This window comes from Kitasatospora xanthocidica (assembly GCF_014656195.1).
Lineage (GTDB): Bacteria > Actinomycetota > Actinomycetes > Streptomycetales > Streptomycetaceae > Kitasatospora > Kitasatospora xanthocidica.
Window position 1 is genome coordinate 56303 of sequence record NZ_BNBY01000003.1, and the last position, 57671, is coordinate 113973.

The 57671-nt window shown below is 74.3% G+C and carries 41 protein-coding genes (2 of these 41 running past the window's edge); 22 read left to right on the forward strand and 19 right to left on the reverse strand.

All coding sequences use genetic code 11. The features are described 5' to 3' along the window. Together IE332_RS06535 and IE332_RS06540 are read right to left on the reverse strand one after the other, a co-directional pair. On the reverse strand, nucleotides 1-1251 hold the 5' portion of the coding sequence (locus tag IE332_RS06535) for a preATP grasp domain-containing protein (RefSeq protein WP_189914185.1). It extends 75 nt beyond the left edge of the window; the window shows 1251 of its 1326 coding nt (coding positions 1-1251); its start codon is at nucleotides 1249-1251; its stop codon lies off the left edge, out of view. A 245-nt stretch (nucleotides 1252-1496) separates the two neighbouring features. After that, nucleotides 1497-3215: a carbohydrate binding domain-containing protein gene (locus IE332_RS06540; protein WP_189914186.1), complete on the reverse strand. Its 1719-nt coding sequence runs from the start codon at nucleotides 3213-3215 to the stop codon at nucleotides 1497-1499. Between the two features lie 434 nt (nucleotides 3216-3649). On the opposite strand from IE332_RS06540, the gene IE332_RS06545 reads away from it, so the two are divergent. Beyond that, nucleotides 3650-6064 (forward strand): DUF8508 domain-containing protein, encoded by a 2415-nt coding sequence (locus IE332_RS06545; RefSeq protein ID WP_189914187.1) that lies wholly within the window; start codon nucleotides 3650-3652, stop codon nucleotides 6062-6064. A gap of 106 nt (nucleotides 6065-6170) precedes the next feature. On the opposite strand, the gene IE332_RS06550 is transcribed toward IE332_RS06545, so the two are convergent. Then, nucleotides 6171-7031 carry an SDR family NAD(P)-dependent oxidoreductase gene (locus tag IE332_RS06550; RefSeq protein ID WP_189914188.1) on the reverse strand — a complete coding sequence of 287 codons (861 nt, stop codon included), beginning with the start codon at nucleotides 7029-7031 and terminating at the stop codon, nucleotides 6171-6173. A 133-nt stretch (nucleotides 7032-7164) separates the two neighbouring features. Here IE332_RS06550 and IE332_RS06555 point away from each other — a divergent pair, with 133 nt between their 5' ends. The 3 genes from IE332_RS06555 (at nucleotide 7165) to IE332_RS06565 (ending at nucleotide 9418) form a co-directional block, all read left to right on the forward strand. Further along, entirely contained in the window at nucleotides 7165-7521 is a 357-nt protein-coding gene (locus IE332_RS06555; protein ID WP_189914189.1) for a hypothetical protein, read from the forward strand. A gap of 183 nt (nucleotides 7522-7704) precedes the next feature. After that, on the forward strand, nucleotides 7705-8706 hold the full coding sequence (locus IE332_RS06560; protein WP_189914190.1) for a hypothetical protein: 1002 nt from the start codon (nucleotides 7705-7707) through the stop codon (nucleotides 8704-8706). A 220-nt stretch (nucleotides 8707-8926) separates the two neighbouring features. Then, a complete protein-coding gene (locus IE332_RS06565; RefSeq protein ID WP_189914191.1) occupies nucleotides 8927-9418 on the forward strand; it encodes an RICIN domain-containing protein in 492 nt (163 codons plus the stop codon). A 78-nt stretch (nucleotides 9419-9496) separates the two neighbouring features. On the opposite strand, the gene IE332_RS06570 is transcribed toward IE332_RS06565, so the two are convergent. Beyond that, entirely contained in the window at nucleotides 9497-11023 is a 1527-nt protein-coding gene (locus tag IE332_RS06570) for an FMN-binding glutamate synthase family protein (protein ID WP_189914192.1), read from the reverse strand. Between the two features lie 354 nt (nucleotides 11024-11377). Between IE332_RS06570 and IE332_RS06575 the strand changes: the two genes are divergently transcribed. The 3 genes from IE332_RS06575 to IE332_RS06585 all read left to right on the forward strand — a co-directional run bounded on the left by IE332_RS06575 (nucleotide 11378) and on the right by IE332_RS06585 (nucleotide 14908). Beyond that, the gene (locus IE332_RS06575) at nucleotides 11378-13279 is read left to right on the forward strand and encodes a lamin tail domain-containing protein (protein ID WP_229928376.1); all 1902 of its coding nucleotides are present in this window, start codon (nucleotides 11378-11380) and stop codon (nucleotides 13277-13279) included. Nucleotides 13280-13388: 109 nt separating this feature from the next. Then, on the forward strand, nucleotides 13389-14282 hold the full coding sequence (locus IE332_RS06580; RefSeq protein WP_189914193.1) for an endonuclease/exonuclease/phosphatase family protein: 894 nt from the start codon (nucleotides 13389-13391) through the stop codon (nucleotides 14280-14282). Between the two features lie 233 nt (nucleotides 14283-14515). Beyond that, nucleotides 14516-14908 (forward strand): peptidoglycan-binding domain-containing protein, encoded by a 393-nt coding sequence (locus IE332_RS06585; RefSeq protein WP_189914194.1) that lies wholly within the window; start codon nucleotides 14516-14518, stop codon nucleotides 14906-14908. Between the two features lie 92 nt (nucleotides 14909-15000). Here IE332_RS06585 and IE332_RS06590 read toward each other — a convergent pair whose 3' ends face one another. After that, nucleotides 15001-15681 carry a GOLPH3/VPS74 family protein gene (locus IE332_RS06590; protein ID WP_189914195.1) on the reverse strand — a complete coding sequence of 227 codons (681 nt, stop codon included), beginning with the start codon at nucleotides 15679-15681 and terminating at the stop codon, nucleotides 15001-15003. A 345-nt stretch (nucleotides 15682-16026) separates the two neighbouring features. Here IE332_RS06590 and IE332_RS06595 point away from each other — a divergent pair, with 345 nt between their 5' ends. Continuing rightward, entirely contained in the window at nucleotides 16027-16650 is a 624-nt protein-coding gene (locus tag IE332_RS06595; RefSeq protein WP_189914196.1) for a hypothetical protein, read from the forward strand. 31 nt (nucleotides 16651-16681) lie between these two features. On the opposite strand, the gene IE332_RS06600 is transcribed toward IE332_RS06595, so the two are convergent. Beyond that, the gene (locus tag IE332_RS06600; protein ID WP_229928377.1) at nucleotides 16682-18028 is read right to left on the reverse strand and encodes a DUF2254 domain-containing protein; all 1347 of its coding nucleotides are present in this window, start codon (nucleotides 18026-18028) and stop codon (nucleotides 16682-16684) included. A 320-nt stretch (nucleotides 18029-18348) separates the two neighbouring features. On the opposite strand from IE332_RS06600, the gene IE332_RS06605 reads away from it, so the two are divergent. The 3 genes from IE332_RS06605 (at nucleotide 18349) to IE332_RS06615 (ending at nucleotide 22587) form a co-directional block, all read left to right on the forward strand. After that, nucleotides 18349-20442, forward strand: a complete 2094-nt coding sequence (locus IE332_RS06605) for a galactose-binding domain-containing protein (protein WP_189914197.1) — start codon at nucleotides 18349-18351, stop codon at nucleotides 20440-20442. Nucleotides 20443-20534: 92 nt separating this feature from the next. Further along, nucleotides 20535-21602 (forward strand): tRNA (adenosine(37)-N6)-threonylcarbamoyltransferase complex transferase subunit TsaD, encoded by a 1068-nt coding sequence (gene tsaD / locus IE332_RS06610; RefSeq protein ID WP_189914198.1) that lies wholly within the window; start codon nucleotides 20535-20537, stop codon nucleotides 21600-21602. A 118-nt stretch (nucleotides 21603-21720) separates the two neighbouring features. Then, nucleotides 21721-22587 (forward strand): GNAT family N-acetyltransferase, encoded by an 867-nt coding sequence (locus IE332_RS06615; protein ID WP_189914199.1) that lies wholly within the window; start codon nucleotides 21721-21723, stop codon nucleotides 22585-22587. Between the two features lie 132 nt (nucleotides 22588-22719). Here IE332_RS06615 and IE332_RS06620 read toward each other — a convergent pair whose 3' ends face one another. Beyond that, nucleotides 22720-23250 carry a hypothetical protein gene (locus IE332_RS06620; protein ID WP_189914200.1) on the reverse strand — a complete coding sequence of 177 codons (531 nt, stop codon included), beginning with the start codon at nucleotides 23248-23250 and terminating at the stop codon, nucleotides 22720-22722. 152 nt (nucleotides 23251-23402) lie between these two features. Between IE332_RS06620 and IE332_RS06625 the strand changes: the two genes are divergently transcribed. Further along, a complete protein-coding gene (locus IE332_RS06625; RefSeq protein WP_189914201.1) occupies nucleotides 23403-24410 on the forward strand; it encodes an ArsR/SmtB family transcription factor in 1008 nt (335 codons plus the stop codon). A 297-nt stretch (nucleotides 24411-24707) separates the two neighbouring features. Continuing rightward, nucleotides 24708-25628, forward strand: a complete 921-nt coding sequence (locus tag IE332_RS06630; protein ID WP_229928378.1) for a DUF8832 domain-containing protein — start codon at nucleotides 24708-24710, stop codon at nucleotides 25626-25628. 67 nt (nucleotides 25629-25695) lie between these two features. On the opposite strand, the gene IE332_RS06635 is transcribed toward IE332_RS06630, so the two are convergent. Continuing rightward, nucleotides 25696-26172, reverse strand: a complete 477-nt coding sequence (locus IE332_RS06635) for a hypothetical protein (protein WP_189914202.1) — start codon at nucleotides 26170-26172, stop codon at nucleotides 25696-25698. 87 nt (nucleotides 26173-26259) lie between these two features. Next, entirely contained in the window at nucleotides 26260-27159 is a 900-nt protein-coding gene (locus tag IE332_RS06640) for a helix-turn-helix transcriptional regulator (protein WP_229928379.1), read from the reverse strand. Nucleotides 27160-27425: 266 nt separating this feature from the next. Here IE332_RS06640 and IE332_RS06645 point away from each other — a divergent pair, with 266 nt between their 5' ends. The 4 genes from IE332_RS06645 (at nucleotide 27426) to IE332_RS06660 (ending at nucleotide 29416) form a co-directional block, all read left to right on the forward strand. Further along, complete coding sequence (locus IE332_RS06645; protein WP_189914204.1) at nucleotides 27426-27620, forward strand: hypothetical protein; 195 nt, start codon at nucleotides 27426-27428, stop codon at nucleotides 27618-27620. Between the two features lie 5 nt (nucleotides 27621-27625). Beyond that, nucleotides 27626-27838 carry a response regulator transcription factor gene (locus IE332_RS06650; RefSeq protein ID WP_189914205.1) on the forward strand — a complete coding sequence of 71 codons (213 nt, stop codon included), beginning with the start codon at nucleotides 27626-27628 and terminating at the stop codon, nucleotides 27836-27838. Nucleotides 27839-27980: 142 nt separating this feature from the next. Continuing rightward, on the forward strand, nucleotides 27981-28625 hold the full coding sequence (locus IE332_RS06655) for a LuxR C-terminal-related transcriptional regulator (protein ID WP_189914206.1): 645 nt from the start codon (nucleotides 27981-27983) through the stop codon (nucleotides 28623-28625). Next, entirely contained in the window at nucleotides 28625-29416 is a 792-nt protein-coding gene (locus IE332_RS06660) for a thioesterase II family protein (protein ID WP_189914207.1), read from the forward strand. Before IE332_RS06655 ends, IE332_RS06660 begins: the two co-directional genes overlap by 1 nt. A 7-nt stretch (nucleotides 29417-29423) precedes the next feature. Here IE332_RS06660 and IE332_RS41800 read toward each other — a convergent pair whose 3' ends face one another. From IE332_RS41800 to asnB, 10 genes are all read right to left on the reverse strand, one after another. Beyond that, nucleotides 29424-31691 carry a pyridoxal-phosphate dependent enzyme gene (locus tag IE332_RS41800; protein WP_189914208.1) on the reverse strand — a complete coding sequence of 756 codons (2268 nt, stop codon included), beginning with the start codon at nucleotides 31689-31691 and terminating at the stop codon, nucleotides 29424-29426. A gap of 79 nt (nucleotides 31692-31770) precedes the next feature. Then, the gene (locus IE332_RS06670) at nucleotides 31771-32679 is read right to left on the reverse strand and encodes a GHMP family kinase ATP-binding protein (protein WP_229928380.1); all 909 of its coding nucleotides are present in this window, start codon (nucleotides 32677-32679) and stop codon (nucleotides 31771-31773) included. Next, nucleotides 32676-34211: an argininosuccinate lyase gene (locus IE332_RS06675; RefSeq protein WP_189914209.1), complete on the reverse strand. Its 1536-nt coding sequence runs from the start codon at nucleotides 34209-34211 to the stop codon at nucleotides 32676-32678. Before IE332_RS06675 ends, IE332_RS06670 begins: the two co-directional genes overlap by 4 nt. Continuing rightward, on the reverse strand, nucleotides 34202-35791 hold the full coding sequence (locus tag IE332_RS06680; protein ID WP_189914210.1) for a condensation domain-containing protein: 1590 nt from the start codon (nucleotides 35789-35791) through the stop codon (nucleotides 34202-34204). The genes IE332_RS06675 and IE332_RS06680 overlap by 10 nt, the downstream gene beginning before the upstream one ends. Further along, nucleotides 35788-36780, reverse strand: coding sequence for a TauD/TfdA family dioxygenase (locus IE332_RS06685; protein ID WP_189914211.1), 993 nt, complete (start codon nucleotides 36778-36780; stop codon nucleotides 35788-35790). Before IE332_RS06685 ends, IE332_RS06680 begins: the two co-directional genes overlap by 4 nt. After that, nucleotides 36777-38951 carry a non-ribosomal peptide synthetase gene (locus tag IE332_RS06690; RefSeq protein WP_189914212.1) on the reverse strand — a complete coding sequence of 725 codons (2175 nt, stop codon included), beginning with the start codon at nucleotides 38949-38951 and terminating at the stop codon, nucleotides 36777-36779. The genes IE332_RS06685 and IE332_RS06690 overlap by 4 nt, the downstream gene beginning before the upstream one ends. Further along, complete coding sequence (locus tag IE332_RS06695) at nucleotides 38948-41608, reverse strand: amino acid adenylation domain-containing protein (RefSeq protein ID WP_189914213.1); 2661 nt, start codon at nucleotides 41606-41608, stop codon at nucleotides 38948-38950. The genes IE332_RS06690 and IE332_RS06695 overlap by 4 nt, the downstream gene beginning before the upstream one ends. A 230-nt stretch (nucleotides 41609-41838) precedes the next feature. Continuing rightward, nucleotides 41839-43575 (reverse strand): non-ribosomal peptide synthetase, encoded by a 1737-nt coding sequence (locus IE332_RS06700; protein ID WP_189914214.1) that lies wholly within the window; start codon nucleotides 43573-43575, stop codon nucleotides 41839-41841. After that, on the reverse strand, nucleotides 43572-44357 hold the full coding sequence (locus tag IE332_RS06705; protein WP_189914215.1) for an aspartate/glutamate racemase family protein: 786 nt from the start codon (nucleotides 44355-44357) through the stop codon (nucleotides 43572-43574). Before IE332_RS06705 ends, IE332_RS06700 begins: the two co-directional genes overlap by 4 nt. Next, entirely contained in the window at nucleotides 44354-46246 is a 1893-nt protein-coding gene (gene asnB, locus IE332_RS06710) for an asparagine synthase (glutamine-hydrolyzing) (protein ID WP_189914216.1), read from the reverse strand. The genes IE332_RS06705 and asnB overlap by 4 nt, the downstream gene beginning before the upstream one ends. A gap of 255 nt (nucleotides 46247-46501) precedes the next feature. On the opposite strand from asnB, the gene IE332_RS06715 reads away from it, so the two are divergent. The 5 genes in view from IE332_RS06715 to IE332_RS06735 are tightly spaced (at most 50 nt apart) and all read left to right on the forward strand, a layout consistent with a single transcriptional unit that may run on beyond the window. Beyond that, nucleotides 46502-48364 (forward strand): carbamoyltransferase family protein, encoded by a 1863-nt coding sequence (locus IE332_RS06715; RefSeq protein ID WP_189914217.1) that lies wholly within the window; start codon nucleotides 46502-46504, stop codon nucleotides 48362-48364. Continuing rightward, the gene (locus IE332_RS06720) at nucleotides 48354-51077 is read left to right on the forward strand and encodes a condensation domain-containing protein (protein WP_189914218.1); all 2724 of its coding nucleotides are present in this window, start codon (nucleotides 48354-48356) and stop codon (nucleotides 51075-51077) included. Before IE332_RS06715 ends, IE332_RS06720 begins: the two co-directional genes overlap by 11 nt. Further along, a complete protein-coding gene (locus IE332_RS06725) occupies nucleotides 51074-57370 on the forward strand; it encodes a non-ribosomal peptide synthetase (protein WP_189914219.1) in 6297 nt (2098 codons plus the stop codon). Before IE332_RS06720 ends, IE332_RS06725 begins: the two co-directional genes overlap by 4 nt. A gap of 50 nt (nucleotides 57371-57420) precedes the next feature. After that, complete coding sequence (locus IE332_RS06730) at nucleotides 57421-57615, forward strand: MbtH family protein (protein WP_189914220.1); 195 nt, start codon at nucleotides 57421-57423, stop codon at nucleotides 57613-57615. A gap of 36 nt (nucleotides 57616-57651) precedes the next feature. Then, nucleotides 57652-57671, forward strand: partial view of a non-ribosomal peptide synthetase gene (locus IE332_RS06735; protein ID WP_189914221.1) — the 5' end (the start) only. It continues 7216 nt past the right edge of the window; the window shows 20 of its 7236 coding nt (coding positions 1-20); it begins with the start codon at nucleotides 57652-57654; the stop codon falls past the right edge of the window.

Below are 57671 nucleotides of genomic sequence, written 5' to 3' on the forward strand. Positions count from 1 at the left end.
CATCACCGAGCCGTCGGCGGGCCCGAAGTCGCAGCTGTAGAGCACGCCGGTGCCGGTCTCCGGGTCGAAGGCCAGCCCGGCCTCGCCGATCGCGGCCACGGCCTCGGCGAAGGAGGGCACCTTGAGGCCGGCCAGCTCCAGGATGTAGCGCGAGCCGCGGTGCTCCTCGCGCAGCAGGCGGCCGAAGTAGGCGTCGTGCAGGTGGCTGGAGCCGGTGAGCCGGCCGTTGGTCTCGTGGAAGTAGATCTCGCCCTTGGGGGTCAGCACGGCGTCCGCACTGACCGTGCCGCGGTAGCCGATCACCCGCAACGCCTCGCACAACCGGGCGCCCTGGGCGACGAGTTCGGCCCGCACCTCGGCGTCCGGGGTGACCGGCGGGGTGATCTCCCCGATCACCACCGGCCGCATCACCATCTCGCCGCAGCCGGAGAGCACCACGGCCGCGTCGTCGATCAGGAACTGCGCGTAGAGCGGCGCGGAGTCGGCGAAGTACCGCTCCACCACCACCCGTTGGCCGCGCCCGCCGGTCAGCCAGGTCCACCGCTCGGCGACGTACCCGGCCACCGCCTCCCGGTCCGTCAGCGGCACCACGCGTTCGGCGCCCGCCGCGTCCACCCGCTCGTCCCGGGCGAGCACCTCGTTGCCGAAGCCGCCGGCCTGGAACTCGACCTTCACCATCACGCTGTGGCCCTGCGCCAGCAGCTGCTCGATCGCGTCCTCGACCTCGGCGGGCGAACCGGCCACCCGCCCGGGCGGGATCGGCACCCCGACCCCGGCGGCCACCGCCCGGAACCCGGCCTTGCTGTTCACCAGGGCATTGCCGCCCTGCGCGGCGAAGGCCTGGCCGGGCATGGCGTGCGCCAGCCCGAGCGCGGCCGCCAGCTCGGCCACCGCGCCGTTCGGCGAGATCGCCAGCACCTCCTCGACGGTGCGGCCCGCCAGGACCCGGCCCAGCTCGGCCCGGAAGACCGGGTCGGCCAGCCGGTCGGTGGTGAGCACCTGGTCGCCCTGGGCGCCGGGCGGCGGCACCACGAAGGTCAGGCTGTCGGCCCGCACCCCGGTCAGCCCGGTGACGTACGCCAGGTACTCCGGGTCGGGCCCCCAGGGCAGCACCAGGACGTCCCCGTCCTCCGCCCACCAGAGCATCCGCTGCGCCCCGCACCCGGCGTACAGCTGCTCCAGCGGCGCCATCCCGGTGAGGTCCCCGACCATCTCCTCGGTGCGGTTGTTCGCGATGCAGAGCGTCGTCATCTGGTGCACTCTCCCGGGGTTCGGCGCTGTCGCGGCCCTGGTCCCACGCACGGCACGGGTGTGGCGTGCGCTACTGGTGTAGCGCACCGGGGTTGTTCTGGTTCGGCCCTCGGTCATTGAACAAAACGCCGAACAACCGACGTCCCGCGCACCGGGGCACGCGGGACGTCGGCGGGGCGGGCGCGGGGCGTCGGCGGGACGTCGGCGGGGGCGTCAGCCCTGTTCGGCGGGGTCCCGGCGGTCGGTCAACGGCCCTGAAGGCGCTTGACGTTGTCGCCGAAGGTCCAGCCGCGGGAGCCGTCCCAGTTGATCGACCAGGTCATCAGGCCCTTCAGCGATCCGCCGAAGGCGTTCCAGGACTGGCCGACCAGGCCCGGGTCCAGGTAGCCGCCGCCCGCGCCGGGCTGGGCCGGCAGGCCGGGCACCTGCTTGTCGTACGGCACCTTGACGGTGGTGCCCTGGATCGTCAGGCCGTTGTTCAGGCAGGTGGTCTGCGCGGTGAAGCCCTGGACGGTGCCGGCCTGGTAGGAGTCGCCGGAGCAGCCGTACATGCTGCCGTTGTAGTACTGCATGTTGAGCCACCAGAGCCGGCCGTTGTCGGCGTACTTCTTGACGATCGGCAGGTAGGCGCCCCAGATCGAGCCGTAGGTGACGCTGCCGCCGGTGACGTACGCGGTCTCGGGGGCCATCGTCAGGCCGAAGCCCGCGGGCATCTGGGCCAGCACGCCGTCGATGATGCGGATCAGGTTGGCCTGGGAGGCGGACAGCGTGTTGATGTCGCCGCTGCCGGACAGGCCGGTCTCGATGTCGATGTCGATGCCGTCGAAGTTGTACTTCTTCAGGATCGGGACGACGGTCGCCACGAAGCGGTCGGCGACGGTGCTGGAGCTCAGGTCGATGCCCGCGGCGGCTCCGCCGATCGACATCAGGATCGTCGAACCGGCCGCCTTGGCCTGGCACATCTCGGCGGGGGTCGACACCTTGACGCCGGCGTCCATGCCGTCCTGCCACTGCACGGTGCCGTCCGAGAGGATCACCGGGAAGGCGGCGTTGATGACGTTGTAGCCGTGCGCGGCCATCCGGCTGTCCGTGATGGGGACCCAGCCCATGCCGGGGTGGACGCCGTTCGCGGCGCCGTCCCAGTTCTCCCAGTAGCCCTGCAGGACCTTGCCCGAGGGCTTGGGCTTCGTCGGGCAGGTGTCACCCGGCGGGGTGGTGGGCGGCGTCGTGGGCGGGGTGGTGGGCGGCGTCGTCGGCGGCGTGGTCGGCGGGGTCGTCGGAGGGGTGGTGGGCGGGGTGGTCGGCGGTGTGGTGGTGGGGGTCGCGGTCGGTGTGGGGCTGCTGCCGCCGGGGCCGGCGAGCGCGACGTCGTCCGCGTAGAACGCGGGCTGCCCGTACCAGCCGTGCAGGTAGACGGTGACCGAGGTGGTGTTCGCCCCGGTGCTGAAGCCGACGCTGAGCTGGCTGTACGTCGCGGCGCTCGGGGTCCAGGTGGACTGGGCGCCGGAGAGGCCGGTGCCGGTGGCGCCCAGGTAGACGTAGCTGCCCTGGACGTAGGCGCTCAGCGTGTACTGGGAGTTGGGCTGCACGCTGACGGTCTGGGAGCACTGGGCGTCGTCCTGGCCGGTCGGCGTGGCCCGGAGCGCGCCGGAGCCGGCGTGGACCGGGCTGCCGACCGCCGTGCCGGAGCCGCCGGTGCAGGTCCAGCCGGAGAGTCCGTTCTCGAAGCCGGGGTTGGCGACGAGGTTGGCGACGAGGTCGGTGGTGGCGGCCCCGGCCGTGACGGTGCCGGCCGCCGCGAGCCCGGCCCCGATGACGGCGGCGGCGCTCACCCCGGCCAGGGCGCGCTTGAGGACGGTCGGTGCGGGCTCGGTGGAGCCGGTCCCGTGGGCCCGGGTGGCGCGTTCCACGGCGGGGCGGGCATCGCTCGACGGGCGTGGAGTGCCCGGCCTTCGACGGAACATGCTGTGCTCCCTTCCCGCCGAGCGCCGTGGGGCATGAGGCATGCGGTGTGGGCATGCCCATGACCAACGCGTGGGGGCGTGACGCCCGGCTCTGGGTGAGGTGGGGGGACATGTGGGGCTGTGCCGGTCCGGATCGTAGGAGGGGCGGCACAGCCCGTCAATAGGTCTGGACCAATTCTGGCGAGTACCGGCGATCCCGGCCCACTGGGACAGCGGCGGTCCGGTGGCGGCCGCAGCGGCGGACCAGGCGTCAATTCCGGAGCGGAATCTCCCACTTGTCGCGCGTAGAAACGTTCTTCCGCCGTACGTCTGGCCGTTGCCCGACACGGACGGTAGGCATCTGGTGGCGCTGCTACAACCTCAGCGCCCGACCTTTCCCATCCGCGCTCACACCGCCGGGCCACGAACCCGGACGGTGGTCAGGAGTAGGCCTCATGCGGAGCACCCCGAACCCCCGGAGCACCCCGAGAACGCCGAGTACCCCGAGAACGCCGGGATTCCGACGCCGGACCCTCGCCGCGGCCTCGGCCGCCGGCGTGGTGGCGGCGCTGGTCGCACTGCCCGCCGGCGCGGCCCAGGCGGCGTCCCCCGACATCGTGATCAGCCAGGTGTACGGCGGCGGCGGCAACTCCGGTGCCCCGTACACCAACGACTTCGTCGAGCTGTACAACCGCGGCACCGCGCCGGTGACCGTCACCGGCTGGACGGTGCAGTACGCCTCGGCCGGCGGCTCGTCCTGGTCGCGGACCACCCTGTCCGGCACGATCGCGCCCGGCCACTACTTCCTGGTCCAGGAGGCCGCCGGAGCCGGCGCCGGCAGCGCCCTGCCGACGCCGGACGCGACCGGCACGATCGCCCTGTCGGCGACCTCCGGCAAGGTCGCGCTGGTCACCAACGGCACCGCGCTGACCTGCGGTTCCGGCTGCGCCACCCAGCCCGGGGTGAAGGACTTCATCGGCTACGGCTCCAGCGCCACCTCCGCCGAGGGCTCCCCGACCGGCAACCTGTCCAACACCACCGCCGCCCTGCGCGCGGGCGGCGGCACCACCGACACCGACAACAACGCGGCGGACTTCGCGCTCGCCACGCCCACGCCGCGCAACTCCTCCTCCACCGGCGGCGGTGGCACCGGCGGCACCCGCATCCACGACATCCAGGGCGCCGCCCGCACCTCCCCGCTGGCCGGCTCCGCGGTCAGCGCGGTGCCCGGCGTGGTGACCGCCGTCGGCCCCAACGGCTTCTGGTACCAGGACCCGCAGCCCGACAGCGACCCCGGCACCAGCGAGGGCGTCTACGTCTACACCGCCGGCGCGCCCACCGTCGCGGTCGGCGACTCGGTGACGGTGAGCGCCACCGTCAGCCAGTACCGCCCGGGCGGCACCGGCGGCACCACCAACCTGTCGATCACCGAACTCACCGCGCCCACCGTCACGGTGGTCGCCCACAACGCGCCGCTGCCGGCCGCCACCCTGGTCGGCCCGGGCGGCCGGATACCCCCGTCCGCGGTCATCTCCAGCGTCACCTCCGGCGACGTCGAGACCGCCGGGAACTATCAGCCCGCCACCGACGGCCTGGACTTCTGGGAGTCCCTGGAGGGCATGCGGGTCGAGATCGACGACGCGGCCGTGGTCGGGCCGACCAACAAGTACGGCGAGCTCCCCGTCGTCCCGCAGGGCAGCACCACCCGCACCAACCGGGGCGGCATCCTGCTCCAGGCCGGTGACGGCAACCCGGAGCGGGTCGTCCTCGGCAAGGCGCTCGCGCCCACCCCGACCGCGAACACCGGCGACACCCTGACCGGCGCCACCGTCGGCGTGCTCGACTACGCCTTCGGCAACTTCACCCTCCAGGTCACCGCGACCCCCGCGGTCACCTCCGGCGGCACCGCCCCCGAGGTCACCACCGCGCCGACGGCCGGTCAGCTCGCCGCCGCCACCTTCAACGTGGAGAACCTCGCCCCCTCCGACCCGCAGAGCAAGTTCGACGGCCTCGCGGCGGGCATCGTCACCAACCTGCGCTCGCCCGACCTGGTCGCCCTCGAGGAGATCCAGGACAACAGCGGCGCCACCGACGACGGCACGGTCAGCGCCACCCAGACCCTCGCCAAGCTCACCGCGGCCGTCACCGCGGCCGGCGGCCCCGCCTACTCGTACCGCGAGATCGACCCGGTGGACGGCCAGGACGGCGGGCAGCCCGGCGGCAACATCCGCCAGGTGTTCCTGTTCCGCACCGACCGCGGCCTCTCCTTCACCGACCGCCCCGGCGCCGGCTCCACCACCGCCGACTCCGTGGTGAACGCGGGCGGCACGCCGCGGCTCGCCTACTCCCCCGGACGGATCGACCCGGGCAACGCGGCCTTCTCCTCCAGCCGCAAGCCGCTGGCCGGCGAGTTCCGCTGGAACGGCAAGCCGGTCTTCGTGATCGCCAACCACTTCAACTCCAAGGGCGGCGACCAGCCCCTCTTCGGCCGCTACCAGCAGCCGTCCCACCCCTCGGAGAGCCAGCGCCACGACCAGGCGACCGCGGTGAAGGGCTTCACCGACCAGATCATGGCCGTCGACCCGAACGCCTCGGTCATCGTGCTCGGCGACCTCAACGACTTCGAGTTCTCCCAGACCGCCGACATCCTCACCGCCGGCGGCTCGCTCACCGACCTGCCGCGCACCCTGCCGCTGCCCGAGCGCTACACCTACGTGTACGAGGGCAACTCGCAGGTGCTCGACCACATCCTGATCTCCCGCGCGCTGGCGGCCACCTCGTACGGCTACGACATCGTGCACATCAACAGCGAGTTCAGCAACCAGCTCAGCGACCACGACCCGCAGGTGGTGCGCATCCCGCTGCCGTAACGGGCCCGGCCCGGGCGGTGCCGGCCTCCCCCTCCCGCGCACTGGGGGGGGGGGGGGGAGGCCGGCACCGGTCCGTTCCAGGGCCCGGCGGTGGGCATGCCGGGGCTCAGGAGGCGGGTTCCCGGGGGACGATCCGGTGGTTGAAGGGGACTGTGCCCGGGTCCAGGGCGGTGGCGCCGCCGTCGACGGTGAGGGTCGCGCCGTTGACGAAGGAGGCCGCCGGGGACAGCAGCCAGGCGATGGCCTCGGCGACCTCCCGCGGGTCGGCCGGACGGCCCGCCGGGAGCAGCCGGGTGGCCTCGGCGTAGGCCGCGTCCAGACCGCCGTCGCCGGAACCGTCGCCGACGCCTCCGCCGGCACCCTCGCCGTCGCCCAGCCGCGCCTCCTCCGCGAAGCGGGCCATCCGGCGGTCGGCCATCTCGGTGCGCACCCAGCTGGGGCACACCGTGTTGGCCCGCAGCCCGCGCGAGCCGTAGTCGACGGCCAGTGAGCTGCACAGCTGCAGCAGCGCCGCCTTGGACGCGGCGTAGGCGGCGTTGCCCGTGCCGTTGCGCAGCGCCGAGACGGAGGCCACCGCGACGACGGCGCCGCGGGCGCGCAGCAGATGCGGCAGGGCCGCCCGCATCGTCAGGAACGGACCGGTGAGGTTGGTGCGCAGCACCAGGTCCCAGTCCTCGTCGGAGGTCTCGCCGACGCCGCCGCCGCGGCCGACCCCCGCGTTGACGACCAGTCCGTCGAGCCGCCCGAAGCGGGCGACGGTGCTCTCGACGAGGTCGCGTACGGCCTCGGGGTCGGTCGTGTCAGCCGGGTGGGCCAGCGCGCCGGTCCGCTCGGCGACGCCGTCCAGCGGCTCGCTCCGCCGCCCGGAGACGACGACCCGGTGACCCCCCTCGCACAGCAGCCGCGCGGTGGCCGCGCCGATGCCCGTACCGCCGCCTGTCACGATGACAACTCGTTGTTCCGCCATGGACCTTCCCCTCCGATCGACCGCAAACCACCAGCTGTATCACAGGGCCCCGGCCGGACCGTGGCCGGACGGTGGTTCGTCCGGATGGCCACCGGCGGGTGCGGCGCGCCCGACCCCCGGCGACGTTGGGGGGATGGACACCGTCATCGTGCTGGAACCCGACACCCCGACCAACGTCCGGATCCTCGGACCCGACCGCAGACCGGCGGACCCCGAGAACCCGGTGCGCCGTGCCCACGCCGCCCCGGCCGAGGCGTCCGGCCTCTGCGGCCCGCACACCCTGTGCGGCCTGGACACCTCCGACATGACCATGGCGCCACGACATTCCACCGAAACCACCGCCGACCGGCCCCGGCACCGCCCCCACTGGAGCACCTGCGGCACCTGCCGCACCGCCGAGGAGCGCACCGGGCCCCGCACACCCCACCCGGCCACCCCCCACACCCCTCCCGATGACCACACCCCCACCGGCGAGGCCCCGGCCCCCTGACCCACCCCCGGCGGCACGGCCCGAGGCGGGGAGCCCCGGGCCGGCGGCCGTGGTCCTCCGAATGCCCGAACCCCGGTAGCGCTCGGCAGAGCGGCGAGGAGGCTGGAAGGAGTACGGCAGTTCCGGGCTCCCTCCAGCGGTGAGACCGACGGTCGTTCCAGTTGTCCGTCTCCAGGAGGTCCCGTGGCTTACCCGCTCTCCCCCGGTCCCGACACCGCGATCACGCCCGATCCGGTACCCGACTCCCCCGGCGCCCCGTCCGGTGCTTTACCGCCGTCCCCCGGCCCCGCGTCCGAGGCGTCACCCGGCGACGAGTTCGCCGTGACGATGCTGGAGGCGGCCGCGGCCCGGCCGGTCGAGGAGGTGGCCGAGCTCCTGCGCCACCTCGGGTCCGAACGGACCTCGCGGCTCACGCCCGCCCTGCAGCGGGCGGCGGCCACCCGTCCGGTGGAGGACCTGGCCCGGCTGCTCGCGCTGCTGCGGCCCGAGGCCCCCGCCGGCGCCGACGCGATCCTGCGCACGGCCGTCCTCACCCGCTCGGCCGACGACGTCGCGCTGCTCGCCGCCCTCCTGAGCACCGACCCCGCCAGCGGCATCCAGGACGCCCTGCGCGAGGCCGCGGCGGTCCGGCCCGTACCCGACGTCGCCCACCTCACCCAGCTGCTGCACTCCACCCCCACCGCCTCCGGCCCCGCCACCGAGGCCGCGACGGAGGAACCGGAGACCGAGGAGCCCCCGGAGGATCCGGATGCCGGCGTCCGGCCACCGGTCGACAACGGGCGCCGTCCTTTGGCCCGCCTGCGCGGGGCACGCTCGCCGCTGCGGTGGTCGGCGGCCGCCGCCCTGGTGGCCAGCGCCGGACTGCACCTGTCGATCGTGTTCCCCTACTGGGGCCAGAGCCCGGCCGCCGATGCCGGGTTCAGCACGGCCGCCGTCCTGTGCCTGGTCCTGGCCGGGCTCGTGGTGCTCCGCGACTCGCTGTGGCTCTGGATCGCCGCCGCCGTGACGGGCGTGTCCACCGTCGTCGGCTACCTGATGTCCGACAGCATCTTCGTCCTGGACCTCGGCACGACGATGACGCCGTGGCAGACCGGCCTCGGCTTCGCGACCATCGCCTGCGCCCTCACCCTCCTCGCCCTGACCGCCCTCCTCGCCACCACCCACCGACGCCGCCGCCCCGCGTGACCCATCTCACCCACGACGAGGTTTGGAGCACATCCGCGCCAGCTCAGGGCGGTGGCGCGAAGGCCTCGGAAACCGGAACTCCACCGATCGGATCGGGCCTTTGCCTTCGATTGGTTGACCGGGGTGGCATGCACACCTAACTTTCCGGAGCAATGCAACGGCTCAGGGCGCCCAACCGGGCACCCTGAGCCGTAGCCCGCTTCGGGAAGAAAGGGACAGCATGTTCCGGAACCTTCGGGGAGTCAGGACGACGGCGCTGCGAGCCGTCGCCGTCACGGCCGCGTCATCGGCCCTCCTCCTCGTGGCGCAGAGCGGCACGGCCAATGCCGCGTGGAAGAACGGCCCGATGTTCAACGAGGCGAAGCAGCAGTGCCTTGACGCCGGTGGCTACATCAGCACGTACCCCTGTAACGGCTCCGGCGCCCAGTGGTGGCACGACAAATCCCCCGTGGGCGCGAACTACTACCAGCTCCAGACCAACTCCGGCTACTGCCTCGACCCGGGCGTGGGCAGCAACAACGGCGAAGGCCCGTGCAACCCCGGCGACTACCAGCAATGGACGAGGGGGGCCTCGAAGACCATCAACGGCCAGACGTACTGGGTCTTCGTGTGGTCGCACGACTCCAGGAAGTGCCTGGACGGCGGCCAGACCGGCAACGCGGTCGCCAACTGGTGCAACGGCAGCGCCTACCAGTTCTGGCTCTGGAACTGACGGTCCGGCGGAAAGACCGGCGCCCTCCGCGCGACCGCTGTGGTCGTGCGGAGGGCGCCGTCCGTGCCCGCGGGCGGGTCAGGCGGCCGGGCCGGGGGTGAGCAGGGTGGTGATCTCCTCGGCGAGGCGGGGGCCGAGCTCGCCCCAGCCGTCCTTGTAGCCGTAGACGCCGGCCAGGGTGCGGGCCTCGTAGTCGCCGTTCATGATCTCGATGTCGTCGGCCGTGATGAGGGCCGGGTGGGCGACGCCGACGGCCGAGGAGACCTTCATCAGTTCCCGGCGCAGGGTGCGCAGGTAGTTGGCGGCCCGGTCGGCCTTGGAGGCCGGGTCGAGGCCGCGGGCTAGCCACGCGTTCTGGGTCGCGATGCCGGTGGGGCACTTGTCGGTGTGGCACTTCTGCGCCTGGATGCAGCCGATCGACAGCATGGCTTCGCGGGCCACGTTGATCATGTCGACGCCCAGGGCGAAGGCGACCGCGGCGTTCTCGGGCAGGCCGAGCTTGCCGGAGCCGATGAAGGTCAGGTCGTCGGTGAGCCCCAGCTCGGCGAAGGTGCCGTAGACCCGGGAGAAGCCCATCCGGAACGGCAGCGACACCGAGTCGGCGAACATCCGCGGCGCCGCCCCGGTGCCGCCCTCGCCGCCGTCGATCGTGACGAAGTCGACCCCGCGGTCGCCCCGCGCCATCAGCGTGGCCAGCTCCCGCCAGAAGCCCATGTCCCCGACCGCGCTCTTGACCCCGACCGGCACGCCGGTCTCGGTGGCGAGCAGCTCGACGAAGTCGAGCATCGAGTCGACGTCCCCGAAGGCGGTGTGCCGCGACGGGGAGGCGCAGTCCTGACCGACCGGGATGCCACGGATGGCGGCGATCTCCGAGGTCACCTTGGAGCCCGGCAGCATCCCGCCCAGGCCCGGCTTGGCGCCCTGGGAGAGCTTGATCTCTATCGCCTTGACCGGGGCACCGGCGACGACCTCCTTGAGCTTGTCCAGGTTGAAGCCGCCGTCCTCGTCGCGGCAGCCGAAGTACGCCGTGCCGAGCTGGAGGACGAGGTCGCCGCCGTTGCGGTGGTACGGCGAGAGGCCGCCCTCGCCGGTGTTGTGCATGGTGCCCGCCTGGGCCGCGCCCTTGTTGAGCGCGGTGATCGCCGCGCCGGAGAGCGAGCCGAAGCTCATCGCGGAGATGTTCACCACGCTGGCCGGCCGGAACGCCTTGGCGCGGCCGCGCGGACCGCCCAGCACCTTGGCCGAGGGCAGCGCGGCCTGCGGGTCGTGCGCGTCGGGCAGCGGCCCGGCGAAGGTGCGCTGCTTCAGGTAGGCGTGGCCCTGGACGTGCTCGACGTCGACCTCGGTGCCGAAGCCGAAGTAGTTGTTCTCCTCCTTCGCCGACGCGTAGATCCAGGTCCGCTGGTCGCGGCTGAAGGGGCGCTCCTCCTCGTTGGAGGTCACGATGTACTGCCGCAGTTCCGGCCCGATCCGCTCCAGCAGGTAGCGGGCGTGCCCGGCCACCGGGAAGTTCCGGAGCAGCGCGTGCTTCTTCTGGACGAGGTCGCGGGCGGCCAGAAGCGCCACCGCTGTCGCGGCGGCCGCGCCGATCTTCCGGGCTTGCATGGACGTTCCTCCTCGGTGCGCGACTCCGTTCCCCGTGCGGTGGAGTCGTCGTGCGGTAGGGCGGGTCTGCGCACTGATCGTAGGAGGCCGTCCGAACGGGCGTGCGGGCAGGGGGCGGTCGGGCCGGCGGTCGGGCCGGCCGTGGACGGGGGCCCACCGGTGCCGGTGGCGGCGGGTGGTGCCCGGGTGTCGCGTGGTGCGCGGCCTGCCTGGCGTTCCGGCAGCGAGCAGGCCGCATTCAGCCGCCGTACACCCGGTTTCCACGTTGTGTCGCCAGAGTTCCGCCTCGTGCCTACCTCACACTCGCGCGTCGGCGTCGCCTCCCTGTGCGCCGCGGCTTTGACGTTTTCAGGAATGGTCGTCACCGGCATCGTCGCGGCCCAGCCGGCGGCCGCGGCGGACCCGGCCGGCTATCAGAACGTTCGGATCAACGAGGTCACCTCGTCGAACAGCGACACGGTGGAGCTGTACAACGCGGGCCCGGCCGCGGTGAGCATCAGCGGCTGGAAGATGTCGGACGACGGCTTCGTGCCGCAGTCCTTCAGCCCGTCCTCCACCACGATCCCGGCCGGCGGCTTCGTCACCTTCAACTCCCCCAAGGGACTGGGTGATTCGGACAAGCTGGTGATCTACACGGCCGACGGTACGGTGGTCGACCGGGTCGACTGGGCCACCGGTGCGGCGAAGCCGGCGATGGCCCGCTGCGGCGGCGACGGCACCGGGGCGTGGGTGACCACGACCGCCGCGACCACCTTCGGCGCCCCGAACGCCCCGGGCTGCCCGTCCTCGGTCCCCGCGGCGAGCCGGGTGCGGATCAACGAGGTCACCTCGAACGGCTCGGACACCGTCGAGCTGTACAACGGCGGCACGAGCGCCGTCAGCATCGGCTCCTGGAAGTACGTCGACGGCGACACCACCCACGCGCCGGTCTCGATCGCCTCCTCCTCCCCGAGCGCGACCACCATCCCCGCGGGCGGCTACGTCACCTTCGACTCCGCGCTGGGGCTCGGGGACAACGACTCGGTCTTCCTCCTCGACGGCAGCGGCACCACCGTCGACTCGGTGAGCTGGGCCCTCGACGGCGCCAAGCCCTCCGCCGAGCGCTGCGCCAACGGCACCGGCTGGTTCCAGACCTCCGTGACCGCCACCCTCGGCGGCGCCAACTCCTGTACGGGCGGCGGCGGTGGCGGCCAGACCGGCCACCTGCTGGGCGGCGGCGGCGCGCTCACCAGCGGCTGCACCCCCGAGGCGCCCTCCGGTACGGGTGCCACCCCGACCGGCACCCTGGCCTGGCCGGGCGGCCCGGACGTGACGATCGCCGACAACGTCTGCGCCTTCACCACGTCCACCGGCCCCGAGGGCCGCGACCTCAGCGGCCTGGCCTTCGACCCGGCGAACCCGTCGGTGCTGTGGGCCGCCAAGAACAAGAACTGGCTGTACAAGCTGGTCAAGAGCAACGGCAAGTGGATCCCGGACCCGTCGTGGAGCGCGACCGGCAAGCAGATCCGCTTCGCGGGCGGCACCGGCCTGCCGGACTCCGAGGGCCTGACGGTCGGCGGCAACGGCCACGTCTACGTGACCTCCGAGCGCGACAACGGCAACAACACCGCCCCCAAGGACACCGTCATGGAGTTCGACCCGGCCGCGACCGGATCGACCCTCACCCCGATCCACCAGTGGGACATGACCTCGCAGTTCCCGCAGCTGAACACCGGCAGCAAGGACGACGCCAACCTCGGCTTCGAGGGCGTCGGCTACGTGCCGGACAGCTGGCTGACCGCCAACGGCTGGGTCGACCCGCTCACCGGAGCCGCCTACAACCCGGCGAACTACCCGCTGCACGGCGCGGGCCTGTTCTTCGCCGGCCTGGAGTGGGACGGCACCCTGCACGTGTACGGCCTGAACTCCGACGGCACGTTCACCACCTTCGGCACCGTCGCCACCGGCAAGGCCTCCGTGATGGACGTGACCTTCGATGCCGGCACCCAGCGCATCATCGCCACCTGCGACAACACCTGCGGCGAGACCCACACCCTGATGAAGGTCGACGCCGCCGGCGCGATCGTCCCCGACGTGACCTACACCAACCCGGCCGTCATGCCGGTCGACAACCTGGAGGGCTTCGCGCTCGCGCCGACCTCCACCTGCGTCAACGGCTTCCGCGAGGCGGTCTGGAGCGACGACGGCATCTACGGCTTCGGCGCCGGCACCTCCTCGTACGGACACGCCCTGTACAGCGGCACCTTCCCCTGCTGATCCCCGCCGCGAGGGTGACACGGTGACGGAGCTCCCGGCCGACGGCCGGGAGCTCCGTCGCGTTCGCCGCCGCGGGCCCTGGCCCCGCGAGCTGTTGTACCGTCCGACCGTGACCGACTCCGCCGCCGTACGCCTCGCGACCTTCAACGTCCTGCACGGGCGGCCGCTCCTGGACGACGGCCGGCCGGTGCCGGGCTCCGACCCCGTCGGTGTGCGGCCCCTCGTCGACGCCGTCGCCGCCCTTGACGCCGACGTGGTGGCCCTGCAGGAGCTGGACCGCTTCCAGGAGCGGTCGGGCCGGGCGGACCAGGCGCGAGCGGCCGCCGAGGCCACCGGGGCCGCGGACTGGCGCTACGCCTCGGCGTTCCACGCCCGGTCCCGGCCCGGCCGGAGCTGGGTCCGCGACCGCTCCGAACCCGGGCTGCGGGTGTACGGTCCGGCGGGCACGGGGCACGACGGCGAGGTGCCCTCGCACGGCATCGCGCTGCTGTCCCGGCTGCCCGTCCTGGAGTGGCGGGCCCGGCGCTTCGGCGCGCCGCCGCTCGCCGTGCCGCTGCCGGTGTCCGGGCGGTCGGGCCTCACGGTGATCCGCGACCATCCGCGGGTGGCGCTGGCCGCCGTCCTGCGGGGGCGGCGCGGGCCGTTCACGGCGGTGGCGCTGCACCTGTCCTTCGTCCCGGGGTGGAACGTCCGCCAACTCCTGGCCGTACCCGGCTGGATCGCCGACCTGCCCCGGCCGCACGTCCTGCTGGGCGACTTCAACCTGATGGGCGCGATCCCCACGGCCACGCTCCGCGCGGCCGGCCTGCTCGCCCGGTCGTCGGCCCCGGGGCCCACGTGGCGCCGGTCGGCCCGGGTCCGGACCTTCCCCTCCCACCGCCCGCTGGCGCAGCTCGACCACGTCCTCACGGCCGGTCTCGGGCCCCAGCCACCGACGGCGGTGCGGGCACCCAGGATGCCGGTCTCGGACCACCGGCCCGTGCTGGTCGAGCTGGCCCTGTAGTCCCACCGGAAGCTGGGCCGTCTCCACCTTCCGGACGGGTTCCTTCCCAAAGCCCGGGTCAGCGCCCTGAGACGGCCGTGGGACGGCTCCGGCCGGTCCCACCGGGCGTGTGACGGGCTCTCGTGCTCCTACGGTTGACGAGGCGTCGGGGACACGAGCCGGCGCCTGCCCCATCGCACGTGAAGCACGTGAAACACCTGAAGCATCAGAAGTACGAGAGGTCAGGAAGCACCATGAAGCTGAACACCAAGGCGGCCCTGCGCAAGGGGGCGGCCACCCTCTCCGTCGCCCTCCTGCTGGTCGGCGTCGGCGCCTCGGCCGCGAGCGCCCAGCCCGGCGCGCGCTACGTCCGCTACGGCGACCGCGGCTCGGCCGTGACGTGCGTCCAGCTCGCGCTCAACCACTGGAACTCCAACCGCGGCCCCGGCCTGCCCCACCCCGAGCTGGGCCTGGACGTGGACGGGCAGTTCGGCGGCGAGACCCTGCGGGTGCTGAAGGCCTACCAGAGCGCCCAGCACCTCGACGCCGACGGGGTCGTCGGCCCCGACACCGGCGACCTGCTGTACTGGGCGCACCTCCACCAGAGCGACCCGTACTGCTACTCGGTCCTCCCGACCAAGCCCTGACCCGGCGTCGGGACCGGCGGTCCTGAGACTCCCCGAACACGACGGAAGCCCGGCACCACCATGGTGCCGGGCTTCCGTCGCGTTCGGGCTTGTCAGCTGATGGCCGCCGTGGCGGCGGTGGCGACGGTCACCGCGGTGATCGCCGCGATGGCCACCCGCATGTTCCGGAGCGCCTCGCTGACGGGCTCGCCCGCCCAGTCGCCCGCGGCGATCTCCGCGAAGCGCAGCTCGACCCGCGCGCGGGGGAGGTCGGGGAAGGCCAGGGCGTGCAGCCGGGCGGAGTGCAGCAGTGCTATCAGGGTCGCGGTGCGCATGTCGGGCGCCTCGTGATGCCGGATCACGGCGGTCAGCCTCCCGCGCAGTTCCCGTTCGACCGACCCGTCCGCCTCCGGGTAGCGCCGGACCGGGAAGAGGCCGAGGACCCGGTGGCGCTCCTCGACGACCAGACCGCGCTCACACAGCCGGTCCACGGCGGCGCGGACGGCCGTGGCACGGTCCCTGGTCAGCCACTCCGCCGCCTTCGCCTTGCCGGGAGCCTTGCCCCCGATCCACTCGACGAGCCGTTCCAGGCGCTCGTCGAGCAGCGGATCGCCGGTCGGGGTCGGGTCGATGACGCTGAGCCGGCCTTCGTCGAGCGCGACCCGGCCGGCCAGCGCGAGGTCGGCGAGCAGACCTCCCGCCACCGCCCATGCCGCGGCCGCCCCGTCCTTCGCCACACCGGAATCGTCGTCCAGTGAGAGCAGCATCAGCTCCTCGGCGAGGGTGACGTGCATGTGCATTCCTTTCCCTGTACGGACGGCCACCCCGCGGCGCTGCCTGCCGGCCGCCGCACCTGACTGTCCTCAGCCAGGAACGCCCGCCCGTACGCTCCGGTTCCCGGGTCGCGGACGGCGTACGAACCGCCCGGGCGCCGCGCCGCCGCCCCACCCGCCGCACGAGCGGACACCGTCACCGGTCGTCACACAAACCACACCTGACCCGCGCAGAAGCCTCGCTCCGACCGGGTGTCGCGAACCGGCCGGATCTGCGTAGGCTCGCATCCCATCCGGCCCGGTCCGCGGGCGGCGTGGCGGTCACCGCCGGGATCCCGGACGTGCCTCACCTATCGAAGAGATCCCATGAGTTACTGCACCCCCTGCCGACGCCACCTCAACGGCGCGCTCTCCTGCCCCGGCTGCGGCCGGGCCGCCGAGGTCGTGGCCGGGGAGGCCGCGGGCCTGCTCCCCGAGCACCCGGGCGAACCCGCGCCCACCGGCTCCGCACCGTCCCGCCGCGCGGCGCGGCGACGGGGCGGCCGGGCGCGGGGCAAGGTCCTGGCCGTGTCGGCGGCCGGGGTGGTGGCCTGCGGGCTCGCCACCGTGCTGCTGACCGGCGGCAACTCCGACGGCGCGGTGACCCCGGCCTCGGCGGGCACCGAGTCGCCCGCCCCGCGCTCCGCGACCACCTCCGGTTCCCCGGCCGCACCGGCACCGGCACCGGTCACCACGACGGCCACCGTCGGCCCGCAGCCGTCGGCCACCGCCACCCGGCCCAAGCCGTCCACCGGCACCACCTCGGCCACGGCGCCCTCCTCGGCCCCGACCGCCGCCCCGCCCCCGCCGGCCCCGCCCGTGAAGCCCGCCCCGGGCACCGGCACGACCGCGCCGAGCACCGGCCCCGTCCCGCCGTCCTCCCCCGCCCCGCACCCGTCCACCCCGACGGCCACCCCGAGCTGCACCCGCGTCCTGTTCTGGTGCACCTGACCCGGCCGCATCCCGTACGCCCCGGGAGCCCTCAGCCCCGCCCGGCGAGGCCCGCGTGGACGGCGAGGAGGGCCAGGTAGCGGCGGTGGACGTCCTCGCGGTCGGCCGGTTCGGCGACCGTCTCGCGGCTGAGGCGCTCGATCATCCCGGCCTGGGCCAGGAGCACCTGGCGCTGCTGCTCGGTCCTGGTCTCCGCCATGATCTCCGTGAGGGCGTCGAGCTGGCGGATCAGCACGGCCGGCATGCCGGGGGCGGCCTGGCGGATCTTCTCGAAGGCGCGCTGGACCAGGCGTTCGTAGCTCACCGGGGCGGTCATCACCCGGATGTGTCCGCTCTCGTCCCGGTGGACGGGGTTCGGGTGCCAGTGGGCGGCGATCCGGCACAGGCCCTCGCCGAGCCAGTCGACGCAGGTCAGACAGGTGAAGGTGTCGTTCACGGCGGTGGACAGCGCCCGGATGGCGATCTCCACCAGCTGGTCGACGGCGAAGGCGATGTCCTGGGCGAGCGTCCGGGTCGAGCCGGTGATGTGGGCGCGGGCGAAGCGCCGGGCCACCTCGGGCGCCGCCCCGGCGGGCCAGACCGTGGCGAGCTGGTGGCCCCGCACAAGGAAGTGCCCGGGCCGGTGGTCCAGGCGGATGACGGCGTCGAGCTCCGCGGCCATCCGGACCAGCGTGCGGTGCCGGACGAACTGCAGGTAGCCGCTGGCCGGCGCCGGGACGGGCGCGCCCGCGGTGTCGAGCCGGGCGTGCAGTTCGACCGCGGACGGCCCGGTGACGGCCTCTCCGGCCCGAGCCGGTTCGCCCGCGCCCGCCTCGATCGCCTCGGAGAGCTCGGCCGCGATGCTGGCGATCACCCTGGGCAGCTGGATGGAGGTGGCGATGTGGTGGATGAAGTAGATCAGCACCGCCAGGTCGGCCATCACCAGCACCATGCAGACGGTGATGGACAGGTGCGGTACGAGGTCGCCGTGCGAGCCCGGCCCGATGACGACCAGTGACAGGATCGCGAAGACGAACGTGCCGACGAAGGTGCCCAGGGTCAGCTGGGTGGTGCGGTCGCGGATGAAGGTCCGCAGCATCCGCGGGCCGAACTGGGTGGAGGCCAGGGTCAAGGTCACGATCATGATCGAGAACACCACGCCGACGACGGTGATCAGGGAGGCCGCGATGGCGGCGAGCGTCTGCCGGGCCGCGTCCGCCGTCCCGCTGATGACCCAGGACGGCAGGGTGAGGTCCCCGCGGTAGGCGGCCCGGTCCAGGGACCAGGTGGCGACGAACAGCACCGCCGCGAGCACGACCTCCAGGATCGGCACGACCCACAGGTTCGTCCGCAGCTGCTCGCGCCGCCACTGCGCCTCCAGGTGGACCCCACGGATCATGCCGCCGCCTCCCGTCCCTCCGACCCGACTCCGACCCGACTCCGGCCGGGCCCGGCCCGACCCCGGCGCCAGCCGGACGTGCCCACCCTAATCAATCGGACATACCAGGCCGGGTCGGACAGGCGGGGCCCGGTCGACGGGCACGCGGCGGGCAGCCGGGTCCCGTACGGCTATTGACTACTTGTCCAACAGTGGCGATTCTCGTCACACCGAGTGCGCGGTCCATGACGGCCGGCCCGGACGGGCCGGTCCGCGCGTCCCCGACGGCGCCCGGCAACCCCCGGGCCGCGCCACCCTCACTTCGGACCCGGGTGGTGACCATGCCCCAGTTACCCCACCGCAGGCGCGGATTCGTCACGCTTCTGGCCGCACTTCTGACCCTGACCACCATGCTCTTCGCCGCTCCGGCGCCGGCCGCTCCGGCACCCCCGGCACCCGCGCCCGCGGCCCCGGGCGAGACCGGCTGGTGGAACCCGACCGCCCGACCGGCGCCCGACTCGCAGATCAACGTCACCGGCGAACCGTTCCGCGGCACCGACGCCCAGGGGAAGGTCCGGGGCTTCGTCGACGCGCACGACCACATCATGGCCAACGAGGCCTTCGGCGGACGGCTGATCTGCGGCAAGTCCTTCTCCGAGGCAGGGGTCGCGGACGCCCTGAAGGACTGCCCCGAGCACTACCCCGACGGCTCGCTCGCGATCTTCGACTTCATCACCAAGGGCGGCGACGGCAAGCACGACCCGGTCGGCTGGCCCACCTTCAAGGACTGGCCGGCCCACGACTCGCTCACCCACCAGCAGAACTACTACGCCTGGATCGAACGGGCCTGGCGCGGCGGCCAGCGGGTGCTGGTCAACGACCTGGTCACCAACGGGGTGATCTGCTCGGTCTACTTCTTCAAGGACCGCAGCTGCGACGAGATGACCTCGATCCGCCTCCAGGCGCAGAAGACGTACGAGCTGCAGGCCTACATCGACACCATGTACGGCGGGCCCGGCAAGGGCTGGTTCCGGATCGTCACCGACAGCGCGCAGGCCCGCGCGGTGGTCGAGCAGGGCAAGCTGGCCGTCGTCCTCGGCGTGGAGACCTCCGAGCCCTTCGGCTGCAAGCAGGTCCTCGACGTCGCCCAGTGCTCCAAGGCCGACATCGACCGCGGCCTGGACGAGCTGTACGGGCTGGGCGTGCGCAGCATGTTCCTCTGCCACAAGTTCGACAACGCGCTCTGCGGGGTGCGCTTCGACGAGGGCGCGCTCGGGACGGCCATCAACGTCGGCCAGTTCCTCTCCACCGGCACCTTCTGGAAGACCGAGAAGTGCGCCGGCCCGCAGCACGACAACCCGATCGGCCTCGCCCCGGCACCCGGGGCGCAGCAGCAGCTCCCGGCGGGGGTGACGGTGCCGGCCTACGCCGGCGACGCGCAGTGCAACAGCCGCGGACTGACCGACCTCGGCGAGTACGCGGTGCGCGGGCTGATGAAACGCAAGATGATGCTGGAGGTCGACCACATGAGCGTCAAGGCCGCCGGGCGCTCCTTCGACATCCTGGAGTCCGAGTCCTACCCGGGCGTGATCTCCTCGCACAGCTGGATGGACCTCGACTGGATCGAGCGGGTCTACAAGCTCGGCGGCTTCGTCGCCCAGTACATGAACAGCGCCGAGGCGTTCAGCGCGGAGGCCGAGCGCACCGACGCGCTGCGCGACAAGTACGGGGTGGGGTACGGCTACGGCACCGACATGAACGGCGTCGGCGGCTGGCCCGGCCCGCGCGGGGCGAACACCCCCGATCCGGTGCGCTACCCGTTCCGCAGCCAGGACGGCGGCTCCCTGATCGACCGCCAGACCACCGGTTCGCGCACCTGGGACATCGACACGGACGGCGCCGCGCACTACGGCCTGGTCCCGGACTGGCTGGAGTCGATCCGGCAGGTCGGCGGCCAGGGCGTGCTGGACGACCTCTTCCGCGGCGCCGAGTCCTACCTCACCACCTGGGGCGCCTCGGAGCGGCACGACGCCTCGGTGAACCTCGCCGCGGGCCGTCCGGCCACCGCCTCCAGCACCGAGTGGTGGAACCCCTTCGTCAGCTTCGCGCCCGGCCGGGCGGTGGACGGCGACACCGGCACCCGCTGGGCCAGCGAGTGGAGCGACGACCAGTGGCTCCAGGTCGACCTCGGCGCCACCGCCCTGGTCGGACGCGTCACGCTGGACTGGGAGCGCGCCTACGGGCGGGCGTACCGGATCGAGGTCTCCACCGACGGGAGCAGCTGGCAGTCCGTCTGGTCCACCACCACCGGACACGGCGGCCTGGACACCGCCCGCTTCACCGGCGTCCCGGCCCGCTACGTCCGCGTCCACGGGGTGCAGCGCGGCACCCAGTGGGGCTACTCCCTGCACGAGCTCGGCGTCTTCAGCGGCTAGGCACCACTGAGGCCGGGGCGCTCCGGCCCGGCCAGCTCCCTTATTGCTAGGATGTTGCAATTGCAGAATGCTAGCAATAAGGGAGACGTGTGATGGCGGGACCACCGGTGGTGCTGGGGATCGAGTCGTCCTGCGACGAGACCGGTGCCGGTCTGGTGCGCGACGGCGTGCTGTTGGGGCACGCGGTGGCGTCGTCCATGGACGAGCACGCGCGCTACGGCGGAGTCGTCCCCGAGATCGCCGCCCGCGCCCACGTCCACGCCATGGCCCCCGTCGTCCAGGAGGCGCTGGACCGGGCCGGGCTCGCCCTGACCGACATCGGCGCCGTCGCCGTCACCACCGGCCCGGGCCTGTCCGGCGCCCTCCAGGTCGGCCTGGCCGCCGCCAAGAGCTACGCCTTCTCCCTCGGCGTCCCGCTCTACGGGGTCCACCACCTCGCCGGGCACGTCGCCGCCGCCACCCTCGACGGCGGGCCGCTGCCGAACCCGTGCATCGTCCTCATCGTCTCCGGCGGGCACACCTCGCTGCTGCTCGTCCGGGACCTCGCCCGCGACCCGATCGTCCACCTCGGCGACACCCTGGACGACGCCGCCGGCGAGTGCTTCGACAAGGTCGCCCGGATCCTCCGGCTCCCCTACCCCGGCGGCCCCGCGATCGACCGCGCCGCCCGCGACGGCGACCCGAAGGCCGTCCGGCTGCCCCGGCCCCTGAGCGGGCCGAACGACCCCCGGTACGCCTTCTCCTTCTCCGGCCTCAAGACCGCCGCCGCCCGCTGGGTCGAGGCCCAGCGCGCCGCCGGCACCGAACCGCACGTCCCGGACGCGGCCGCCGCCCTCCAGGAGGCCATCGCCGACACCCTCACCCGCAAGGCCGTCCGGGCCTGCACCGACCACGGCATCGACACCCTCGTCGTGGTCGGCGGGGTCGCCGCCAACTCCCGGATCCGCGCCCTCACCGAGCGGCGCTGCGCGGCCGCCGGCATCACCCTGCGCGTCCCTGCGCTACGGCTGTGCACCGACAACGGCGCCATGGTCGCCGCCATCGGCGACCTCCTGGTGCGCTCCGGCGCCCGACCCGCCCCGATGGACATCTCCATCGACCCCTCGGCCCCGCTGGAGTACGCCGCCCTCACCCCGCTCGCCGCGATCCGCGCGGCGTGACGGGGGTTCACGGGACCGGTCACCTCGGCGGGGCGACCTCGCCGGCCGCCGCTGGAGAGCCGCCCGTGAGCCGGTAAATGGCTTGCGGACCTCCGTGACGGGGTGTCGGATCCCGGGCATGACGATTGTGCTGGGGACGCCCACCGCGGGCGGGGTGCGCGAGGCGATGGGCGCGCTGCGGGAGTGGCAGGACGACGGGGCGCCGATGCAGCTGCATCCGGGGGACATCGGCTGGAACCACCGGCTCGGAGCGGCCGAGACGGCCGCGGTGGTGCGGACCTGGAGCCGGGCCGGCCGGATCCTCGCCGTCGGGATGCTGGACTCGCCGACGGTGTTCCGGATGACGGTCGCTCCCGACGCCTTCCGGGACGAGGACGTGGCGCGGCGACTCGTCGAGGACCTCTCGCTGCCCGAGCGCGGCGTGCTGCCGGAGGGAGCGGTGTCCGTCGAGGCGCCGCTGGGCCTGCTGCTGCACGACCTGCTGACCGAGGAGGGCTGGGGCGTCGACGAACCGTGGACGCCGCTCTTCCGCGACCTCGCGGAAGCGGTGGAGGACCCCGGCGTACGGATCACCGCGATCGGCCCGGAGCAGGCGCAGGACTTCGCCGACGTCCTGCGGTCGGCGTTCGGCACCTCGCGGCCCACCCGGGCGTACTGGCACGCGATGGCGGCGGGGCCGTTCTACAGCGACGCGCGATGTCTGGGCGCCTACGACGACCAGGGCGCCCCGGCGGCGGCGGTGACGGTCTGGTCGGCCGGCCCGGGGAAGCCGGGACTGGTCGAACCGATGGGCGTCCACGAGGACCACCGCGGTCGCGGGTACGGCCGGGCGATCACCCTCGCCGGGGCGGCCGCGCTGCGGGAGCTGGGCGCGTCGAGCGTGCGGGTGTGCACACCGAGCTCCAACGCCGGTGGCGTCGCCACGTACAAGGCGGCCGGCTTCGAGGCGAGGCCGGAGATCGGCGACCGGATCCGCACGGCCTGACGACCGTACAGCCCGGTCCGGCCCTCGGGCCCGCCCGGGCTGCAGCCGCCAGGACGCCGGGGACCGCGCCGTCGGGGGTGCACACCACCGCGTCCAGGCCGGAGCGCTGCCGAGCAGGTCCCCGGTGGTCGGTCAGGCGAGGGTCCGGCAGAGGTTCTCCACCTGATGCTGGACCAGCACCTCGACCTGCCGGTCCGGGTGCACCAGCAGCACCGCGCCGCCACTGAACACGTAGTCGCCGACCGCGTAGTACGGGTTGCCGGGGTGGACCTTGGCGGAGATGTGCGAGGACGGCGGGACGTCCCACAGCGTGCTGCCGTCCGACAGCCGGTACTCGGTGGCCCGGCCGCTCTGGTCGCGGTCGACCTGGGCGCCGGTGTCCACGTTGGTGTAGCGCAGGATCAGCGGCCCGCGCCAGAGGACCTTCGCGGGCGAGCCGTCGGGGTGTCGGGCGACGGTCTTGGTCTCCTCCTGGTCGAACAGGTCGGTGATGTGCAGGTGGAACGGGCAGAGCGTCCCGGCGGGCGCGTCGTAGTCCTGGCCGTGGTACGGCTGCCAGCCGTCGTCGTCGGCCTGCGCTGCCGGGGCCGCCGGTACGAGGACGGCCACCGCCAGGACCGCGGCGAGGACGGCCGGTCGGGTGAAGTGCGACGGCATGCGCATGGAAGCCTCCTGGGCGTCGGGGCGGGACCGGACGGCCGTCCGGAGGCCCACTGCCACCGCGGCCGCGCACTGGGTATCGTCGGACCGCGGCGGCACCGGCGCCACGTTTTCGGTCTGGGCCGAAAGCCCGGGAACGCCGGGAGGTGCCGAGCGTGGTGCTGCGGATCCACTTCACGGCCGAGGACCTGCTCGGCACCCGGTTCGCGGACGGGCCGGCGCCGCTTATGGAGGTCGGGCTGGCCGTCGCCATGCTGCAACGGCCCGGTGCGGACCCGGCGTTCGCCCGGCGGCACCGACTGCTCGGTTCCACGGGCGCGCGGTCCGTCGCGCCGCTGACCGAGCTGGTCCCGGTGACCGGCGCGGGTCCGTTCTTCCTCGATCCGCTCAGCGTCGACCTGGAGCACGGGCTGGAGTTGGTGCGTTCGTCCACCAACACGCTGGTCCGCAGCGAACTCGCACGGATCTGCCGCAACGGACTGCCCGTCACCCCGCTGATGCGGGGCCTCGCGAACGAGGACCGGCAGGCCTGGCAGTACCTGGAGACCAGCCTGCGCGCCTCCCACGCGGCGCTGGTCGACGCGGTCTGGCCGAGGCTGCGCACCGGTTTCGACACGGACCTCGCCTGGCGCGGGCAGGTGCATCGCGAGCAGGGGCTGCGCGGGATGCTGGCAGGCCTCTACCCGGGCAGCCGGTGGCGCGGCAGCACACTGGAGATCGCCGTGGCCAGGGAGCTGGACTTTCGCCTGGAGGGCGGCGGCGCCCTGCTGCTGCCGTCCGCGCAGTGGACCGGGGAGCCGCTGTGCGGCCGGCTGCCGGACGGAGCGCTGCTGTTGGTCTACCCGGCGCTCACACCGCTGCCCCATCTCTTCGAGGAGGCGCCGGCACCGGGGGCGGCCCCGGACGAGCCGGTGGCGGCCCTGCTCGGGCGGACCCGCTCGGCGGTCCTGCGGATGACGCTGCGCGAGCCGACCACCAGTCAACTGGCCGGTGAGCTGGGCATCTCGGCGGCCAGCGCCTCCGAGCACGCCCGGGCGCTGCGGCGGGCCGGGCTGGTGAGTACGGTGCGGGCCGGTCGGGCGGTGCGGCACAGCTGCACCCCGCTCGGTCATCGGCTGCTCGCCGCGGCGGTGACGGCACACCGTGCCGCGGCCGGCCCGTGAGGCCGTGTCCCAGCTGACGGTGGGGTGTCGGTTCGGCCGTGGGCGGGCTGGGGAGCGGACCGGGAGTTGTCCGGCCAGGGCGTCGCCAACCTGATCGCTCCGCTGTTCGGCGGCGTCGCCGCCACGGCGCGGCTGATCGTCACCGCCTTCCTGGGGCCGGAAAGCGGGAGGTTCCGAACGGCCGCGTGCTTTCGGTTATCGCGCCGGCCGTCGCGGGTCTCCTGTTGCAGTGGGACCGAACGCCCTCGGCCCGCACGGCGCCCCCGCCTCCGCGCCCGCTCCGGGAAGGACCTGCCGATGACCGCTGCTCCCCTCCGCCCGCTCTCCCGGGGCTGGCTGCTCGCGTCCTGTGTGCCGGTGCTGTTGGTGCTCGGGATGGCGGTGTCCGTCCCAGCCGCCCCCTCCGGCTCTCCACAGGACGGGACGGCGAGCGGGTCGAGCGGGTCGGAGATGGCCGGGATGCCTGGGATGGCCCACCCGGCCGGGGACCCCGGCGCCGCCGGGAGCACCGCCCGCGGCCTCGCCGCCGAGCAGGACGGCCACCGGCTGAACCTGGTGACCTGCGGTGTGCCGGCCGGGCGGCCGACGGCCTTCCGGTTCACCGTGACCGGCCCGGGCGGCGCCCCGGTCACCGGCTTCGCCGTCCATCAGACCAAGAAGCTGCACTTCTACGCGATCCGCGCCGATCTCACCGGCTTCCAGCACCTGCACCCGGAGATGGCCGACGACGGCACCTGGACCGCCGACCTCGCTGCCCTGACCCCCGGCGCCTGGCGGCTGTACGCCGACTTCGTCCCGGACACCGGCCCGCACGCGCCCGAGCTCGTCCTCAGCCGCACCGTGACCGTGCCCGGCCAGGACGCCCCGGTGCCGCTGCCCGCCCCGGCCGGCAGCACCACCGTGGACGGCTACACCGTCGAGCTGACCGCCCGGCCGATGGCCGGCGCGCACCAGCTGGTCGCGAGTGTCAGCCGGGACGGCCGTCCGGTCACCGACCTCCAGCCCTACCTGGACGCCTACGCCCACCTCAGCGCCTTCCACGAGGGCGACCAGGCGCTCGCCCATCTCCACCCGTCGGGCACCGTCGACGGCGACCACGGCGGCCCGACCCTGACCTTCCAGGCCCTGTTCGCCGAACCGGGCGACTGGCGGGTCTTCCTCCAGTTCCGGACCGCCGGGCAGCTGCACACCGCCGAGCTCACCCTGCACGTCGACTGACGCCCCGGCACCCGTGCCGCGCGAGCGCCCGGTGCCCGTACGGCACGAGCTCGCGGCGCCTACGGGCTCAGTCCCGCCGGGCCTCCGCCGCCGGGACGGCAGGTGCGGCCGGCGGTGTCTGCTCGGGGTCGGTGACGACGAGCCGGACGTGCCGCGCGTCCTCGCTGTGGATGCCGTCGGCCCGGTAGCCCGGCGGGAGGTAGAGGGCCTCGCCGGTCAGGGTGGACACCTCGGCGGCGGGGTCGCCCGGTGTGCGGAGCGTCCACCGGCTCGATCCGGCGGACTGGATCACCAGGAGGTGGCCGGCGGAGGGCGGGGCGCCGGTGGTGTGCTCGACCCGCCAGCCCAGCAGGGCCGTGAGGCCGGCGGCGACGTGCCCGGCCAGTGCCGTGTCCGGCGGCCCGTCCGCGCCCGGGGGGACGACGGGGTCGTTCTCGGGCCAGAGCAGCGCGAAGGTGCGGCCGAAGTGGGCGTCCAGGAAGAGCGCCAGCTCCTGGAGGTAGGGATCCAGCCCGGGGCGCTCGCTCAGGCGTGCCCAGTCCACGTGTTGTCTCCTTCGGTGGTGCCATCCGTCACAGTGGTGCCGGAGTGTCAGCATGGTGCATGCGCCTGTCGGACGGCATCACGGTTTTCAGGTATCCAGCAGGCCCGCCCGGCTGGCCGCGACGCCCGCCTGGAACCGGCTGTCGGCGCCGAGGTGCTCCAGGATCTCGGCGACGTGGCGGCGGGCGGTGCGCAGCGACATGCCCAGCCGGCGGGCGATCGCCTCGTCCTTCAGCCCGTCGGCGAGCAGCCGGAGGATGGTGCGGTGCAGTTCCCGGGCGACGGCCTCCATGTCGCGTCCGGTCGACTCCTGGAACGGGGTGGCCTGGCCCCAGGTGAGTTCGAACATCTCGTACAGGTAGGCGACGGTCGAGGGTTCGCGGATGACCACGGCTCCCAGCTCGGGGCCGGCGGCGGGGAGGAAAGCGGTCTCGCGGTCCATGATGATGATCCGCCCGGCCAGTTCGTGGGTGGTGCGGTACTCGGCGCCCAGGGCGGAGGCGGCGGCGACGTAGGCCTGGCTGGGGCCGTTGAAGCGGGCGGTGTGGTGGTAGAGGGTGCGGATGCGTACGCCGCGTTCCAGCATCGCCCGGTCGCGGACCAGGGCCTCGGACATCGCCTCGGGCAGCCGGGCGCCGCCGCCGGGCTGGCAGCTGACCACCTCGGTGGTGCACTGCTCGCCCAGCTGGTTGAGCAGGAAGCGGACCTCCGCGAGGGTGGGGATGACCTCCATGCCCGCGCCGGACTCCCGGCTGTCCGGGAAGAACGGGGCGAACTCGTCGAACCGGCCGCGCATCCTGGCGATGTCGTCCTGGCGCTGCCGGATCTCCGCCTCGACGGGGGCCGCGCGCCGGAAGTAGGCCGAGTCGGGGGACACCACCCGCAGTGCTTCCTGCCGGGCGCCGGCCGGCGCCAGCAGTCCCGCGTCGAGCAGCCGCTCGACCGCGGCCGTCACCTCGGACGGGGACAGTCCCGTCGCCTGCGCCACGACCGCCGGATCGTGGGCTCCGACGTGCCGGCTCTCCGCAAACCATGCGTAGACGGACAGATCCGATTCCTGCCCCTGACCTGCTTCGACCCGACGTTCTGTCATATCGCGAGCGCTTTTGTCCATATTTACCCCCACACCCCTTTACTGCCAGGCAAGTTGATGAACGGCTCCAAGCATGTCCGCGATCTTCGATGCCCACCAGAGTGGAGTCATGGCCCCACCGGGAAATCGGGGCGAATACCAATGAATCCACGGGAGATCTCATGAAGCGCATCATTTTCACCAGCGTGGCGCTGCTCGGCGCCGCAGCCGCCTTGCTGACGCCGACCGTCTTCGACTCCTCCTCGACCGCCCGCGACGACGTCCCCGCCGCGATCGTCCAGCCGGGCCCCGCGATGGCCACCATCCTCACCTGCCCGCCCAACACCGTCTGCGACGACACCTCCTGGGGAGGCTGAACCCTTTGTTCACGACGCGGGAGAGGGAGATCCTCGACCACCTCGCACAGGGCCGCACCTCCCGGGCGATCGCCCGCCTGCTGTACCTGAGCCACCACACCGTGGAGACCCACATCCGCAACATGCGGGCCAAGAGCGGAGCCAGCAGCCGCACCCAGTTGCTGGCGATCGCGCTCGGGCTCGACACCGCCGGGCCCGTCGGGCGCGGCAGGGGCTGATCCAGTACGAACCGAGCAGCACTCTCCGACGGGGGTCGGATATACGTCCGGCCGGTCGACGGCCCGCCACCGCGGGGCCGGGACCGGCGGGAACCGGGGGTGCTGGGCGGACCACTCCGGTAGAGGGGGATGTCACAGACCGATGGAAATACCGATTCTGATATGTGTGGGCCAGCCGCTGATGCGCAGCGGGCTCTCCTCGGCCCTCGTGGCCGAGCCGGACATCCGGGTGGTCGGCGAGACCTCGGCCGGGAGCACCGCCAGCGAGCTGGCCCGGGAGCTCAACCCCGCCGTCGTCGTCACCGACTTCGAACTCGCGGACATGACGGGCATCGACCTCGTCCGCGACCTCCTGGGGCCCGACCAGGAGTCCCCCCGCACGCTGCTGATGGCACCCCCCGAGGACGACGCCGTCCTGGAGTCCATCCTGGCCGGCGCCACCGGGATCGTCACCCGGAACACCATGGTGGAGGACTTCCCCCAGGCGATAAGAGCCACGGCCACCGGCCACTCCTTCCTCTCCCCCGACATCGCGGCGCTGCTCCTGGGCTGGGTCCGCGACAAGCAGCCCGCCCTGTTCCCCGCGCTCAGCCTCAACCTCCTCACCTACCGCGAGCGCGAGATCCTGGCGCTGCTGGCGAACGGGATGTCCAACGCCGAGATCTCCAAGCGGCTCTGCATCGTGCAGTCGACGGTCAAGTTCCATATCTCCCAGCTGCTCAGGAAACTCGGGCTCAGGGACCGCCTGCAGGCCGCCGTGTTCGCCCACCAGAACGGTGTCATCTGATGTCACGACCGAACCAGGACGGCGCCGCCCGCTGGCTGCCGTGGACCAAGGGGACGACGGGGCTGCCCCGCGTCTACTGCCTGCCCTTCGCCGGCGGGTCGTCGCACTTCTTCCGTACCTGGACCGAGCCGGCCCGGCGGCTCGACGTCGAGGTCGTCCCGGTCGAACTGCCCGGCCACGGGACCCGGTTGCGCGACCCCCTGGTGACCGGCATGGCCGCCATGGTGGACGCGCTCTGCGAGGAGGTCCTCCGGGAGGAGCGCGGACCCTACGCGATCCTCGGCCACAGCATGGGCGCCAAGATCGCGTACGCGGTGGCCGAGGAGCTGGAGCGGCGGCCCGGGGCCACCCCGCCGGCCCGGCTCTTCGTCTCCGGATCCCTGCCGGCCTCGGCCGCCGAGCCGAAGCCGCTGCACGGCCTGCCGGACGCCGCGCTGACGGCGGAGCTCTCCGCGATGGGCGGCACGCCGCCCGAGATCCTCGCCAACGCCGAACTGATGGAGTTCATGCTGCCGGTGATCCGGGCGGACCTGACCCTGCTCGAACAGTGGCACGCGCCGGCCGGGAGCCGGATCTCCTGTCCCATCACGGCGTTCGCCGGCCAGGACGACCAGGTCGTCCGGGCCGAGCTCTCCGCCGGCTGGGCCGACCACACCTCGGCGTCCTTCGCCCTCCGGGTCCACCCCGGGGACCACTTCTTCCTCCGGGAGGAGATGGACGTGATGCTCGGCCGGATCGCGGCCGAGCTCCAGGCACACGCCGTCGACCTCCCTACCCCGGGCGGGGCGTGACGGTCCCTCACCCCTCCTGGACGCCGACCTCGATCAGTCCGGCCGCCTCGGCCAGCGCCCGTCCGACCTCCTGCGGCGTCGATCCGACGGCGATGACGTGGCCCAGCCGGTCGTAGGCGCTCCGCGGCGGCCGGACCTCGCGCCCCGGCGTCCCGCTCACCAGGACCCGCTCCACGCCCGGCACCCGCTCGGCCGCCTCGACCCCGGTCACGGCGGTCAGCCGGCCCGGCCGCGGCGCGGTCAGGAACCGCAGGCCGGCCCGGCGGTCCTGCTCGGCCGACAGGTTCAGCGGCAGGCCGGCGGCGGCGCGGATCTGCTGCTCCAGCAGGTCGATCCCGGTGGCCGGGCGGATCAGCTCGGGGATCATGCCGCCGGCCAGCCGTCCGTTGATCTCGATGACGGCCGGGCCGTCGGCGGTCAGCCTCAGCTCGACGTGGGCCGGGCCGCGCTCGAAGCCGACGGCCTTGAGCGCCTGCCGGGCGGTGTCGGCGATCCGTTCGGCCAGCGCGTCCTCGATGTCGGCCGGGAAGAGGTGGCCGGTCTCGACGAAGTGCGGCAGCGGGCTGACGGTGCGCTGGGTGACGCCGACGCACCGGGCCTCGCCGTCCACGCCGAACAGCTCCGCGCTGAACTCGGGCCCCTCCAGGTACTGTTCGACCAGCACCGCGCCCGGGGTCCGCTGGCCGCGCACGTTGTGGGTGACGGCGAGCAGGTCGGTGGCGTGCCCGACGGCCGTCCCGGCGTCCTCGCACCACAGCACGGACTGCGAGCCGGACTCCCCGACCGGCTTGACCACACAGGGCAGCCCCACCTCGGCGACGGCGGCCGCGACCGCGTCCGGGTCCGGGTCCGTGACGACCGCGAACCGGGGCTGGGTCACCCCGGCCTCGTGCAGGGCGGTGCGGGTCAGCGCCTTGTTCCGGCAGCGGGTCATCGCCTCCGGCGGGTTGCCGGGCGTGCCCAGGGCGGCGGCCGCCCGCGCGGTGTGCTCCAGGTAGAACTCGCTGGTCGTCGTGACGCCCGCCACCCGGCGCCCGGCGCTCACCCCGGCGATGGCCGCGGTCAGCGCGGCCTCGTCGTCGGTGTCGCAGACCACGACCCGGCAGCCGGTGTCGGCCAGGTCCGGGTAGCGCGCCGCGTCCTTGGTGAACAGCACCGGCTCCAGGGCCAGCCGGACGGCGGTGCGCAGCGCGATCATCCCGGTGCCGGTGGTGTTGGACTCGATGAAGAGCAGCAGCCGCCGGTCCCGGCGGGGTATCCGGGCGAAGGACCAGCTGGAGACGGTGGCGCCGTACTCCACCTTCTCCGGGGCCGTGGCGACGGCACCGGCTTCGGAGGCGCCGGCTTCGGAGGCGTCGGCGTCGGCCTCGGCGTAGACGGTGTCCACGTAGCGGTCGCCGCGGTCCGGCATGATTCCGACCAGCCGGGTGCCGGGCTCGGCGCGGGCGGCGAGGTGGGTGAGGATCCGGTAGACCGAACCGGAGGTGTTGCCGCCGAAGATCTTCTGTTCCCGGGCCAGCCGGCGGGTGGCGTCGAAGGCCTCGTCGTCGGACAGCCAGTGCACCTCGTCGAAGAGGCGGTAGTCGATGTTCTCCGGGATGAGGCTGTTGCCGAGTCCGCTCTGCTTGCGGGTCGGGCGGTCCGGCTGGCCGAAGAGCACGCTGCCCACGCAGTCCACGCCCACCACCGAGACGTCCGGCAGGCGTTCCAGCAGCGCCCTCGATGTCCCGCAGAGCGAGCCGCCGCTGCCCACCGCCCCGACCACGACGTCCACCGAGCCCAGGTCCGCGACCAGTTCGCCGGCCAGGCTGCGGTACGCGGCGGGGTTCTGCGGGTTGCTGTACTGCTGCGGCCAGAACGCGCCGGGCAGGCCGGCCATCAGCTCGGCCAGCCGCTCCAGCCGGGCGCTCTGCCACCCCTGCCCGGTCATCGCCGCCACGACGTGGACCTCGCAGCCCAGGGTGCGCAGCTTGGCCAGGGTGATGGGGTCGATGCGCGGGTCGGTGACGATGTGCACCGGGTGGCCGAGGTAGGTGCCGACCAGGGCGACCCCGAGCGCCATCGTGCCCGAGGAGCTCTCCACGATCGGCGCGCCCTCGGCCAGCGCGCCGGTGCGCCGGGCGTCGAGGATGACCTGCCGGGCCACCCGGTCCTTCATCGCGAAGAGGTTCTGCATCTCCAGTTTGGCGAAGACCTCGACGCCTTCGGGGGCGTCCACCCGCAGCCGCACCGCCGGGGTGTGGCCGATGCCGTCGATGACCGATTCCTGCCGCATGTCCGTCCGTCCTTGGGAGGTTGGGGAAGTGCCCCTGCTGGGAGTGCCCTGCTGGGGTTGTCCCTGCTGGAAGTCGTCCCTACTGGGAGGGCTGGGTGAGGGTCCGGAACAGCAAGGTGTCGTCGCCGAGGGCCTCGCAGGCCGCGTGCGCCTCGGCCACCTTGCGGGCGCGGTCCGGGTCCGCGTCGTCGAACAGCAGGCCCAGCATGGTGCCGCTGTGCGCGCACACCACGCCGAGCGCCCCGGTCCGCCCCGCGATGGCGAGCATCGCGTCCAGGTGCCGCTTGGGGGCGAACCGCTGGTTGAGCACCGCGCTGCGGGTGGTCACCCGGCCCACGGCGGAGAGGTCCCCGGCGCGTACGGCGGCGGCCAGGTCGGCCAGCAGTCCGGTGAACTCGGCGGTGTCGGCCGGCGAGTAGCGCTTGGGGCGCTTGTTGAAGGTGACGGTGTCCAGGTGGCCGCCCTCGTCCACCGCCACCACGGTGGCCGGCGCCAGTTCGCCGAGGGCCTCGCGCAGCCGTACCTCGCGGTGCTCGAAGACGACGACGCCCGGGTGCATCACCCCGTCGGTCGGCTCGATCGGGCGCAGCCAGTGCTCCACCGCCGTCGGGCCGGTGTCCAGGCCGAGCGCGCCGCCGACCGCGCGGGCGGTGGCGACCAGGTCGGCCGAGGAGCTGGCCAGGCCCTTGCCGATCAGCAGGTCGCTGTCCAGGATCAGGGTCCCGCCGCCACCGGGCTGGTGGGCCGTCAGCATGGCCTCGGCCAGCCGCAGGGACTTGGTCTTGTGGGCGGGGAAGACCCGCAGCGGGCCGACCGGGTCGAAGCGGAACCAGGCCCGGGAGCGGAGCGTGATCGGCAGGGTGACGAGGAAGTCGGTGCCGTCGGGCAGCCGCCCCTGGAGCAGTTCGCCGAAGGTGCCGGGGCCGTCGGCCCGGCCGCTGCGCAGGTCGGCGCCCGGGCGGCGGGTGATCAGGCTGGGGCCGGTCACGGGGTGCCCGCTTGGGTGGGGCCCTCGGTGGACGCGTTGGTCGGGCCGTCGGTGGAGGCGTCGGCGAGCAGGGCGTCCACGCGGGCCGCGGCGGCGCTCGCCGTCTCGGCGCGCAGCCGCCACTGCCCGGCCACCTCCCGGTAGCCGCGGTCCTGCGCGGCGAGCATGGCCCGGACGGCGTCGGGGTGCGTCGACCCCGTGGACCGCTTGACCCGGACGGCCCGGTCCGCGTCGAGGGAGCCGGCCAGCAGTGCGCCGGGCTCGGGCACCCGGTGGCCGTGCTCCTCGGCGACCGCCGCGAGCAGCGGGCCGTCGGGGGTGGCCGCGGTCAGGCCCTTGGCGATGGCGGCCCGGACGTACGCGCCGGCGATCACCTGCGCCGTCCGCCACGGGACACCGGCCTCCAGGGTCAGCCGGTTCGCGAGGGTGAAGGCGCCGAGGAAGTCCCCCTCGCAGGCCTCGCGCATCCGGTCGGTCCGGAAGGTGGCGGTGGCGAGCGCGGTGTGGGCCAGCCGCAGGGCCGAGCGCAGCGCGGCGAACTGCTCCCGGAGGTGCCGACCGGCCTCCTTGGAGACCTCGACGCTGTTGGCGTACGGGGTGCCGTGCTGGGCGAAGGCGAGCTGGGCCGCGCAGCCGACGACGTGCGAGCAGCGGCCGCGGATCCGTTCCAGGACCGGGAAGTTGCGCTTCTGCGGCATCGCGGCCGAGATCCCGGCCAGGTCGTCGGGGAAGTCGACGAAGCCGAACCCGGCGCCGCTCCAGGTCATCAGGTCGGTGGTGAAGCGGCTGAGGAGGACGGCGAAGGTCGACAGCTCGGACGCGACCCCGAGGGCCCAGGAGCGGGAGGCCACCGCCATCAGGGCGTGCGGCTGGGGCTGCCGGAAGCCCAGCAGTGCGGCCATCCGCTCGCGGTCCCAGGGCAGTTCCTGGCCGGCCATGCTGCCCGCGCCGAGCGGGGAGCGGTCGATCCCGTCATAGGTGGCCAGCAGGCGGCGGGCCGCGTCGAGGGTCTCCTCGGAGAGCGCCGAGAGGTAGAAGGCGGGGGTGACGGTCTGCGCGGCCTGGGCGTGGGTGTAGCCGGGCATCGGGCTGTCCGGCAGTTCGGCGGCGCGCGCCGCCACGGTGCGTCCGAAGGCGATCAGGCCGTCGGCGAGGGCGCGGACGTTCTCCCGGCTGGAGAGCAGTTGGCCGCAGGCCTGGAAGTCGTTGCGGCTGCGGTCCACGTGCCAGGCGGCGAACGGTGTGGTCCCGCCGCGGGCGACGTGGCGTTCCATGGCGAAGAAGATGTCCGACATGTTGTCCCGCGGGTCCGCCCGGATCAGCTCGGGGGTCAGCTCGTCGAGCCGCCCGGCGATCGCGGCCGTCCCCTCCTGGTCGACCAGGCCCATCCGGCGGTACTCCAGCAGCAGCACCTTCTCGATGGACACGTAGTGCGGCAGCAGGGCTTCGGCCTCGTAGCCGAACTGCGGGGCCAGCACCTCCTCGTCCCAGACCTCGCTGGGCACGCCGTCGATCCGGCCGGTCACTGCCATGTCTCTCCTTCGGGGTCGGTCCGGTCGTCCCGGCGCGTCGCGGTGTGCCGCTCCAGTTCGGCGGCGAGCCGGGCGACGGTGGGGTTCGAGAAGAAGGCGTCGACGGTGGTCTCGACGCGGTGGTCGGCGGACAGCCGGGCGAGCAGGCGCAGCGCCTGCAGCGAGTGGCCGCCGACGGCGAAGAAGTCGTCCTCGACGCCCACCCGGTCGACGCCGAGCACCTCGGCCCACGCGCGGGCCACCAGTTCCTCGGCGGCGGTGCGCGGCGGGACGTGGCCGGGCGGCGGCACCGGCTCGGCGCCGCCCTCGGGCCCGGGGCCGGCCGGGAGCCGGGACAGCGGTGTCGCCGGGTCGGCGAGGGCCGCCGTGAGCACCGCCGCGTAGTCGGCGAGCAGCCCCGCGGCGGTCTCCGGCCCGAACAGGGCGGTGTTGTACTCGACGCGGACGGCGCCGCCGGACACCTCCAGCAGCAGGTCGTCCTCGGCCGCGGTGGACGGGGGCCCGAAGCTCTCGGCCGCCGTGACGTTGAACGCCAGCTGGTAGAGCGGTGGCAGGCCGGGGCCGCGCCGCGGGGCGAGCTGCTCGACCACGGTCTGGAACGGCAGCTCCTGGTGGTCGCGGGCCGCCCGCCACACCGCCCGGACGCGGTCGACCAGCGCGGCGTACGAGGGGTCGCCCGAGGCGTCCACCCGGAGCACCACCATGTTCACGAAGGTGCCGACGAGGGGCAGCAGTTCGGGGCGGTCCCGGCCGGAGAGCGGCACCCCGAGGACGACGTCGTCCCGGCCGGAGCGCCGGTGGACCAGGGCCGCGTACCCGGCGAGCAGCAGCTCGAACGGCGTGACCCCGTACCGGTCGGCGGCCTGGGCGAGCGCGGGCGCCGTGCCCGCCGGGAGCTCGGTCCGCAGCTCCGCGCCGGCGAAGGACCGCCGGGCCGGGCGTGGCCGGTCCAGCGGCAGTCCGTGCGCGGGGGGCAGCCCGGCGAGCTGCTTCCGCCAGTAGCCGGCCAGCGCGGCTGTCCCGGCGCCGTCGAGCCGCTCGCGCTGGCGGCGCGCGTAGTCGCCGTAGGAGAGGGGGAGCCGGGGGACGCTCGGCGGCCGGTCCTGCTCGAACGCCGCGCAGAACTCGGTGAGCTCCGCGTGCAGGTTGAACAGTGACGGGGCGTCGCAGACGGCGTGGTGGGCGACGAAGAGCAGCCGCCAGCGCCCGGCGCCGAGCCGGACCAGGCCCGCGCGCCAGAGCGGTGCCCGGGAGAGGTCGAAGGCGGTGTGCTTCAGCCGGTCGGCGAGGGCCTCGCGCGCCGCCCGCCGCTCCTCCTCGGGGCGGCCGGACAGGTCGAGGACCTCCAGGTCGGGGTCGACGCCGCCTCGGACGACCGCGTGCAGCGCGCCGTCCACGACCCGGAACCCGGTGCGCAGCGCCTCGTGCCGTGCCACCACGGCGGCCAGGGCCGCCCGGATCTGCCCTTCGGAGACGTCCCCGTGCAGCGGCCACTGGTCGGTGACGTGGTAGAGCGCGGTGTCGGCGGCGAACCGGCTGGCCAGCCAGGCGCGTTCCTGCGCGAAGGAGGCGGCGGTCATCCGGTCCCTCCGCCGGGCACGACGCGGTCGGGCAGGACGTGGTCGGACAGGACGTGGTCGGGGAGGCGGACCGGGTCGCCGAGGACGACGGCGACCTCCCGGGGGCCCTCGTACGGCTCCCGGCTGTGCGCCATCCGGATGTTGTCGACGACCAGGACGTCGCCGTCGCGCCAGGACTCGCCGAAGGCCGCCGCGTCGTAGGCCGCGTTGACGGCCTCGACGGTGCCGGCGTCGATCGGCGTGGTGTCGCCGTGGGCGGTGGTGAACGGCAGGCCGGTCGGCCCGTACTGGTCGAGCAGGTACTCGCGGATCACCGGGTCCATGGTCAGTTCGTTGAGGAAGGCGATCTGGTTGAACCAGCCGGGCACGCCGGTGCGGGGGTGGGCGACGACGGCGGCGCGGCGCTGCGCGGTGCGCAGTCCTCCGTCGAACCACTCCTGCCGGATGCCCTCGGCCGCGCAGTAGGCGTCGACCAGGGCGCGGTCCTCGGTGCCGAAGGCGTCGGTCCACGGCACGCCGACGTCCTGGTACGACCGCAGCAGCAGCCAGCCGTCCCGGCGGAACGGCTCGACCAGGCCGGCCGGGAGGGCGCGCAGCACCTGCTGGGAGTCGGCGAGCATCGTCCGGCCGCCGCGGTCCGGGGCGGTGAGGCAGCCGAACACCATCAGGCCGGGGACCTCGGCGGCGTAGCTCTGCTCGTGGTGCATGCACATCGGGGCGTCCGCGGGCCAGTGCGAGGCCGAGTAGACCGTCTCGCCGTGCCGGTCGCGGGGTGCGAACCCCTCCCGTTCGGCCATCGGCTCGATCCCGAGCGCGGCGGTGACGGCCGCGAGGTCGGCGGGCGAGGCGACGCCCGAGCCGCGCAGCAGGACGGCCCCGGAGGCCTCGACCTCGGCGCGGACCTCCGCGCGGTGCTCGGCGGCCCAGCGCGGGCCGGGGGCGGCTTCCAGGATCCGCAGGGCGGGTGCGGTGCGGGTGGCGGGGGTCATCGCCGGGCCTCCGCGGTCCGGCCGGCCGCCTTGCGGTCGAGGAGTCCGGCCACCTCGGCCACGGTCGGGGTGGTCTTCAGCTCGCCGACCGTCACCGCGCGGTCCAGGGCGATGGCCAACCGGATCGCGGCCAGCGAGGTGCCGCCGAGCTCGACGAAGCGGGAGCCGCGGCCGACCTGGTCGAGCGGCACGTTGAGCAGTTCGGCCCAGAGCCGGGCGACCCGGCGCTCGGTGTCGGTCTCGGGGAGCGCCACCTCGCCGTCGGCGGCCGGCCGGCCGCCCTGCGCCTTGGCCTCGGCGGTCAGCGCCTTCTTGTCGATCTTGCCGTTCGGGGAGAGCGGCAGCCGGTCGAGGCGGTGCAGTCGGCCCGGCACCATGTAGTGCGGCAGGACGGCGGCCAGGGCCCCGTCCACGGCCCCGGGCTCCGGGGCGGCGGTGCCGCTGTAGAAGCCGACCAGCTGCGGGTCCTCGGCCGAGCCGGCGATCACCACGGCGCCGTCCCGCACGCCGGGGACCTGGAGCAGCCGGTTCTCGATCTCGCCGATCTCGATCCGGAAGCCGCTCACCTTCACCTGCGAGTCCCGGCGGCCGAGGTACTCGAACTCGCCGGAGGGCAGCCGGCGGCCGAAGTCGCCGGAGTGGTAGAGCCGTTCGCCGGAGTGGTACGGGTCCGGCCGGTACGCGGCGTCGGTGCGGGCGGCGTCGTTGACGTACCCCCGGCCGACGCAGACCCCGGCGAAGACGATCTCCCCCGGCGCGCCGTCCGGGACCATCCGCAGCCGCTCGTCCACCACGTACACCCGGACGTTGCGGGTCGGCGGGCCCAGCGGGACGAACCGGCCGGCCGGCGGGCCGTGCAGCACGCCGTGGTTGGTGTCGTCCGAGACCTCGGTGGTGCCGTAGCAGTTGACCAGCGGGATGCCGGGGAAGGCGGCGAACCAGCGGTGCACCAGCTCGGTCTTGAGCGCCTCGCCGGTCACCGCGAGGACGCGCACCGACGGCAGGCCGAGGCTGTCCCCCTGAAGCGTCTCCAGCACCAGGTCGAGGTAGGAGGGCACCAGCTGGGCCACCTGGACGCCCGCCCGGGTGACGGTCTCCACGAAGCGGCGGACGTCGGTGACGGTGTCCTGACCGACGATCTCCGTCCGGCCCCCCACCAGCAGCGCGCAGACCAGCTGCCAGAGCGAGATGTCGAAGCACTGCGGGGCGGTCTGGGCGATGACGTCGCCCTCGCGGACGCCCAGGTCCTCGATCTTGGAGTAGAGGTGGTTGAGGAAGCCCGCGTGCTCGCACATCGCGCCCTTGGGCTCACCGGTCGAGCCCGAGGTGAAGTAGATGTACGCCAACTGGTCGGCGCGGACGGGCAGTCCGAGGTCCTGCTCGGCGTCGGAGCCCGGGCCGGCCGGCTCCTCGGTCAGCAGCGAGACGGTCACCTCCCGCCCCCGCACCGCCTCGTCGAGCTGGGCCAGCCCCGGGTCCGCCAGCACCCGGCGGCAGTCGCTGCGCTCCAGCACCACGGAGATCCGCTCGGCCGGGAAGGACGGGTCCAGCGGGAGGTAGCAGCCGCCCGCCTTGAAGATCGCGATCACCGCGGCCATCCACTCCAGCGAGCGCTCGGCCACCACCGCCACCACGTCCTCGTCGGCCAGCCCCCGCTCCCGCAGCGACCGGGCGATCCGGTTGGCGCGGCCGTTCAGCTCCGCGTACGTCCAGCTCCGCCCGCCCTGCACCGCGGCGACGGCGTCGGGGTGCCGGCGCACCCGCTCCTCGAACAGCTCGTGGAAGCGGCGGTCCGGCAGCGGCCGGACCGGGCCGGCCGAGGCCGCGAGGGCGGCCGCCAGCTCCTCCCCGGCGACCAGGCCGTGCGCGTCGTGCGCCTCGTCCGGGGCGGCGGCCATCCGCTCCAGCACCGCCCGGACGTAGCCCTCGGCACGGTCGGCGCCGACGTGCTCCTGCTCGCCGGCCTCCTTCCCGACCCGCTCGGCCTCGGCCCGCCCCTGCGGGGTGGCCACCCGGGCGATCAGCTCGCGCCAGCTCGCACCCTCGTCGCCGAGCGCGTCGGAGCCGGTCAGCACCGCCGCCACCTTGAACGACGCGGCCAGCCGCACGGTGTCCGGGCCGACCCCGGCCTCCACCGCCAGGGCCGCGATCGCCGCTTCGGCGTTCGTCATGAGTTCTCACCTTCCAGTTCGTTCCGGCGTGCCGGCAGGGGCCAGGGCAGCCGCGCGCGATCACGTTTGTTGGTGGCGGTGCGCGGCAGGTCGGCCAGCACCGCGATCAGGTCGGGGACCGCGGGGGCCGGCAGCCGGGCCGCGACCAGCCGCCGCAGCTCCTCCCCGGTGACCCCGGCGTCGGCCACCACGTAGCCCACCAGGCAGGGGTCGCCGGCGGCGGTGGTGCGCACGGCCGCCGCGGCCTCCCGCACCCCGGGCTGCTGCTCCAGCACCGCCTCGACCTCGTCCAGCTCGACCCGGTTCCCGCGGATCTTCACCTGGTTGCCGGTCCGGCCGGTGAACGCCAGGGTGCCGTCCGCCCGCCAGTAGCCGCGGTCGCCGGTGCGGTACAGGGTCCGGCCGGTCCGCCAGGGGTCGGGCAGGTACGCCGAGGCCGTCTCGACGGGCCGGCGGTGGTAGGAGCCGGCCAGGAAGCCGCTGCGCAGATGGATCTCGCCGGGCACCCCGGCCGGGCACGGCCGGCCGAGCGCGTCCAGGACCAGCGCCTCCCGGCCCGGGATCGCCCCGCCGATCGGCACCCCGGCCGGGAACGACCCGCCCGGGGGCAGCTCGTGGTGGGTGGCCAGGACGCACTCGGTGGGCCCGTACAGGTTGTGCAGCCCCGGCCGCACCGCCCGGTGCGCCCAGGCCTCGGCCAGGTCCACCGGGAACACCTCACCGGCGATCAGGACGTGCCGCAGGTCCGGCAGTTCGCCGCCCTGCGCGTCCAGCGCCTCGGTGAGCAGCCGGAAGAACGACGGCACGGTCTGGATCTGCCCGATCCGCTCCCGCCGCAGCCAGCGCACCACCGAGACCGGATCGCGCCGGGCCGCGTCCGGCGGCAGGCAGAGCTCGGCCCCGGCGGTGAGCGCCGCGAAGATCTCGGTGTACGCGGCGTCGTAGGTGAGCGGCGCCCACTGGGCGACCCGGCTCCCGGGCCCGATGCCGAACCGCTCGCGCTGCCACTCGGCGAACTGCGCGAAGGCGGCCCGCGACAGCGCGATGCCCTTGGGTGTGCCGGTGCTCCCCGAGGTGTGCACGATGCACAGCGGGTGGTCGGCGACCGGCGGGGCCGGGAAAGTGTCCCGCTCCCCCGGTGGCTCGTCCCCTGGGGCGGGTTCCAGCCTCAGCACCGGCAGGCCCGCGAACCGGCCGTCCGGTCCGAGCAGCGCCGGGTGCGCCGCGGTGGCGGCCTCGTCCGCGAGCACGCAGACCGCGCCGGTGCCGGCCAGGATGTCGCGCAGCCGGGCGTCCGGGTCGGCGGGGTTCAGACAGCTGAAGGTCGCGCCGATGCGCATCGCGCCGAGGACCGCCGCGATCTGCCCGGGACCGCCGCTCAGCAGCAGCGCCACCACCTGCCCGGGGCCCACGCCGTGGCCGGCCAGGGCGTGGGCGGTCCGGCCGCTCCACCGGTCGAGCCCGCCGTAGGCGAGCGTGCCCTCCGCGGAGCGCACCGCGACCGCCCCGGGGGCGTCCTTCACCCGCGCCGCGAACTCCTCGTCCAGGAAGGCAAGGTAGTCGCGGTACGGCCGGGTGGTGGCGGGGGCGGGTGCCGGGTACGGCGCGGGGCGGCCGGAGAGGTCGAGTTCGGCCAGTGGCCGGTCGGGGGTGTCCAGCCCGAACTGCAGCGCCCGGACGAGGTGGTCGGCGAAGCCCTCGGCCGTCACCCGGCCCGGCAGCGCGCCGGTGAGGACGACGGTGAACTCCGCCGGCCCGGTCAGGGCCAGGGTCAGCCGGCCCTCCGGGTCGGGCGGGCAGTCGACGGTCAGCTCGGCCGCGACGCCCGGCAGGTCCAGGGCGGCGGCCGGGAGGTGCGGCCCGGCGAACTCCGCGCGGATCGGGAAGGACGCGGCCTCGGCACCCGCCTCCGGGGCCGTCCGCACCAGGGCGGCGAGGCGAGCCGGCGTCAGGGCGTCGGAGAGGTCCAGCCGGATCACCCGCCGCGCCGGGCCGTCGGGCGGGGTGGCCGCCTCGTCGGGCGCGGTTGGCGTTCCGGCGGGCACGGGCGCCGTCCCGGCGGGCACGGGCGCCGTCCCGTCCGGCGTGGTCAGCGTTTCGTCGGGCACGGTCAGCACGGCCTCCGACGTCCCGGCGTACCGGCCGAGCACCGCCGCGAAGGCGGCGAGCAGCCGGTCCGCCGCGTCGCCGGGCTCCTCGGACTTCCCGGGCTCGCCCGGCAGTGCGCGGGACGCCCGCTCGCCGGGGAACCAGGCGCCCGGCAGGGGTCCGGTCGCGGGCGCCGGGGCGTCCGCGACCCGCGCGCGGTAGGCGGCGCCGAGGTCCCGGGTCAGCCCTGCGACCGACCAGGCGTCGGCCCGCTCCCCGTCCACCGTGAGCAGGAGTTCGTACGAGCCGGCGCCGAGCCCGGCGAGGCAGGCCCGCAGCCGGGGGCGGCCGGCGGCGCCGAGCGGCCGGGCGGCCTCGTCGGCCGCCAGCTCGGCGAGGACCCGCCGCTGCTGCTCCCCGGCGGACCGGGAGAGGTCGATGACCCTCAGCCGGACCCGGCCCGGGCGCTCCCCCGACCCGGCGAGCCCGGGACGCGCGGCCACCAGGGCCTCGACGGCCGCCGACAGCGCGGTGACGTCCGGCTCCCCGGTCAGCCGGGCCCGGAGCACGGCGTTCGCGGGCGGGGCCGCGGCGGAGGTGTTCGCGGGCGGCGCCGTCGCGGAAGTGTTCGCGGGCGGCGCTGCGGCAGAAGCGTTCGGGGGCGGCGCTGCGGCGGAACCGCTCACGGGAGCGCTCACGGGTGAGGCCGCCGCGGGAGCGTGCACGGGCGGCGCCTCGGCAGAAGCGCTCGCGGGAGCGTGCACGGGCGAGGCCGTAGCGGAAGTGTTCGCGGGAGCGTTCACGATCCGCTCCGGGCCAGGCGGTCCGTCACGGCCGAGGCGAGCCCGGCGACGGTCGGGTCCAGGAGGAACGCCCGCAGCGGGAGGTCGACCTGGTACTCGTAGCGGACCCGGTCCATCAGCCGGGCGATCGCCAGGGAGTCGCCGCCGAGCAGGGTGAAGTCGTCGTCGCGGTTGACGCCCGCCAGGCCGAGGATCTCGGTCCAGATCGCGGCGATCCGGGTCTCCTCGGGCCCCTGCGGCGGCTGGGTGGCCTCCGCCGCCCGTTGCGGCGCGACCTTCGGCAGGGAGCGGCGCTCCACCTTGCCGTTGAGCGTCCGGGGGATCGCCGCCATCCGGACGAACACCGAGGGCACCAGGCCGGGTGCGAGCCGCCGCGCGGCGTGGGCGCGCAGCTCGGCGTCGTCGACGTCCGGGGCCACCACGTAGGCGACCAGGGCGGTCGACCCGTCCTCGGTGACCGCCGCCGAGCAGACGTCCGCCACCCCGGGGTGGCCGCGCAGGGCGTTCTCGACCTCGCCGAGGTCGATCCGCACGCCGTGGACCTTGACCTGCTGGTCGCGACGGCCGTACAGCTCCAGCGCCCCGTCCGGGCGGAACCTGCCGAGGTCGCCGGTGCGGTAGCTGCCGGCCGTGCCGCGCCACTCCTCCTCGCCGAGGTAGCCGAGCAGCGGGAACGGGACCTCCAGCTCCACCTCGCCGAGCGCGTCCGGCGCGTCCCCGGGCCCGGTCAGCACCCGGACCGCCACGCCCGGCAGCGGCCGGCCGACCGGCACCAGCCGGGCCTGGGCGTCCTCGGCCGTCGTCCGGTGGTACAGCTTGGTCATGGTCGTCTCGGACGGCCCGTACAGGTTGACCAGTTCCTTGCCGTCGCCGAACAGGCCGCGCCACCACGCGACGTCCGCGGGGTGCAGCTGCTCGCCGGCGAGCAGCACGGCGCGCAGGGCGGGGAAGGAGGCGGGGGTCAGCGCGGCGGAGCGCAGGGTGCGGAAGAGGGTCGGCACGCAGTGCAGGACCTCGACCTCGTTCTCGGTGAGCCAGCGCGCCAGGCCCTCGCCGACCGGCGCCCCGGCGGCCGGGTTCACGCAGACGGTGCCGCCCGCGCACAGCGGGGTGAAGGCGTCGCGCAGGAAGGCGTCGAAGCCCGGGGAGGTCAGCTGGGACACCTTGGTGCCCTCGCCGATCCCGAACTCGGCGATCTCCCAGTCGACGAAGTGGTGGACGGCCCGGAGGCTGCCGCGGATGCCCTTCGGGCGCCCGGTCGTGCCCGAGGTGAAGTAGACGTAGCCGCGGTCCTCCGGGGCGGCCCGCTGCCAGGCCTCGGCGGACCACGCGCCGGACTCCACCGTCTCCGGGCTCACCAGCCGGGCGCCGTCAGGCAGTTCGCGCCCCGCGAGCGCCTCCCGGCCCGCCGCGTCGGCGACGACCGCGCCCGGGCGGAGCGCGTCGAGCACCCCGTCCAGGACGGCGGCGGGCAGCCGGGGGTCGACCGGTGCGAAGGTACGGCCGGCGGCCATGCAGCCGAGGACGGCCGCGATCACCTCCACCGGGTCGGCGCAGGAGAGCAGGACCGGGTCCGCCGGCCGCCCGATCTCCTCGAAGGCTGCCTGGTAGCCGGCCACCCGGCCCGCGAGCTCCCGGTAACTCACCTCTCCGGCACCGGACTTCACGGCGCACCGGGAGCCGTCGCGGGCCAGGCTGTCCGCCCACCGCCCCAGAACCGTCGGCGTTGTCATATGGATCCATCCCTCATTCGCTGTGCGATGACGGTCATCGGGTCGATGCTGGGCAGGTGCCGGGTCAGCCCGCGGGCCTCGATCGCCCTGGTCACCAGGTGCAGTTCGGTGCAGCCGGCGACGAACGCGGTGGCCCGGTACTTGGGCAGCAGCGCGCGGACGAAGTCGATCGTCGCGAGCCGGTCGCCGTTGCGCTTGAGCCGGTAGACGTGGCGGTGCAGCCGCTCCTGGTCCTCCTCGTCGGGCAGGACCAGGCGGTGCGCGAACTCGGGCCAGCGCTCGTGGTCGGTGAAGACTCCGGCGAGGACGCTGCCCCGGGTGCACAGCACCAGGTGGCGGCCGGGGCGTTCGGCGAGCTGCTCGAAGACCAGGTCCACGAGGGAGACGCAGCGGGAGCGCAGCCGCTCCGGCAGCAGCCGGATCGCGGGGTGCGCGGTGATGCAGGCCACCACGACGACGTCGGCGCCGGCGGTGAGCAGCCGGTCGACCGAGTCCTCCAGTGCCGCGCGCACGAGGTCGACGGTGCCGGACTGGATGGCCGTGGTCCGGTCGGCCACGGCCGGGTCGGACCAGAGCAGGATCCGCGCGGCGAGCTGCTCGCGCTCGGGCGGTTCGAGGCCGTACACCGTGTTGAGCAGTTCGGTGGAGGCCAGCGGGCCCATGCCGCCGATCACGCCGATCAGCGGTCGGCGGGCGCCGGGCTCGCCGGGGCGCGCGGGGGCGTCGGCCGCCCGCGGCCGTACGGCGCCCGGCGGGGGCGTGGTGACGCGTTCTCGGGTCATCCCAGGCACGGCAGGCCGAACTCCTCCAGGAAGATCGCGAAGGTCGCGATGACGAGCAGGTAGTCCGTGTCCAGGTGCGGGTGCACGGTGCGGGCGCCGGAGGTCTGCCGGCGGATCAGCTCGGCGACGACGTCCGGGTCGAAGTAGCCCTGCCGGCGTACGGTCGCGGGTGAGAGCAGGTCGTTGAACCACTCGTCGCCGGCCAGCAGCAGTTCGGTGCTGGTCTGGCTGCGGAAGCCGAACTTGCGGCGGTTCAGCACCTCGGGCGGGACGAGGCCCTCGGCCGCGCGGCGCAGCACCGCCTTCTCCTGGCCGCCGGCCGTCATCAGGGACGGCGGGACCTCGGTCGCGTGCCGGACGACGTCCCTGGCCAGGAACGGGAAGCGCATCTCGACGGAGCTGGCCATGGCCATCCGGTCGCCGTGGTCGCCGAGCAGGTGGTCGGCGAGGCGCAGGTGGAAGTCGAGGTAGGAGCGCTGGTGCAGGGGGTGGCGCCCGATCAGGCGCTCCGGGTCGACCAGGCGCTGGGAGGTGACCGAGAAGCCGTCGAACTCCTCGGCGAGCGGGCCGCTGTAGAGCTGGCGGCGCAGGTCGTGGGCGGGGAACTGGTCGTTCTCGTAGCGCAGGTCCAGGCCCCACATCCGGTGGGCGGCCTCGCGTTCGAGCTGCTCCTCCAGGAGGTCGCCGGACCCGCGGCCCGGGCCGCCGGCGTCGAGCAGGTAGCCGGGGTAGCCGCCGAACAGCTCGTCGGCGCCCTCGCCGCTGAGCACCGCGACCGTGCCGGTGGCGCGGACCTTGCGGGCCAGCAGCATCGAGCAGACGTTGTAGGACTCCTTCACCGGGGTCTCGGCGTGCCGGACCATGCCGCTGAGCAGGCCTGCGGTGTCCGCGGCGTCGACCGGGACCTCGTGGTGCCGGGTGCCGATCTTGCCGGCCACCAGCCGCTGGTAGCGGGCTTCGTCGATGCTGCTGCCGGGGAAGGTCACCGCGTAGCTGGGCCACTGGTGGTCGGGGCGTTCGGCGGCCAGGAGGGCGCCGATCAGGCTGGAGTCCAGGCCGCCGCTGAGGTACGTCCCGACCGGGACGTCCGCGACGGAGCGGGAGCGGACGGCGGCTTCGAGCAGGTCCCTGGTCCGGTCGGCGTGGCCGTCGAACACCCGCGGGTCGGCGAGCGCGGCGGCGTCGCGGCGGCGGGCCTCGTCGTCCCAGAGCGGGTAGTCGAGGTCCCAGTAGCGCTCGGTGCGGTGGCCCGAGCGGTCCGCGACGAGCCGCTCGCCAGGGCGCAGTGACCGGATGCCCTCGAACATCGTCCGGGGGCTCACCAGCCCGGGCAGCGAGAGCACCTGGTCGAGCCCGCGCAGGTCGACCCGGCGGGCCACCAGCGGGTGCCGGAGAATGCTCTTGATCTCCGAGGCGAAGACGATGGTCCCGGCCACCACGGTGTAGAACAGCGGCAGAACTCCGCAATGGTCGCGGGCGAGCACCAGACGGTCCTCGCGCCGGTCGTAGAGGGCGAAGGCGAACTGCCCGTCGAGGTGGTCGGTGAGTTCGGTGCCGTATTCCTCGTAGAGGTGGACCAGGACCTCCGTGTCCGATCCGCCCCGGAATCGGTGGCCTTTTCTCCGGAGTTCTTCCCGGAGGCTCCGGTGGTTGAATATCTCGCCGTTGCACACCGAGACCACGGAGGAATCCGGGGTGCTGTGGGGCTGTCCGCCGCCGGCCAGGTCGACCAGTGAGAGGCGGCGGAAACCGGCGGTGAACGCGCCGGTCTCACAGGTGGCGTGCGCGTCTGGCCCCCGGTGCACCAGCGCGTCGGTCATGGCCGTCAGGACGTCGGGGTCCAGGCCGGCCGGGTCGTCGAGTCCGTAAACCCCGGCTATTCCGCACATCGAGCTCAGGCTCCTATCACCCGGTCGCTCACACGAATCCTGACGGAATCCGCTGCTCCTTCGATATCTCCGCCGGCCACATTAGGAGCGGCGCCGCGCACGGGTCAACGATTTGCCACTCGTCCTTTCGGCCGGAATCCCGGCCCTACCGAAGTACAGGTCGGTTCCGGACCTACGGGCGGCGACGTGCGGGGATGTCCCGGCCTAGCGTGAAGGCCGAACGATTTCGGGCGGCAACGAGGTGAGGTTGGAGACATGCGCGTCCTCGGTTACAGCGGGCTCAACGGTGGACTGGAATTCAAGCGGGAGTCTTTCCCCGGGCTCGATCCCCGGCTGCACAGGTTCGCCCAGGGCTACGACTCGGCGGCGGCCCTGGTGATCGACGGCGAGGTGGTGGCCGCCGCCGCGGAGGAGCGGTTCACCGGGGAGAAGACCACCGGGTCGTTCCCCGTCAACGCGATCGAGTTCTGCCTGGCGCAGGCCGGTCTGGGTCCGGACGACATCGACGTCCTGGCGCACGGTTTCGCCTACGGGGAGCCGGCCGGCAGCTTCGGCAGCACCTACTCCTCGACCCGGTTCCGCGAGGTGTACTCGACCGGCTCGCAGCTCGCGCTGGCCGAGAAGTTCCTGCCCGGCCGGCCCTGGGCGGACCGCTTCCGGCCTGTCCCGCACCACCTGGCCCACGCCGCCAGCACCTTCTACCCCAGCGGGTTCGAGGACTCGCTGATCGTGGTGAGCGACGGGATGGGCGAGTCGGAGAGCCTGACCGTCGCGGTCGGCCGGGGCGAGTCCATCGAGGTGCTGCAGACCGTCCCGGCGATGCACTCGGTCGGGATCCTCTACAGCCTGGTCACCCACCACCTGGGCTTCGTCCCGTTCATGGACGAGTACAAGGTGATGGGCCTCGCGCCCTACGGCGACCCCCAGCGCTACTACGACCGCTTCGCCGCCATGGTGCGGCTGCGCGAGGACGGCACGTACACCGTCCCCGTACTGGCCCGGGACCGCACGTCCTTCGAGCACGAGACCCACGAGGGCGTGCTGCGCGAGCTGGCCGCCGTGCTCGGCCCCGCCCGGCTGCCGGGGGAGCCGTCGACCCAGGACCACGCCGACATCGCCGCGGCCCTGCAGGCGATCACCGAGCAGTCGATGCTGCACGTCCTGCGGGCGGCCCGCGAGCGCACCGGCCTGAACCGGCTCTGCCTGGCCGGCGGGGTCGCGCTCAACTGCACGCTCAACGGCCTGGTCTCGCGCAGCCGCCTGTTCGACGACATCTTCGTCCAGCCGGCCTCCAGCGACGACGGCACCGCGATCGGCGCCGCGCTCGCGGCCGACGCCGCCGCCTCCTCCCGGGCCGGCCGGATGTCCATGCCGTACTGGGGGCCCGGGTTCTCGGACCACGAGCTGTCGGCGGCGGCCGGCGAGCCGGAGGGCTGCACCGTCGAGGAGTTCGCCACCGACGCCGAGCTCGCCGAGCGCGTCTCGGAGCTGCTGGCCGAGGGCAACATCACCGCGTGGGTCCAGGGCCGGATGGAGTTCGGCCCCCGCGCGCTCGGCAACCGCAGCATCATCGCCGACCCGCGGACCGAGGCCATGCGCGACCGGCTGAACGAGGTGGTCAAGGAGCGCGAGAGCTTCCGGCCGTTCGCGCCGGTGGTCCGGGTCCAGGACGCCGGCGACTACTTCGAGATCGCCCCCGGCACCGAATCCCGGTACGCCCACATGCTGTTCGTGACGCAGACCCGCGCCGAGCAGCGCGACAACCTCGGCGCGGTGACCCACGTCGACGGCAGCGCCCGGGTCCAGGTGCTCCACCAGGAGAGCAACCCGCGGTTCTTCGAACTGATCAGCGCGTTCGGCCGCCGCACCGGCACCCCGGTGGTGCTGAACACCTCCTTCAACCTGCGCGGCCAGCCGATCATCGCGACCCCGGAGGAGGCCCTGCGCACCTTCCTGCGCTCGAAGCTGGACGCCCTCGTCCTCGGCCGCACCGTCATCGTCAAGCACGTCAAGGGCGCCCCGGCCGTCCCGGTCGCAACGGTCGCCGAGGACGCCCAGGTCGCGACGAACGGCAAGGACGCGAAGGACGGCAAGGAGTCGATCGCCGATGTCGGCTAGCCTCTTCCAGCCCCGGCAGCCCGCCGCCCACGCGACCCTGCCGCCCGACCGGCCGCGCCCGCCGGTGACCCAGTTCCGGCGCGCGACGGTCAGCCTCGACAGCGCCGCCCTCGCCGAGGGCGTCACGGAGGTCGCGGACCGGTACGGGATCGAGCCGCAGACGGCGGCGGTCGCCGCGGTCGCCGCCGCCCTGGCCGCCCGCCACCACCGCGGCCGCACCGCGCTCGCGGTCGGCACGGTCCTCGGACCGGTCCGACTCCTGGACGTCGAGGTCGAGTTGGGCGGCCGGTCCGCGGCGACGGTGACCCTCGGCCGGCTGGACGCCGCGTTCGAGACCGACCTGGAGACCGACCTCGGAGCCGGGCCGGAGTCCGCCGCCCGCTCCGGTGTCGCGGTGCTGTTCGGGCGCCCGGCCGAGCAGTGGCGGGGCATCGGACCCCAGCTCGCCGACCGGGACCTGGTGCTCAGCCTCGACCCGGACCGCAAGGAGGCCGGCTGCGAGTTCGACCGCGACCTCTACGACCCCGCCACCGTGACGGCCTTCTGCGAGTCCGTCCGGCAGGTGCTGGTCGCGCTGCTGGACGCGCCGGAGCTGCCCGTCCTCGACATCGAGGACGTCGAGGACGCCGAGGACATCGAGCAGGACCCGGCCCAGGCCGCCCCGCTGGCGCCCGGCACCGCCGAACTGACCGCCGGCGAGGGAGTCCTGGCGGGCATCTGGGCCGAGGTGCTGGACGTCTCCCCCGCCGAGATCGACACCGACTCCGACTTCTTCGCCCTGGGCGGGCACTCCCTGCTCGCCGCCCGGGTCGCCATGCGGGCGGGCACCGTCTTCGGCGTCGAGATCACCGTCGAGGACCTCTTCCACCGCCCCACGCTGTCCGGGCTCGCCGAGTGGATCGAGCGGGCCGCGCCCGCCACGGCCCGGCCGATCCCGGCCGCCCCGGCCGGCGGCGCCCAGCCGCTCAGCTCCGTACAGACCGGGATCTGGCTCGCCGAACAGCTCAACCCGGGCGCGGCCCAGTACAACTTCCCGCTGTCCTGGCGGCTGCGCGGCACGGTGGACCCGCAGGCGCTGCGGCGGGCCCTGGACGAGCTGGTGCGGCGTCACGAGGCGCTGCGGCTGCGGATCACCGAGTCGGAGGCCGGCCCGGTCCAGACCGTCGCCCCGGTCGCGGCGGCGCCCTTCGAGACCGTCGAGCTGCCCGGGCTCGACGAGGCCGGCCTCGCCGACCTGGTCGAGCAGACCGTCAACGCGCCCTTCGACCTCGCCGAGAGCGCGCTGCGCGCGGTGCTGGTGCGCCTGGGCGCCGACGACTGGGCCTTCGTCCTGGTCGTCCACCACATCGTCTGCGACCAGTGGTCGCTGGCCCACCTGGTCGACGAGCTCGGCGCGCTGTACGCCGGCGGGGAGGCCGCGCCCGACGACGGCCCCCGGGACGGCTCTCCCGCCGGCTACCTGGACTACGCCGCCTGGCACCGGGACGTGCTGGCCGAGCGGCTGCCCGCGCTGCGGGACCACTGGCGGGAGAGCGTCGTCAACGCCCCCGAGGTGGACCTGACAGCCCTGCACCGCGCGGCCCCCGGCCCCGGCCTGCGCGGCGGCTGCCACCGCTTCGAGATCCCCGCCGGGCTGCTCGGCGAGGTCGAGGCCCTCGGCCGGAGCACCGGCACGACCCCGTTCATGGTGCTCTACGCCGGGTTCCTCGGGCTGCTCCACCGCTACTCGGGGCAGCACGACCTCACCGTCGGCACCTCCGTCGCCGGCCGCAACCACCCGCAGCTCGAAGCCTCGGTCGGCTCCTTCGTCAACCTGGTGCAGCTGCGCACCGGGCTGGCCGAGGGCCTGCCGTTCCGCGAGCTGCTGGACCGCGCCCGGACCACCGTCATCGACGCCTACACCCACCAGGACTACCCGCTGGAGACCGCGCTGCGGGAGCGGCGGATCCACGGCGCCCAGGGCTCGCCGCTGACCTCGGTCATCTTCGAGCTGCTGAACGTCGACCCGGTGCGGCTCTCGCTCCCGGGCGCCGCGGCCGAGGAGGTGCCGGTCCGGGTCCGCTCGGCGAAGTTCGGGCTGATGGTGACGCTGGAGACCACCACCTCCGGGACGATCGGCAACCTCGAGTACCAGGCCGACCGTTACGACGCCGCGCGGATCGCCCGGTTCGTCGAGCACTACCTGTCGCTCCTCACGGCCGTGGTCCGGGACCCGGAGCTGCGGGCCGACAGGTGGCTGCCCGCCGGGGAGCCGGCCGACGCCGGGATCACGCCCGGCCCGGCCGCGGCGGACCCGGCCTCGGTGGACCCCGCCTCGGTGGATCCGGCGGAGACCGGCCGCCCGGAGCCGGAGGCCGACGAAGCGGCCCCGGCGTCCAGCCGGCGCGCCGCCCTGGAGACCGTCCTGGCCGACCTCTGGGCCGAGGAGCTCGGCGTCGACAGCATCGGCGCCGACCAGGACTTCTTCGCCCTCGGCGGCTACTCGCTGACCGCGACCCGGATCGTGGCGCGGCTGCGGCGCGAGCTGTCCGTCACGGTGCCGCTGCGCGTCCTGCTCGTCGACGGGACGCTCGCCGCGCTGGCGACGTACATCGAGGAGCACGAGCCCGACCTTCCGGGCCTGCACAGGACCATCAGGGTCATCCGGCTGGCCCGGGCGGACGAGCACCGGCAGCGGCAGACCGCCGATCAGGAGAGGAGTGGAGCGTCATGACCGACTCGCTACCCGTGTCGCCGACGCAGCAGGGCATCTGGCTGGCCGAGCAGGTCAACCCGGGGCAGCCGGTCTACAACGTGCCGGTCGCGCTGCGCCTGCGGGGCGCACTGTCCCCGGGCGGGCTGCGGGACGCCCTCGCGGCGCTCGTCCGCCGCCACCGGGCGCTGCGGACGAGGTTCTCCTCCGTCGCGGGCCTCCCCCGCCGGACCGTCCTCGACCACGCCGACATCCCGGTCCGCGAGCTCCGGCTGCCCGACGAGGCGGCGGCCCGGCGGGCCATGGCCGAGGAGATCGCGCGTCCCTTCGCCGTCGCCACCGACGCGCTGCTGCGGGTGTCCGTCCTCCGGTACGCCGAGGACGAGTGCTTCCTGCTGCTGGTCTCCCACCACCTGGTGAGCGACGGCTGGTCGGTGGACGTCCTGCTGGAGGACCTTGCCGCGCACTACCGGCCCGGCACCGACGCCGCACCCGTGCCCGTGCCCGGCGAGGCGTCGCAGGAACCCGAGCTCGAACCGGTGGACGCCGCCACGGCCGAGGAGAACCTCGCCTTCTGGGAACGGACCCTGCGCGACGCCCCCGCGGCGACCGAACTGCTCGGCTCGGGCGGCCGGGCCACGGCCCGCACCAACCGGGGCACGACCACCCGGTTCACCCTGCCCGCCCAACTCTCCGCCGCCGTCCGCGCGTTCGGCCGCACCCACCGGGTGAGCCCCGCCGTGACGCTGCTCGCCGGGTTCGCCGCGCTGCTCACCCGCTACTCCGGGCAGCAGGACCTGGTCATCGGGACCTCGCTGGCCGGCCGGGACGATCCGCGGACGGACCGGCTGGTGGACTGCCTGGTCAAGGTGGTCCCGCTGCGGATCACCGCCGGCCCGGGCACCGGCTTCGCCAAGCTGGTCGGCACCGCCCGGGACGCGTTCCTCGACGCCCTGGAGCACCAGGACGTCGCCCTGGAGGAGCTGGCCCGACGGCTCGGCACCGACCGGGACGGCTCCCCGCTGTTCCGGATCCTGTTCGGCTACGCCCGCGGGCACGCCGCACCGCCGATGGCGGGGCTGGAGACGGCCCACGTCCCGGTGCACACCGAGACCGCCAAGTTCGACCTCACCTGGAACGTCAACGACGACGGCGAGCGGATCGAGGTCGAGGTCGAGCACCGGACCGAGCTGATCGACGCGGAGCTGGTCGGCCAGCTGGCCGGGCACTGGAGCCGGCTGCTCGGGTCCCTGCTGGCCGAGCCGGACGCGCCCGTGGCGCGGGCCGAGCTGCTGTCGGCCGAGGAGCGGGCGCAACTCGTCGGGACGGCCCCGGCACCGCGGGTGCGGACGTCGGCGCCGGAGCGGTTCGCCGCGCGGGTGGCGGCGGCCGGCGACCGGGTCGCGGTCACCGACGGCACCGGCACCCGACTGACCTACCGTCAGCTCGACGAGCGCGCGGCCCGGCTCGCCGCGCTGCTCGCCGGGGAGGGCGTCCGGCGGGGCGACCGGGTCGGGCTCTGCCTCGGCCGCTCCGTCGACCTGGTCGCCGCCGTCCTCGCCGTCTGGCGGCTCGGCGCCGCCTACGTCCCCGTCGACCCCGACAACCCCGCGGAGCGGCTCGCGTACGTCCTCGGCGACGCCCGGGCGCCGCTCGTCCTCGCCGACCCCGACACCGCCGGGCGGGTCCCGGAGGGCCCCTGGCGCACCCTCGTCACCACCGGGGCGACGGAGGCCGCGCACACCGGGCCGGTCCGGCCGGCGGCGGGCGAGGCCGCCTACGTCATCTACACCTCGGGCTCCACCGGCCGGCCGAAGGGCGTCGAGGTCACCCACGGCAACCTGGCCGCGCTGCTGGACGCGGGGGCGGAGACCGTCGGCCTGCACGACACCGACGTCTGGTCGCTGTTCCACTCCTTCGCCTTCGACTTCTCGGTCTGGGAGATCTGGGGCGCCCTCGCCCACGGCGGCCGCCTGGTGGTCGTCCCGCGCGACGTGACGCGCGACCCGGCGGCCTTCCGCGACCTGCTGGTCCGCGAGCGGGTCACCGTCCTGAACCAGACGCCCTCCGCGTTCCGGCAGCTGGTGACCGAGGACGAGCGCCACCCGCGGGACGAACTGGCGCTGCGCCTGGTCGTGTTCGGAGGTGAGGCGCTCGACCTGGCCTCCGTCCGCAGCTGGTGGCGCCGCCACGCGCCCGACCGCCCGGTCCTGGTCAACATGTACGGCATCACCGAGACCACCGTCCACGTCACCTGGCAGGTCCTGGACGAGGAGCGGCTCGGCTCCAGCAGCAGCCCGATCGGCCGGGCCCTGCCGGGCTACCGGGCGCTCGTGCTGGACGGCCACGGCGAGCCGGTGCCGGTCGGCGTGCGGGGCGAACTGTACGTCGGCGGCGAGGCGGTGGCCCGGGGCTACCTCGGACGACCGGACCTCACCGCCCAGCGCTTCGTCCCCGACCCGTTCACCGACCTGCCCGGCGCCCGGCTGTACCGCAGCGGCGACCTCGCCCGCTGGACCGCCGCCGGCGAGCTCGAGTACCTCGGCCGCGACGACGACCAGGTCAAGATCCGCGGCTTCCGGATCGAACTCGGCGAGGTGGCGGCCGCGATCGGCCGGCACCCGTCCGTCCGGGGCGTCACCGCGGTGGTCCGCGAGGACTCCCCCGGCGACCGCCGGCTGGTCGCCTACGCGGCCTGCCCCGAGGGGACGGACGCCCAGGAGCTGCGCGACTTCGCGGCCGGGCACCTGCCCGCCCACATGGTCCCCGCCGCGGTCGTGACCCTGGAAACCCTCCCGCTGACCCGCAACGGGAAGATCGACCACGCCGCCCTGCCCGCACCGGAGTTCTCCGGCGACGCCGCCGCCTACGTGGCACCGCGCACCCCCGCCGAGCAGGCCCTCGCCGGGATCTGGGCCGAGATCCTCCAGGTCGAGCGGGTCGGCGCCGAGGACGGCTTCTTCGACCTCGGCGGCGACTCCATCCGGGCCGTACAGGTGGCCGCCCTCGCCCGGGGCCGCGGCCTCGGCATCGCCGTCGCCCAGATCTACCGGCACCGCACCCTCGCCGACCTGGCCGCGGCCGCCGACACGGCCGAGGACCGCGCGCGCACCGAGCCCTTCCAGTTGCTCTCCGCGGCCGACCGGGCCCGGATCGCCGACGGCCCCGGCGCCGGCCTCGACGACGCCTACCCCATGACGGCGCTCCAGGTCGGGATGATCTACCACATGGCGTCCGACCTCCGGGTGCTCCCGTACGTCAACGCCGCCAGCTACCGGCTGCCGTACCGGTTCGACGAGGAGGCGTTCGGCCGCGCCGTCCGGGCCGTGGTCGCCCGGCACCCCGTCCTGCGGACCGGCTTCGACCTGACCGGCTACGGCGAGCCCCTGCAACTCGTCCACCGCGAGGCCGAGCTGCCGGTCCTGGTCGAGGACCTGCGGGGGCTGTCACCGGCCGAGCAGGACCGGGCCGTCGACGAACTGATGGAGCGCGAGCGCCGCCCGTTCGAGCTGGAGCGGCCGCCGATGCTGCGCTTCGCCGTCCAGGTGCTCGGCGACGACAGCTTCCAGTGGACGCTGGTCGAGCACCACTCCATCCTCGACGGCTGGAGCCTGTGGTCGACCATCACCGAGATCCTGCTGCACTACACCCGGCTCCTGGACGGCGAGGGCCTGGCCCAACTCCCGCCCCCGGCCTCGGCCTACCGCGACTTCGTCGCCCTGGAGCAGCGGGCCTCGGCCTCGCCCGAGGCCCGGCGGTTCTGGTCCGAGACGCTGGCCGGGCACACCCTGCCGGAGCTCCCGGCGCTCGCCGGGCAGGAGCCCACGCCGGCCGGCCAGGAGCTGCGCGGCGACGGCGCCAGCGGCGTGGTCGGCGGGTACGGCTGGCGCGACGCGCACCTGCCGGCCGACCTCGGCCCGCGGGTCGGGGCGCTGGCCAAGCGGCTCGGCGTGCCGGAGAAGACCGTCCTGCTCGCCGCGCACCTCCAGGTGATCGCGGCGCAGACCGGCCTGGACGACGTCTGCTGCGGCGTCACGCTCAACGGCCGGCTGGAGGAGACCGGTGGGACGGAGGCCCGCGGGCTGTTCCTCAACACCGTGCCGTTCCGGCTCGCGGTGGGCGGCGGACGCCGCTCCGACCTGGTCCGCCGGGTCTTCGAGGCGGAGGCCCGGATCCTGCCCCACCGTCGGCTGCCGCTGGCCCGGATCCGGCAGCTCGCCGGCGGGCGCGACCTGTTCACGACCAACTTCACCTTCAACAACTTCCACGTCATGCGCGACACCATGGGCGACGGCGCCCACGCGGACCTGCTCAGCGGCCTCGGCGAACTCACCGCCAGCCGCCGGGTGGAGCCGGCCGACGTCCCGCTCACCGTCACCTTCTTCCGCAACCCGCTCACCGACGGGCTGCAGCTGTGCATCGACTACGACGCCAACCGGCTGAGCCCGGCCCAGATCGAGGAGATCGCCGACCAGCACGTCCGGGCGGTCGAGTCACTGGTCGGCGACCCGGACGGTGAACTCGCCGCCCCGGTCACGGCGCAGGCCCTGCCGCGCGCAGAAGCCGTCGCACCGCGGGACGCCGCTCCGCGGGACGTCGCACCGCAGGGCGTCCTGGCGCGCTTCGCCGCGCAGGTCGCGGCGAACGGTGACGGCACCGCCGTCGCCGACGCGACGGGCGGCCGGCTGACCTACCGCGAGCTCGACGAGCGCGCGGCCCGGCTCGCCGCCCTGCTCGCCGGGGCCGGAGTGGGCCGCGGCGACCGCGCCGGGATCTGCCTCGGCCGCACCGTTGACATGGTCGCCGCCGTCCTCGCCGTCTGGCGGCTCGGCGCCGCCTACGTCCCGGTCGACCCCGACTACCCGGCGAGCCGGATCGAGTTCGTGCTCAAGGACGCGGACGTCCCGCTCGTCCTCACCGACCCGGACACCACCGGCCGCATCCCGGACGGCCCCTGGCGCACCCTCGACACCACCCTGGCGACGGACGCCGTCCACCCCGGGACGGTCCGCCCGGAGGCCGCCGAACTCGCCTACGTCATCTACACCTCCGGCTCCACCGGCACGCCCAAGGGCGTCGAGGTGGAGTGGCGGTCGCTGGACAACCTGGTGGCCGTCGCGGACGAGGTGATGGACCTGCGCCCCGAGGACCGGCTGCTCCAGTTCGCGTCGCTGAGCTTCGACGTGTCCGTCGCGGACCTGGTGTCCGTCCTCACCACCGGCGCCACCTTCGTGGTCTCCCCCGGCGGGGCCGACCGGGTCGGCGAGGGGCTGGTCGCGGCGATCCGCGCGCACCGGCCGACCGTCGTCTCGATGCCGCCGAGCGTCCTGGCCGGCCTGGAACCCGGTGACCTGCCCGCGCTGCGCCGGGTCGTCGTCGCCGGCGAGGCGCTGCCGGCCCCGCTGGCCGCCCGCTGGGCCGCGGTGGCCGAGCTGGTCAACGCCTACGGCCCGACCGAGGCCACCGTCTACGCGACCGCCCACCGCTGCGCCGCCGACGGCGAGGTACTGATCGGCCGGGCCGTCCCCGGCGCCGTCGCCCACGTCCTGGACGGGACCGGACGGCCGGTGCCGGCCGGGGCGCGCGGGGAGCTCTGCATCGGCGGCACCGGTGTGGCCCGCGGCTACCTGGGCCGTCCGGGCCTGACCGCCGAGCGCTTCGTCCCGGACCCGTCCGGCGCGGTGCCCGGGGCGCGGCTGTACCGGACCGGCGACGTCGCCCGGTGGACGGCCACCGGTGAGCTGGAGTACCTGGGGCGCACCGACGACCAGGTGAAGATCCGCGGCCTGCGGATCGAGCTCGGCGAGGTCGAGTCGCACCTGCGGGCGCACCCCGGCGTCGCCGCGGGCGCCGCCGCCGCGCTCGGCGAGGGCGCGGAGCGCCGGCTGGTGGGGTACGTCGTCCCGGCCGCCTCCGCCACGGTCTCGGCCGAGGACGTGCGCGCCTGGCTGGGCCGCCGGCTCCCGGCGTACCTGGTGCCCTCGGCGGTGGTGGTGCTGGACGCGCTGCCGCTCTCGGCCAGCGGCAAGGTGGACCGCGCGGCGCTGCCGGCGCCCGTCCGCCCCGCCGCCGACCCGGCCGGGCAGGTGGCGCCGCGGACCCCGCTGGAGGAGACCCTGGCCCGGGTGTGGGCGGAGATCCTCCAGGTGGAGCGCGTCGGCGCGGAGGACGACTTCTTCGACCTCGGCGGCGACTCCATCCGGGCGGTGCAGATCGCCTTCCGGATCAAGCGTGAGCTCGGCCTCGCGCTCAAGCCGGTCGACGTCCAGCTCCACCCCACGGTCGCCGAACTCGCGCACCACCTCTCCGACTGACGTTCCGTCCATACCTGTTCAGAAAACCCATTCCGCTTGTGGAGGTTGCCATGTCCAACGACGAACTCGACCTGGACTACAAGGTCGTGGTGAACGACGAGGAGCAGTACTCGATCTGGCCCGAGGACCGGGACAACCCGCCCGGCTGGCAGGACGCCGGCGCCCGGGGCAAGAAGCCGGACTGCCTGGAGTGGATCGAGCGGAACTGGACCGACATGCGGCCCAAGAGCCTGCGCAGCGCCTAGTCACCATCGTTCGGGACGGAGTTGGAGGTACATCTGATGTCACACGGTCTGGACGC

What these genes read in the sequence shown, in the direction of transcription:
- IE332_RS06605 (WP_189914197.1), top strand. Translation starts at nt 18,349, where the DNA reads ATGCCCCAGTTACCCCACCGCAGGCGCGGATTCGTCACGCTTCTGGCC.
- IE332_RS06595 (WP_189914196.1), top strand. Translation starts at nt 16,027, where the DNA reads ATGAGTTACTGCACCCCCTGCCGACGCCACCTCAACGGCGCGCTCTCC.
- IE332_RS06725 (WP_189914219.1), top strand. Translation starts at nt 51,074, where the DNA reads ATGACCGACTCGCTACCCGTGTCGCCGACGCAGCAGGGCATCTGGCTG.
- IE332_RS06550 (WP_189914188.1), bottom strand. Translation starts at nt 7,031, where the DNA reads ATGGCGGAACAACGAGTTGTCATCGTGACAGGCGGCGGTACGGGCATC.
- IE332_RS06615 (WP_189914199.1), top strand. Translation starts at nt 21,721, where the DNA reads ATGACGATTGTGCTGGGGACGCCCACCGCGGGCGGGGTGCGCGAGGCG.
- IE332_RS06720 (WP_189914218.1), top strand. Translation starts at nt 48,354, where the DNA reads ATGTCGGCTAGCCTCTTCCAGCCCCGGCAGCCCGCCGCCCACGCGACC.
- IE332_RS06705 (WP_189914215.1), bottom strand. Translation starts at nt 44,357, where the DNA reads ATGACCCGAGAACGCGTCACCACGCCCCCGCCGGGCGCCGTACGGCCG.
- IE332_RS06540 (WP_189914186.1), bottom strand. Translation starts at nt 3,215, where the DNA reads ATGTTCCGTCGAAGGCCGGGCACTCCACGCCCGTCGAGCGATGCCCGC.
- IE332_RS06655 (WP_189914206.1), top strand. Translation starts at nt 27,981, where the DNA reads ATGGAAATACCGATTCTGATATGTGTGGGCCAGCCGCTGATGCGCAGC.
- IE332_RS06700 (WP_189914214.1), bottom strand. Translation starts at nt 43,575, where the DNA reads ATGACAACGCCGACGGTTCTGGGGCGGTGGGCGGACAGCCTGGCCCGC.
- IE332_RS06585 (WP_189914194.1), top strand. Translation starts at nt 14,516, where the DNA reads ATGAAGCTGAACACCAAGGCGGCCCTGCGCAAGGGGGCGGCCACCCTC.
- IE332_RS06630 (WP_229928378.1), top strand. Translation starts at nt 24,708, where the DNA reads ATGACCGCTGCTCCCCTCCGCCCGCTCTCCCGGGGCTGGCTGCTCGCG.
- IE332_RS06715 (WP_189914217.1), top strand. Translation starts at nt 46,502, where the DNA reads ATGCGCGTCCTCGGTTACAGCGGGCTCAACGGTGGACTGGAATTCAAG.
- IE332_RS06565 (WP_189914191.1), top strand. Translation starts at nt 8,927, where the DNA reads ATGTTCCGGAACCTTCGGGGAGTCAGGACGACGGCGCTGCGAGCCGTC.
- IE332_RS06600 (WP_229928377.1), bottom strand. Translation starts at nt 18,028, where the DNA reads ATGATCCGTGGGGTCCACCTGGAGGCGCAGTGGCGGCGCGAGCAGCTG.
- IE332_RS41800 (WP_189914208.1), bottom strand. Translation starts at nt 31,691, where the DNA reads ATGCGGCAGGAATCGGTCATCGACGGCATCGGCCACACCCCGGCGGTG.
- IE332_RS06675 (WP_189914209.1), bottom strand. Translation starts at nt 34,211, where the DNA reads ATGGCAGTGACCGGCCGGATCGACGGCGTGCCCAGCGAGGTCTGGGAC.
- IE332_RS06660 (WP_189914207.1), top strand. Translation starts at nt 28,625, where the DNA reads ATGTCACGACCGAACCAGGACGGCGCCGCCCGCTGGCTGCCGTGGACC.
- IE332_RS06730 (WP_189914220.1), top strand. Translation starts at nt 57,421, where the DNA reads ATGTCCAACGACGAACTCGACCTGGACTACAAGGTCGTGGTGAACGAC.
- IE332_RS06680 (WP_189914210.1), bottom strand. Translation starts at nt 35,791, where the DNA reads ATGACCGCCGCCTCCTTCGCGCAGGAACGCGCCTGGCTGGCCAGCCGG.
- IE332_RS06575 (WP_229928376.1), top strand. Translation starts at nt 11,378, where the DNA reads ATGGTCGTCACCGGCATCGTCGCGGCCCAGCCGGCGGCCGCGGCGGAC.
- IE332_RS06690 (WP_189914212.1), bottom strand. Translation starts at nt 38,951, where the DNA reads ATGACGAACGCCGAAGCGGCGATCGCGGCCCTGGCGGTGGAGGCCGGG.
- asnB (WP_189914216.1), bottom strand. Translation starts at nt 46,246, where the DNA reads ATGTGCGGAATAGCCGGGGTTTACGGACTCGACGACCCGGCCGGCCTG.
- IE332_RS06590 (WP_189914195.1), bottom strand. Translation starts at nt 15,681, where the DNA reads ATGCACGTCACCCTCGCCGAGGAGCTGATGCTGCTCTCACTGGACGAC.
- IE332_RS06570 (WP_189914192.1), bottom strand. Translation starts at nt 11,023, where the DNA reads ATGCAAGCCCGGAAGATCGGCGCGGCCGCCGCGACAGCGGTGGCGCTT.
- IE332_RS06555 (WP_189914189.1), top strand. Translation starts at nt 7,165, where the DNA reads ATGGACACCGTCATCGTGCTGGAACCCGACACCCCGACCAACGTCCGG.
- IE332_RS06645 (WP_189914204.1), top strand. Translation starts at nt 27,426, where the DNA reads ATGAAGCGCATCATTTTCACCAGCGTGGCGCTGCTCGGCGCCGCAGCC.
- IE332_RS06545 (WP_189914187.1), top strand. Translation starts at nt 3,650, where the DNA reads ATGCGGAGCACCCCGAACCCCCGGAGCACCCCGAGAACGCCGAGTACC.
- tsaD (WP_189914198.1), top strand. Translation starts at nt 20,535, where the DNA reads ATGGCGGGACCACCGGTGGTGCTGGGGATCGAGTCGTCCTGCGACGAG.
- IE332_RS06620 (WP_189914200.1), bottom strand. Translation starts at nt 23,250, where the DNA reads ATGCGCATGCCGTCGCACTTCACCCGACCGGCCGTCCTCGCCGCGGTC.
- IE332_RS06685 (WP_189914211.1), bottom strand. Translation starts at nt 36,780, where the DNA reads ATGACCCCCGCCACCCGCACCGCACCCGCCCTGCGGATCCTGGAAGCC.